The organism is Paenibacillus foliorum (assembly GCF_013141765.1).
GTDB classification, from domain to species: Bacteria; Bacillota; Bacilli; order Paenibacillales; family NBRC-103111; genus Paenibacillus_S; species Paenibacillus_S foliorum.
Window position 1 is genome coordinate 115343 of sequence record NZ_WHOD01000052.1, and the last position, 57671, is coordinate 173013.

52 protein-coding genes and 1 pseudogene (1 of these 53 cut by a window edge) are annotated in these 57671 nt (G+C 43.2%); 4 read left to right on the forward strand and 49 right to left on the reverse strand.

The window, feature by feature from the left end; all coding sequences use genetic code 11:
• The 30 genes and pseudogenes from GC093_RS12430 to GC093_RS12570 all read right to left on the reverse strand — a co-directional run.
• Positions 1–1115, reverse strand: partial view of a DUF3604 domain-containing protein gene (locus GC093_RS12430; RefSeq protein ID WP_171652193.1) — the 5' portion only. It extends 394 nt beyond the left edge of the window; only the first 1115 of its 1509 coding nucleotides appear in the window; its start codon is at positions 1113–1115; the stop codon falls past the left edge of the window.
• A gap of 13 nt (positions 1116–1128) precedes the next feature.
• Positions 1129–1377, reverse strand: a complete 249-nt coding sequence (locus GC093_RS12435; RefSeq protein WP_171652194.1) for a YuzB family protein — start codon at positions 1375–1377, stop codon at positions 1129–1131.
• A 21-nt stretch (positions 1378–1398) separates the two neighbouring features.
• Positions 1399–3015 (reverse strand): sulfatase, encoded by a 1617-nt coding sequence (locus tag GC093_RS12440; RefSeq protein ID WP_312886519.1) that lies wholly within the window; start codon positions 3013–3015, stop codon positions 1399–1401.
• A gap of 37 nt (positions 3016–3052) precedes the next feature.
• Entirely contained in the window at positions 3053–4093 is a 1041-nt protein-coding gene (locus GC093_RS12445; RefSeq protein WP_171652196.1) for an aldose 1-epimerase family protein, read from the reverse strand.
• 80 nt (positions 4094–4173) lie between these two features.
• Positions 4174–5502 carry an ABC transporter substrate-binding protein gene (locus GC093_RS12450; RefSeq protein ID WP_171652197.1) on the reverse strand — a complete coding sequence of 443 codons (1329 nt, stop codon included), beginning with the start codon at positions 5500–5502 and terminating at the stop codon, positions 4174–4176.
• Positions 5503–5537: 35 nt separating this feature from the next.
• Entirely contained in the window at positions 5538–6368 is an 831-nt protein-coding gene (locus tag GC093_RS12455) for a carbohydrate ABC transporter permease (protein ID WP_171652198.1), read from the reverse strand.
• 2 nt (positions 6369–6370) lie between these two features.
• The gene (locus tag GC093_RS12460; protein ID WP_171652199.1) at positions 6371–7492 is read right to left on the reverse strand and encodes a carbohydrate ABC transporter permease; all 1122 of its coding nucleotides are present in this window, start codon (positions 7490–7492) and stop codon (positions 6371–6373) included.
• A gap of 24 nt (positions 7493–7516) precedes the next feature.
• Positions 7517–8722 (reverse strand): ROK family transcriptional regulator, encoded by a 1206-nt coding sequence (locus tag GC093_RS12465; protein WP_171652200.1) that lies wholly within the window; start codon positions 8720–8722, stop codon positions 7517–7519.
• A gap of 333 nt (positions 8723–9055) precedes the next feature.
• Positions 9056–9205: a hypothetical protein gene (locus tag GC093_RS35485; RefSeq protein WP_216624608.1), complete on the reverse strand. Its 150-nt coding sequence runs from the start codon at positions 9203–9205 to the stop codon at positions 9056–9058.
• A 534-nt stretch (positions 9206–9739) separates the two neighbouring features.
• A pseudogene (locus GC093_RS37065) lies at positions 9740–10441 on the reverse strand (IS91 family transposase); the annotation flags it as partial.
• Positions 10442–10614: 173 nt separating this feature from the next.
• Positions 10615–11526 carry an N-acetylmuramic acid 6-phosphate etherase gene (murQ, locus tag GC093_RS12475; RefSeq protein ID WP_246314119.1) on the reverse strand — a complete coding sequence of 304 codons (912 nt, stop codon included), beginning with the start codon at positions 11524–11526 and terminating at the stop codon, positions 10615–10617.
• Positions 11527–11548: 22 nt separating this feature from the next.
• Positions 11549–12316, reverse strand: a complete 768-nt coding sequence (locus tag GC093_RS12480) for an HAD family hydrolase (RefSeq protein ID WP_171652201.1) — start codon at positions 12314–12316, stop codon at positions 11549–11551.
• The gene (locus GC093_RS12485; protein ID WP_171652202.1) at positions 12316–13137 is read right to left on the reverse strand and encodes a carbohydrate ABC transporter permease; all 822 of its coding nucleotides are present in this window, start codon (positions 13135–13137) and stop codon (positions 12316–12318) included. Before GC093_RS12485 ends, GC093_RS12480 begins: the two co-directional genes overlap by 1 nt.
• A 25-nt stretch (positions 13138–13162) precedes the next feature.
• Positions 13163–14131: a carbohydrate ABC transporter permease gene (locus GC093_RS12490; RefSeq protein ID WP_312886514.1), complete on the reverse strand. Its 969-nt coding sequence runs from the start codon at positions 14129–14131 to the stop codon at positions 13163–13165.
• 39 nt (positions 14132–14170) lie between these two features.
• On the reverse strand, positions 14171–15199 hold the full coding sequence (locus GC093_RS12495) for a serine hydrolase domain-containing protein (RefSeq protein WP_171652203.1): 1029 nt from the start codon (positions 15197–15199) through the stop codon (positions 14171–14173).
• 35 nt (positions 15200–15234) lie between these two features.
• Complete coding sequence (locus GC093_RS12500; RefSeq protein WP_246314125.1) at positions 15235–16164, reverse strand: C40 family peptidase; 930 nt, start codon at positions 16162–16164, stop codon at positions 15235–15237.
• Entirely contained in the window at positions 16161–17261 is a 1101-nt protein-coding gene (locus GC093_RS12505; protein ID WP_171652204.1) for a dipeptide epimerase, read from the reverse strand. Before GC093_RS12505 ends, GC093_RS12500 begins: the two co-directional genes overlap by 4 nt.
• 12 nt (positions 17262–17273) lie before the next feature.
• Positions 17274–18593: an ABC transporter substrate-binding protein gene (locus tag GC093_RS12510; protein WP_171652205.1), complete on the reverse strand. Its 1320-nt coding sequence runs from the start codon at positions 18591–18593 to the stop codon at positions 17274–17276.
• Positions 18594–18767: 174 nt separating this feature from the next.
• Positions 18768–19370, reverse strand: a complete 603-nt coding sequence (locus GC093_RS12515) for a L,D-transpeptidase family protein (protein ID WP_246314127.1) — start codon at positions 19368–19370, stop codon at positions 18768–18770.
• 96 nt (positions 19371–19466) lie between these two features.
• The gene (locus GC093_RS12520; RefSeq protein ID WP_171652206.1) at positions 19467–19610 is read right to left on the reverse strand and encodes a hypothetical protein; all 144 of its coding nucleotides are present in this window, start codon (positions 19608–19610) and stop codon (positions 19467–19469) included.
• Positions 19611–20395: 785 nt separating this feature from the next.
• On the reverse strand, positions 20396–22654 hold the full coding sequence (locus GC093_RS12525) for a glycosyl hydrolase family 95 catalytic domain-containing protein (RefSeq protein ID WP_171652207.1): 2259 nt from the start codon (positions 22652–22654) through the stop codon (positions 20396–20398).
• Between the two features lie 6 nt (positions 22655–22660).
• Entirely contained in the window at positions 22661–23530 is an 870-nt protein-coding gene (locus GC093_RS12530; protein WP_216624609.1) for a carbohydrate ABC transporter permease, read from the reverse strand.
• Positions 23531–23548: 18 nt separating this feature from the next.
• Positions 23549–24442, reverse strand: coding sequence for an ABC transporter permease (locus GC093_RS12535; protein ID WP_246314204.1), 894 nt, complete (start codon positions 24440–24442; stop codon positions 23549–23551).
• Between the two features lie 137 nt (positions 24443–24579).
• The gene (locus GC093_RS12540) at positions 24580–26136 is read right to left on the reverse strand and encodes an extracellular solute-binding protein (RefSeq protein WP_171652209.1); all 1557 of its coding nucleotides are present in this window, start codon (positions 26134–26136) and stop codon (positions 24580–24582) included.
• Between the two features lie 186 nt (positions 26137–26322).
• On the reverse strand, positions 26323–28575 hold the full coding sequence (locus GC093_RS12545; protein ID WP_171652210.1) for an AraC family transcriptional regulator: 2253 nt from the start codon (positions 28573–28575) through the stop codon (positions 26323–26325).
• A 239-nt stretch (positions 28576–28814) separates the two neighbouring features.
• Positions 28815–29594, reverse strand: coding sequence for a phytanoyl-CoA dioxygenase family protein (locus GC093_RS12550; RefSeq protein WP_171652211.1), 780 nt, complete (start codon positions 29592–29594; stop codon positions 28815–28817).
• A gap of 41 nt (positions 29595–29635) precedes the next feature.
• Positions 29636–30517, reverse strand: a complete 882-nt coding sequence (locus tag GC093_RS12555) for a carbohydrate ABC transporter permease (RefSeq protein WP_171652212.1) — start codon at positions 30515–30517, stop codon at positions 29636–29638.
• 12 nt (positions 30518–30529) lie between these two features.
• Complete coding sequence (locus tag GC093_RS12560; protein ID WP_171652213.1) at positions 30530–31501, reverse strand: ABC transporter permease; 972 nt, start codon at positions 31499–31501, stop codon at positions 30530–30532.
• A 110-nt stretch (positions 31502–31611) separates the two neighbouring features.
• Positions 31612–33291, reverse strand: a complete 1680-nt coding sequence (locus GC093_RS12565; protein WP_171652214.1) for a type 2 periplasmic-binding domain-containing protein — start codon at positions 33289–33291, stop codon at positions 31612–31614.
• A 40-nt stretch (positions 33292–33331) separates the two neighbouring features.
• Positions 33332–34510, reverse strand: a complete 1179-nt coding sequence (locus GC093_RS12570; RefSeq protein ID WP_171652215.1) for a Gfo/Idh/MocA family protein — start codon at positions 34508–34510, stop codon at positions 33332–33334.
• Positions 34511–34932: 422 nt separating this feature from the next.
• Between GC093_RS12570 and GC093_RS12575 the strand changes: the two genes are divergently transcribed.
• Both GC093_RS12575 and GC093_RS12580 read left to right on the forward strand, forming a co-directional pair.
• A complete protein-coding gene (locus GC093_RS12575; protein ID WP_171652216.1) occupies positions 34933–35772 on the forward strand; it encodes an AraC family transcriptional regulator in 840 nt (279 codons plus the stop codon).
• Between the two features lie 111 nt (positions 35773–35883).
• Positions 35884–36321 carry a DUF6376 family protein gene (locus tag GC093_RS12580; RefSeq protein ID WP_171652217.1) on the forward strand — a complete coding sequence of 146 codons (438 nt, stop codon included), beginning with the start codon at positions 35884–35886 and terminating at the stop codon, positions 36319–36321.
• 109 nt (positions 36322–36430) lie between these two features.
• Here GC093_RS12580 and GC093_RS12585 read toward each other — a convergent pair whose 3' ends face one another.
• The 13 genes from GC093_RS12585 to GC093_RS12645 form a co-directional block, all read right to left on the reverse strand.
• Positions 36431–37531: a response regulator gene (locus tag GC093_RS12585; protein WP_312886521.1), complete on the reverse strand. Its 1101-nt coding sequence runs from the start codon at positions 37529–37531 to the stop codon at positions 36431–36433.
• A 1-nt stretch (position 37532) separates the two neighbouring features.
• Positions 37533–40646 (reverse strand): hybrid sensor histidine kinase/response regulator, encoded by a 3114-nt coding sequence (locus tag GC093_RS12590; RefSeq protein ID WP_312886516.1) that lies wholly within the window; start codon positions 40644–40646, stop codon positions 37533–37535.
• Between the two features lie 295 nt (positions 40647–40941).
• Positions 40942–41412: a heme-degrading domain-containing protein gene (locus GC093_RS12595; protein ID WP_246314133.1), complete on the reverse strand. Its 471-nt coding sequence runs from the start codon at positions 41410–41412 to the stop codon at positions 40942–40944.
• A 56-nt stretch (positions 41413–41468) separates the two neighbouring features.
• Positions 41469–42668 (reverse strand): L-rhamnose isomerase, encoded by a 1200-nt coding sequence (rhaI, locus tag GC093_RS12600; RefSeq protein WP_171652221.1) that lies wholly within the window; start codon positions 42666–42668, stop codon positions 41469–41471.
• Between the two features lie 35 nt (positions 42669–42703).
• Positions 42704–43078 carry a sensory rhodopsin transducer gene (locus GC093_RS12605; protein ID WP_171652222.1) on the reverse strand — a complete coding sequence of 125 codons (375 nt, stop codon included), beginning with the start codon at positions 43076–43078 and terminating at the stop codon, positions 42704–42706.
• Positions 43079–43104: 26 nt separating this feature from the next.
• Positions 43105–43932, reverse strand: a complete 828-nt coding sequence (locus GC093_RS12610; protein WP_312886522.1) for an aldo/keto reductase — start codon at positions 43930–43932, stop codon at positions 43105–43107.
• Positions 43933–43965: 33 nt separating this feature from the next.
• Complete coding sequence (locus tag GC093_RS12615) at positions 43966–44793, reverse strand: aldo/keto reductase (protein WP_171652224.1); 828 nt, start codon at positions 44791–44793, stop codon at positions 43966–43968.
• A 46-nt stretch (positions 44794–44839) separates the two neighbouring features.
• A complete protein-coding gene (locus tag GC093_RS12620; protein WP_216624610.1) occupies positions 44840–45676 on the reverse strand; it encodes a carbohydrate ABC transporter permease in 837 nt (278 codons plus the stop codon).
• Positions 45677–45691: 15 nt separating this feature from the next.
• Entirely contained in the window at positions 45692–46588 is an 897-nt protein-coding gene (locus tag GC093_RS12625) for a carbohydrate ABC transporter permease (protein WP_171652226.1), read from the reverse strand.
• A gap of 76 nt (positions 46589–46664) precedes the next feature.
• Entirely contained in the window at positions 46665–47951 is a 1287-nt protein-coding gene (locus GC093_RS12630; RefSeq protein ID WP_171652227.1) for an ABC transporter substrate-binding protein, read from the reverse strand.
• 51 nt (positions 47952–48002) lie between these two features.
• Entirely contained in the window at positions 48003–48476 is a 474-nt protein-coding gene (locus tag GC093_RS12635; RefSeq protein WP_171652228.1) for an RpiB/LacA/LacB family sugar-phosphate isomerase, read from the reverse strand.
• A 127-nt stretch (positions 48477–48603) separates the two neighbouring features.
• Entirely contained in the window at positions 48604–49626 is a 1023-nt protein-coding gene (locus GC093_RS12640; protein ID WP_171652229.1) for a LacI family DNA-binding transcriptional regulator, read from the reverse strand.
• A 94-nt stretch (positions 49627–49720) separates the two neighbouring features.
• Positions 49721–50572, reverse strand: a complete 852-nt coding sequence (locus tag GC093_RS12645; protein ID WP_171652230.1) for an AraC family transcriptional regulator — start codon at positions 50570–50572, stop codon at positions 49721–49723.
• 244 nt (positions 50573–50816) lie between these two features.
• Between GC093_RS12645 and GC093_RS12650 the strand changes: the two genes are divergently transcribed.
• Positions 50817–51785 (forward strand): sugar phosphate isomerase/epimerase family protein, encoded by a 969-nt coding sequence (locus tag GC093_RS12650; protein ID WP_171652231.1) that lies wholly within the window; start codon positions 50817–50819, stop codon positions 51783–51785.
• A 248-nt stretch (positions 51786–52033) separates the two neighbouring features.
• On the opposite strand, the gene GC093_RS12655 is transcribed toward GC093_RS12650, so the two are convergent.
• The 5 genes from GC093_RS12655 to GC093_RS12675 form a co-directional block, all read right to left on the reverse strand.
• Entirely contained in the window at positions 52034–52192 is a 159-nt protein-coding gene (locus GC093_RS12655; RefSeq protein ID WP_171652232.1) for a hypothetical protein, read from the reverse strand.
• A 367-nt stretch (positions 52193–52559) separates the two neighbouring features.
• Positions 52560–53252: a response regulator transcription factor gene (locus GC093_RS12660; protein WP_171652233.1), complete on the reverse strand. Its 693-nt coding sequence runs from the start codon at positions 53250–53252 to the stop codon at positions 52560–52562.
• A gap of 16 nt (positions 53253–53268) precedes the next feature.
• Complete coding sequence (locus GC093_RS12665; RefSeq protein ID WP_171652234.1) at positions 53269–54702, reverse strand: sensor histidine kinase; 1434 nt, start codon at positions 54700–54702, stop codon at positions 53269–53271.
• 12 nt (positions 54703–54714) lie between these two features.
• The gene (locus GC093_RS12670; protein ID WP_171652235.1) at positions 54715–55467 is read right to left on the reverse strand and encodes a DUF2705 family protein; all 753 of its coding nucleotides are present in this window, start codon (positions 55465–55467) and stop codon (positions 54715–54717) included.
• The gene (locus GC093_RS12675) at positions 55454–56143 is read right to left on the reverse strand and encodes an ABC transporter ATP-binding protein (RefSeq protein ID WP_246314215.1); all 690 of its coding nucleotides are present in this window, start codon (positions 56141–56143) and stop codon (positions 55454–55456) included. Before GC093_RS12675 ends, GC093_RS12670 begins: the two co-directional genes overlap by 14 nt.
• A gap of 120 nt (positions 56144–56263) precedes the next feature.
• On the opposite strand from GC093_RS12675, the gene GC093_RS36375 reads away from it, so the two are divergent.
• Positions 56264–56398: a hypothetical protein gene (locus GC093_RS36375; RefSeq protein ID WP_281365231.1), complete on the forward strand. Its 135-nt coding sequence runs from the start codon at positions 56264–56266 to the stop codon at positions 56396–56398.
• Here the strand turns inward: GC093_RS36375 and GC093_RS12680 are convergent.
• Entirely contained in the window at positions 56379–57647 is a 1269-nt protein-coding gene (locus GC093_RS12680) for a hypothetical protein (RefSeq protein ID WP_171652237.1), read from the reverse strand. The genes GC093_RS36375 and GC093_RS12680 overlap by 20 nt on opposite strands.
• Between the last annotated feature and the right edge of the window lie 24 nt (positions 57648–57671).

The window sequence follows — 57671 nt, forward strand, 5'->3', positions numbered from 1 at the left end:
ATATTCGGGTTATCCCGCATTTCCGGTGTTGGCGCAAGAACACTTTGCCCACGGAAGCATGTTTCTACCGAGACGATTTGGCCTCCATCCAGCCTTGCACTGCCCTGCCATACAAATCCGTCCTTATTTTCACCCCAGCCCATCTCGACACGTACTTTATATCTACCCTGAGCACTGCTTGGCTGCTGCACTTGATCACCGCCGCTAACCCCATTCACAATGCTCCAAGCTTTGCCATTTTTATATACAGTCACTTTTTCAATCCCGTCACATGCCGTTACATCAAGCTTAAGCTGTCTGGATCCGCTGTCTTTCACCTCACTGCCGAAAACCGCCCCATTGACGGTAAATTGGCAGGCGATTTTATCGCCGGTTACCGCATAGGTACGTCGTGCCAATAGAGCTTCCCATATCGCTTCACGTGTTTTTTCAGATGCCATAACAGCAACTCTACCGTCTCCGTACGAACCCGGATATCCGGCATGATGATCGGTCGAGCCTGCAAAGCTGAATCTTTTTCCACGTTGAAGAGCGGACACAATCGTATTGCGAGAATCACGAGGACCCATTGTATGCAGATATGGATACGGGCTGGAATCCGACATGCTGCAGCCGTGCTTCGAAAAAACCTCTACTACCGGGCTTATTTCCTCCGAAAATGCATCCCAGTTCACTCCTCGGTAGCCAGGTGTGTATCCCACATGATGGGGAACAGCAATTACCGGCAGCGGAGCAAGACCTGCGACCAGCTCAGCCGGAGAATTCGCTTGAATCAACGGCAGCTCGTCAGAAGGCGACAGTACATGATGATCGCCAAATTCACTGGAATGAATTTCGTAGCCCTGAAACGTAACGAATTGATGAGGAACGTTCGATTCTCTAACTGTATTGCGTACATATTCCCAATTGTTCTGAAGCTTAGCAAAACCCTTCATGTGGAAATCCACCAAAAATTCCAGTTCCTCTGTCTTTTCTGGCATATCCGGCCACATCGCATGGCCAATAATGGCACAGAAATCAAGTTGTTCTCTTGCAGCCGCCAGTGCATTCTCCAAGCTTCCAAAGCCATAGGTAATGCCACAGTGATTGTGCAAATCACCCCAATATAAATTCATACGTCATCCACTCCTATTTATGATTCTTGTAGTCTCTAACCAACGTTCCGTCCACTAGCGCCATTAAGCTTTGCGGACACCAGTAGCAATATCCAAGACAATGGACCTCTTCGACATTTCCATTGATTGTTGCCTTATAATTTTTTTCATAATTGCCCATAACTTTACCACTGCATTTGCCGCCAAGAAGTCCCTCAGCGGCTTGCTCCACGCTCTCACCTGCGAATAAATCCAAATTACTAACACACATCTTGATATTCATTGCACGACCTCAATTAATGTGTCATTGTCTATCAGTCTCATCCAAACCAAGACGCTGAAGCTGCTCCTTTGGAGCGGCGATCTGAATGATCTTATTACGCATCCCCTGCTTCAGTCGCTCCAGAACGTCAGGCCGCTCGCTCGCAACATCATGCTGCTGCGCATGATCCCAAGCGATGCAATATAACTCATCGTGCGCGACTAGTGGCGACGACTCGCGATCACCTTCGTCGCGAATCAACCTGGGCGCAGCATGGCCGGGATGCGCGTTCTCATACTGCGTTGGAAAGCGTTCTCCGTCCCATTGTTTCAATCGTTCCTCACTGTCCGCGTACAAATTTTGTTGGCCAAAATCCCAATTGTTATAATGAGAGCGAGTATACCAATATAGAGGTGAATTGCCCGGGAGCGGTTTTTTTACCAGCAGCCATTCCCCGTCCGTACAATACACCGGACCGCCAAACACCCCGAAAATCAATTCCTGACGTGAGCGAATTCCACCGCTTGAGGGTAATCCAACTGTTGTCGATCCGATGTTTGCCTCTGTACCCTCCAGACCGGACATAGTTTCCTCTGTACCACAACCGCCATCATGTTCCCACAGTGGAACGAGGCTCTCACCTTGCATGTGACTCGGTACCTGAACGCCCATCGTCTGCATGATTGTTGGCGTTAGATCAGCCATCTGTACCAGTTCCTCATACACGACACCGGGTTTGATCCCCGGATGATGAATCAGCAGCGGTGTTCTGGCGATATCTTGATACAACAATCTGGCATGCTTCCCCAGCCAGTTATGCTCACCGAACAGAAAACCGTGGTCGCTGGTCACTATTACCATCGTGTTGTCCAGTAATTCCAGCTGTTCCAGCTTGTCGTAAAACTTTCCGAACCAATGGTCGACAAAGCTCACTTCACCGCAATACAACGCATGAACCTGCTGCAGTTCTTCTGGTGTCATCCGATCGGCATCCCCATATTTCGGCCAAATCACCGATTCCCCGGTATAGCCCGGGTTATACTTCTCAGCATATCCGGGAGGAGGATCGAACGGTTCGTGGGGATCAAAACAGTCAATCATTAGGAAGAAGTCCGACAAGCTTTTATTCTGTTCCACCCAATCAATTGATTTTTGGAATACTTGAGCCGCGAAATAATCCTCTTCCTTACGGAAATGTGCAGTATTTCTCACATACTTCGGCCAATTACGATTTAATTTATGCTCAGAGGCGGGATAAGTTATAGGAATATCCGGACTGGTGATCCAATTGTCCATCTCCTGCCCGCGAATTATTTCCATGCCGTTAAATGAAAAATGATAGTTTCCTGACCCGTACTGCCATAGGTGGTAATGATCTGTAATAAGCATAGTCGTCTTATCGTGATCAGACAGCAGCGTGACCATATCCGACTTGTCATGTTCCAGAGGTGACCAGCCTCGCCACAAAAAATTAAGCTGCCCTGTCCATAAGTCTTGGCGTGCAGGCATGCATGGGTATGATCCAATGTATGCATTGTTGAAAAGGGCACTGCCTTCAGCAAAACGATCCAAGTTCGGGGTTTCTATGGATGAATTCCCGTAACAGCCCAAATGATCCCGCCTTAAAGTATCAACCAAGATGCATATGACGTTAATGATATACCCCTCCTATAAACTTTCCCTTGGGAAAATGACTTCATAAGCATGAGTCAAGCTCGATCTCCATACAAAACGTATATGATTTTTGTTCCCCTGGAGCCAGCATCGGCAAAGTTCCCCGTTCGCGGTGAACAGCCCGCCCTTCCGTGGACGCATTGCCCGGTTCGATGCCTAGTACATACACCCCTTTGCCGGAATGCTTCCATTGCGTCAAGCAAGGACTTGCGGCTTTACTATAATCAAGCTTCAAGGTAAGCTTACATTCTTTCCCATTGTGTATAACTTTATTACTTATTTGAACTTGAACCTCGCCCTCATCAGCCTCTACGTCCTCATGCAGCATAACGGTAGGCTGACCGTTCTCTGTTGGTGCGGAGAAACTGCTCCAATTGTCCGTTGCTCCCTCCCCGTTGATCCATCTTTTCGGGCCGGGTGGTATATTAATCACACAGCTTTCACCAATCAGCGGAAATCCGAAATTAAAATGATGCATCATCAAATGCTCAACAGGCTGGAACGATTCGTTCGTTACCTTATCCGTAATGTAAATGCGGTTCTCCCCAAGCCGCGTAACGATAGTCCGTTCCATGACGAGGTTTTCCCCATTCACCGCACTTTCACGGACAAGTCCGCGAAAGATTAACTCATACTGTCCGCCGTTCCATCGTCCCTCAGCCTGCAGCAGCTCGGCTGCCGTTGAAGAAATACGCCCATGCGGACCGTAAGCTTTACCCTCGTCCGTGCTAGGTTTACCCATCGTGATTAACCCGCAAGTCGCCAGCAGGCCACCTTCAAAGCTTTGATTCCAATTGTCTCTTTCGTAGGAATAGGGGGATACCGGTCCGTTTTGTGACATCCAAGCAATTGGGATGCCATAAAGTTCACACATTCCGATGTCGAAAGCACGGCTAACTGAGATTTGAAACTGCAAGCCAGAACCATTGCGAACCTGAATCACCTCATTGCCCTTACCCTTGCCTTCAATCAGCTCCACACGCTGAAAGCCAGCTATTTGTCGAATATCCGAAACGTGCTCAAGAAGGCTCTGTTTACCGTTCTGACCATATACATCCAGCATCGCTTCACTCCTTGGTTACGTTCCTTCAGCAGATATGACAAGTCGTTATTACACCTGTCATATCCGTTGAATGGAATGGTTTATTTTTTACTGCTATCAATGATCGCTTGCAATTCCTTCTCTGCACCTTTCAAGGCTACATCCGGCTTGACCGTTCCGGTCATAATACCGGAAAGCGCCGTATTCATCAGATCATGCTGCTTCAAATAATAAGGAACAAGAGGTTCATCTCTGCCCACTTTGAGTGATTCCATAACGACATCATAAAATTCACGCGGTTGCAGGGAAGCATCATTCAAAACGGAGTAACGGATTGGCAACCCGCCCAGCTTCGCTTGGCGCATCGCTCCTTCTTTGCTGGTCATAAACTCAACGAATTTAGCAGAATCATCTTTGTTTTTAGCGTTTTTATTCATGATCAAAGACCAGGAATGGTATAACGGAGTCCGCAAAATTTTACCGTCAGCCTGCTTCACACCCGGAACTACGCCAATCTTAATTTTATCTTTGAATGGGCTGTCACTTTTCTTAATTTCTGTGTAAGCTGCGCTCCACATCGGCGCCGCCATGGCAATTGTACCCGTTTTCAATGCATCAAATACATTGGAATAACCCCAGTTCGGAGTGTCTTTAGGAACAAGACCATCTTTCATCATCGATTGCCAAATTTCCCCTGCCTTGATTGCTCCTTCCGATCCAATGCCGGTTTTACCGTCTTTGACAAGTTCTGCGCCGTATGACCACATCATGGAGTAGAATACTTTCGGTTGCTCAGATCCCGACAAAGCTGTCCAAGAAGCACCAAATTGGGTTGGAGAATTCGGATTTTTCGATTTCGTCCATTTTTTTGACTCTTCAACAAATTCATCCCAAGTTTGTGGAGGATTTGGAATAAGATCAGAGCGGTAATAAAACATATGAATACTAAGGTTATACGGCATAGCTATTGTTTTGTCCTTGTACTTGTACTGGAAAGCTACGTCCTTCCAATCGTAGTTCGGATCAAACTTTTTCATGTATTCATCGAACGGTTCAATCGCTCCGGCTTCTGCCAACGGGGCTACATAAGTGTTGTTGGTTGTTGCTAAATCGAACGTATCCGTTCCGCCGACCAATTGATTTGTAAGATTCGTAAAATAATTGCTTGCACCCTGCTCGGTGAAGTTCACTTTGACTCCGGTTAACTTCGTAAACTCCTTGGCTTGTTCCTTAACATAATCACTTGTATCCGGACCGGTACGTGTGAATATCGTAATTTCACGCGGTTTTTGTCCCTCTCCAGCTGCCTTGCCTCCGTCAGTATTTCCTTTGTCTGCAGGTTTGCCGGTTTCCGACGAACAAGCACTTAAAAATGCCAGCATAGTTACCAATAGCAAAGCCGTCGTTTTTTTGCCCATTACATTTTTCATCCCTTATACCCCTCCATGATTCGTTTTTGTTGAACCTATTTAACTGCACCCACGGTTAACCCTTGCACAATGTAACGCTGCAGGAACAAAACCATAATGAATGCAGGCAATAGAATTAAACTTCCGGAACCGAATACAGGCCCCCAATTGATCGAATACCCCGTAATAAAATCACCAGTAGCCACGGGCAGTGTTTTGCTTTTTTCGGAAAGCGCCAGTGTAAGACCGAATAAATATTCATTCCAGACAAATAAGAAACAGAAAATACTGGTCGTAATTAACCCCGAACGGGCAACAGGCAGCGATATACGCCAAAATGCTTCCAGTCTTGTGCACCCATCAATCAAGGCCGCTTCCTCCATTTCCTCCGGCAGTTCATCGAAGAAACCTCGCATCGTCCAGATGACAAATGGAATATTAAATGTAATATTGGCAATCACCAGAGCCCAAACCGTATTAATCAAACCGATGCTTTTGAACATCAGAAAAAAGGGGATGATTAAAATAGCCGGAGGTGCCATTTTGGTAAAAATAACCCAGTTGGCAAATGCCTTTCCTCCTGTTCTCCATCGAGCAATACTGTAAGCGGCAAGTGTGCCCGTAGTTACACAAATAAAGGTAGCCGTCAAAGCAACGACCAAGCTGTTGATCAAGTACTGGAAAAAATTTTGCGTATCAAAAATAAACTTATAATTATCCAAAGTCGGCTTGAACCATACTACAAGTTTGGGTTCGATAATCGCCTGAGTCGACTTGAAGCTGCTTAAAATCATCCACAGGATAGGCACGGCCCATACAGCTATGATGACTGCAATAACACATGCGATGGCAATTTTGGCAGCAACCATTTTAATAGATCGATCCACGTTTAAGCCCCCCTCTTGGAAATCCATTTGCCAATGCCGGAAAACACAAGGCTGACCATAATGATGAAAACTAGCACGATGATCGATAACGCCGCACCTCTACTGTAGTCCTGGCCCGTTAAACCAACGGAGAAGATATGAATGTTAAGAGTACGCATCGTTACTGAATCTCCGAACAACGCCCAAATCTGATCATATACTTTCATCAGGTCGATAATGCGGATCAGGAACACGACACCGATAACGGGTCGCAGCATCGGAAAGGTAATATGCCAGAATGTTTTCCAGCTATTGGCACCATCAACTTTGGCTGCTTCATAAGGCTCTCTCGGCAGAGCGCTTAGCCCGGCTAAGAACATCAAATAGACAAATGGCGTCCACTGCCAAATATTAACAATGATAGCGGATACAAAACCAATATTGGCGTTCAAATGAGTGACTAGGAAGTCCCCGAGAATCGGAATATCACTCACGTATGGAAGCGGTTGATTAGTTAACCAAGGCACCTCGGCAAATCCGAGGTCCTTCAATACCAGATTGATGAAGCCGTTATAGCTGCTATACATATATTTCCACAGCATGGCAATGACGATCGGACAAGTCATAACCGGGATAACCAGCACACTCGATACAAACGAACGGCCTCGAAATTCCCGCTGCAGCAGAAGCGCCAAGCACATCCCAATGACAATTTGCAGCCCAAGCACAATGACCATATATTCTACTGTGCGGATAATAGCTGCATAAAACAATTTGTCTTTAGTGAAGAAATATACATAGTTAGTTAAACCAACAAAAGACCAATCCCCTTTAAAATTCAGCAACGATACATCGAACACACTGAGATAGAGCAGGAACACGGCAGGAATCGATGTCACACAAAAGAGGATAATAAATCCCGGAATAATCAGTGTATAACGAATGTTTTTATCTCCGAAGAAAAACAATGACCACAAGAAGATCAACACAATCGTCACGCCAATAACACCAAATTTAGCTGCCGGGTCGGCACTGCTTTTCAACATGAACACATTTGTAACGATTCCTAACAGAGATAGCCACATAAACAAGTTAGCCGGTGTCCATCGCAGCAGGAACCTGTTTGTTTTAGTTTCTAATTGCATCAACCAATCCCTCCATGGTATGTATTATTTCCAAATGATGCGGTGGTACGTATCGGAGAAAAAATGCTTGCTAATTACAGCCGCAGCCCCTCTTACCTGAAGTTTTTCCGAGTCTTGAGAAAATCCGATTTTCACACCTTTAGAAACAGCAGATAGCGCTCTCTTCTGAACAATTTCAATGATTTTCCGTTCTAATCTCTGCCCGGCATTGGTGATATCGCCTTGTATGATCAGCTGCTCCGGATTAAAAATATTTAATATGTTAGCAATTCCCACCCCCAACCAATAGCCGGTGTGGTTAAGCAATACATCTGCAACAATAGGGTCACCGTCATGATACATTTTTAAGACGGTATCGAAATCAAGTGAAGCGTATTTATCGTCCCTTCGGGACAGCTCTTCACCGAAAGCAGTGATCGAGGCCAACGCATCCCAACAGCCGTGATTGCCACAGCGACAAAGCGGTCCGTCATGCGAAATAACCGTATGCGCGAAGTTCACTGCACCATCGAACGCACCTCGGTACACCTCATTGTGGATGACAACTCCCGTTCCGATACCAAGGCCAACGCTGACGCAAACGAGTGCATCTTTGTATTCTCCGTTGCTGTGAAGCAATTCTGCGTAAGTCCCGGCACGAGCATCGTTTTCAATAAAAATGGGAATGTCCAAGCATTCGCGCATATAATCACCGATCGGAGCATCCGTCCATGGTATGGACGCTGAATACCGCATAATCCCAAGTTTGGTGTCAACTAGTCCACGAACAGCCATACCGCAGGCGATAACAGGCTGCCCTATACCTTGCCCACTTGCCTCTTGAATTAACTGGCGAATATCTTGTACGATAAGGTCCAGCGTCTGACGATAATCATCGTATATTCTAATTTTCTTTTTCACATAAAACATCACTTTACCTACTAGATTGGTCAGAGCCACCTCATACCTATCATTGTTAAAGGAAACAGCTACTATCAGCGCAGCATCAGCTTGAAAATCCAGAAGGATTGGTCTTTTACCGCCAGCTTCAGTGGAATCTCCCCTTCCAGTCTCGTAAACCAAGCCCTCCTTGATCAGCTCATCCACGAGAGCAGACACGGCTGGTTTACTTAAACCAACAGCTGTAGAAATTTCAGCACGAGAACAAATCCCACTTCTAACCGTTTTCAAAATACTCATTCGATTGGATTCTTTCATATCATTTTTACTTATCATCTTTGTATTTTTCATTCAACACACCTTCTTGGTAAAGAAATATGGGTATTCGTCTATTAAGTTAGTTAATAAAACTAACTAACTCTATATTTTTATTTTAACTATCTCATACTAAATGTCAATACATTTTCACACTGCGCACCTTTTTTTATGCTTTCAAAAAATAAAGGGTAAGCTTCGCTTACCCCAAACCCAAAAACAGCGGTTCAGATAACCCCTAGGTCCTTCATTGTGGACATCCAAAAGTTACTGCATGAAGAGGGAATGGGTATGGATTGCGGCCGCTGTTGAAGTCGTGTTCCTTTGAATTTATGGCTTTCAGCGGTTGGAACACGAGCTTCAAAGGCGCTACCGCTCCTCCACCCACACCCATTCCCTCTTACTGTTCCACTGTACTGCCTCCTGCTTCTTCTTTCTTACTTCCCCCACCCCACTTGTTTTATCTTGGTAGCTGAACACGACGTATTTAAAATGAGACGAACTGCGTATCGAGCTCACCCAGTTGTTACTTAATCTCTTTGAACGGAACTGAAAGTTCCGTTATTCTCTCCACCACCTCCCATTCAGGGACTTAGCGGAAGTCGGACTTCCGTTAACAAGGCCAATAGGAGTCCTTTACACAAAAAACAGAGAAATAACGGAACAAGCCATTCCGTTATTTCTCTGTTTTTATGCTTTTTTAGGAGATAGCGGAAATTTTACTTCCGCTATCTGTTTCGCTCACATGGAAGCCAGGCTACGCATCGGACAATCGATGCTCATCGGGCACTACGATCGATACGTAGGTTACCGAATCTGAGCAATACCTCATTTTGCAGCTTCGAGGATATGGTTGGAGTTGATCTTCGTTTGCTCTGGGTTTACTCTGGGTTTGTTCAGGGTTTGCTCTGGATTAGCTCTGGGTTTGTTCTGGGTTTGTTCTGGGTTTGCTCCGGATTAGCTCTGGGTTTGTTCTGGGTTTGTTCTGGGTTTGCTCTGGATTAGCTCTGGGTTTGCTCTTGCTCTGGGTTTGCTCTTGCTCTGCTCTAGCCCTTGTTTCTTCACATCCCCTTTTTGTTTTGGGGCATGCACATAAAAGTCTACCCGTTGGTGGAGTAGGCTTGCTGTAATCTTTGCTGTACTTGTTTCTTCTCTTCTTCATTTAAACTTAGAATCAGCTTTTACACCATGATTTGAAATTGTTTTCTAAGCATCTCAAACGGCACGTAATCATACGTCTTTCATTCTCCGTTTGATTTCATCCCGCCCATCGTCACCAGCATATGGACATGCGGATTAAAGTTCAGACGTGAGCCAAATGTGTGTTGCTCCGCAATGATGCCAGGTGTCATCTTATGTTTCTTTTCAAAATGTTCATTAATGATTCAGACGGCCTCGTCTATAAATTCTTTCAACATTTTTCGATGCTGCAAAAAAACGTTCCACCGCCCTTCATCGATCGTAAATACCACATGTCGATGATTAATCTGGAACATGTCCTCCATCAATATTCGGCTCCATTCCTCCGTTTCCCCACAGGAACATACATGTTGTACAGAAGCGTCCTTTACAACGGTAGAGTACTCTGCGAATGTCATGACAACCTTCGCAAACAAGACTCTTAAACCCAATTCGTGGATCTCCGCAGCCACGAAATTTTTGTACCTCTTTCACTAAGTTAGGTCTAATATGTTCTTTGTGCTTTTCTTCAAAGGCATCCCAGTGCCGATGCACATCAAAAAATTTTTGTTTCAATTACGTTTGAGTCCAACCTCTCTTACCCAAAATTTAAAAAAGAGGTAAGCTTAGCTCACCCCAAAACATATAAATTCTGTTAAAAAATACAGCTGCAGGTCATAATACTCCCCCTGCAGCTGTATTAAAATTGAGCTAATGTCTTGCCATTCTTCGCATCGACAGCCGGTCCTTCACCTCTTCGCTAAACGGATAAACGCGTTGCCGAAATGGCCGTTCGCTTCTTGCAGCCCCCGAATAGCTTCCTCATAGCTGATCTGATATTTAAGCATCAGAATCGCGGCTCTTGCGTCACCCTTCGCATGATCGGACATGATGCCCGCAGTCTCCTCAGTCACCCCAGTAGCCTCCCTTACAATACGAACCACACGATCCTTCAGCTTCATATTCGTGGCCTGGACGTTGACCATCAGGTTTCCGTAAACCTTGCCAAGCTGGATCATAACAGCGGTTGTAATCATGTTAAGCACCATTTTAGTCGCGGTACCGGCTTTTAAGCGGGTAGAGCCGGTAACAATTTCCGGACCTACGGGAACTTCAATGGGATATTGGGCCACAGCGCTGATCGGCGTGTCACTGTTGCAGCTAAGGGCGACCGTTAGGGCACCTATCCGATTAGCCTCCCGCAGCGCGCCAATTACGTATTGGGTCGTACCGCTGGCCGCAATACCTACTACCGCATCGCTCGATGTTACTTTATCCGTCAGCTCGCGTCTTCCTGCCTCATAATCATCTTCAGCATTTTCGATGGATCTGGTTATAGCCCTTTCTCCCCCCGCGATCAAGCCGACGACAAGTCCGGGATCAACCCCGAAAGTAGGCGGACATTCGGAAGCATCCAGTACCCCCAGCCTGCCGCTTGATCCAGCGCCAATATAGAAGATTCTTCCCCCCTTCTTCATGACTTGAACAATGGCTTCAATCGCACTGGTGATTTGAGGCAGGGCGGCCTGTACGGAAACGGCAACCGTATGGTCCTCTTGATTCATTAACTCGACCGTTTCACGAACGGACAATTGATCCAGATGCACAGACTTCTCATTTCTCTGCTCTGTGGTTAATAGCTCAGCTTTCATATTCGCCATGAGAGGTCCTCCTTTCGGGTTGTCATAAACATTCCAGCAATTCTTCAATTTGATACAGAACATGCGTCGGAATATAGGCTGGAGGATAAGGTGTCGTACTAATGAGCGGATTTTCCACTTTCAGCTTTTCCTCGCAAATTTTTAGAAATCCCGCGCTTCCCGCACGCTTTTTCGGACTCAAAATCCGAAGCCACTCAGGCAGCTTACGATAGATTAACATAGACGGAACGCCCGTTTCGTTGGCTAAAAAAATATCATGATCGAGCCTGTCTCCCACATGAGCAACAATTGTCCCGCTTTCCTGAAGCCCGCGTAAAATATTGACATCCGGTTTGCCGCAGCCAACCTTCTCAGGCGTAATGATTTCATCAAACCATTCGCTTAAGCCAAGCTCTTTCATTACGGGATATTGATATTTATAAAATCCGTTGGTTACGGTAGCGAGCGAATAGCCTTGCTCCTTTAACCTTCTCAGTGTCGGGATTACAGTTTCTTCCAGCAGATAGATTTTAGGGTCTATTGAATGCTTCAGCACCAGCTGCTCCACATTGATTTCAAGATCGAGCTGTAGCTCTTTCAGCAGCAGCTGAACCATTTCATCCCAATCGTAAGCTTCCACGGTCCGGTTCTGATTCATACGCAGCTCATGCTCGCGCACCAGTGCTTCGGTCGATTTGAATTGCCGCTGCAATTGAGTCGAGATGAGTTCTTCTACTTCGGGAAAAACCCACTTCCCAAACGGATTTTGCATTAAAGTTCCATCCAGATCAAATGTAATCCATTTCTTCATTACTTAACCGCTCCTGTCGTCATGCCCTCAATAAATTGTTTGGAAGCAAATAGGAATGCCGTAATCATCGGGAGAGAGGACAGCGTCAGACCGCAGAACAACAGGTTCCAATCCGTGTCATATTCTCCGAACAACGTCAACATACCGAGAGGGATCGTGCCCAGCTCTGTGCTTTTTATAAAAATAAGCGGGTAAAAGAAATCATTCCAAATTCCAATCAAATCGACGATGCTGACCGTAGCCAATGCCGGCCTCATCAGGGGCAGCACGATTTTGTAATAAACCTGGAAATCGTTACAGCCATCTATCCGAGCGCTTTGATCCAAATCCTTGGGCAGCGTCCGAAAAAATCCGTAAAACACAAACACAGCAAATGAGATATGCCCGGCTACATACACAATAATAAGCGCACTGAGCGTATCCAGAAGATGAAGCTTCAGCATCATCATGTATAGCGGTGAAATAGCCAGCTTCATGGGAAGCATAAGACCTAACATGAAGAAAAACAAAACCATACCATTCCAACGAAATGTGTATCGGGAAATATAAAACGCCGCCAAAGACGAAACAAACAAAATCAGGAACACGGATACGGAGCTAATATATAAGCTGTTTAAAAAGTAATCCGCAAAGTGGACTTTTTTCCACACCGAGGTATAGTTTTCCAAGGAAAAGCTGCTTGGCAGGCCTAACGGATGCGTGGTAATTTCCTGCTTAGTTTTGAAAGAAGAGGTGATCATCAAAAAAATAGGATATATCGAAACAAACGTGAAAAGCGATAAAATAAGATATTTAACCGATTGTTGCAGCCGTAGCGCCATGGATGACCTCCGATGATTATTTTACTTAATGCTCGACTTCCTTGCGTTTAAAGAAAAACATCGAACCCGCAGTTGCTAAGGAAATCAACAGCAATAAGATAACCGCAAGCGCGGAGCCCAGACCGATAGACTCTCCTCCGCTGACGGAACCGAAAGCTAAGCGGTAAAAATAAAGACCCAGCACATCTGTTGAGAAATACGGTCCGCCTGACGAGCCCTGCATCGCAAAAATAAGCTCAAACGTTTCAAAGGCACCGATAAATGTTAATATCGACATAATCATAATGGATGGCATGGCTAAAGGGATCGTGATTTTGTAAATCATCTTCAAGCCCGATGCCCCATCGATTCTCGCTGCTTCATAAATTTCCTGGGAAATTGCCTGCAAGCCTACGAGAAATATAAGGACAGCGAAGCCGAAGCCGTACCAGCTGTTCACCAGAATGATCGTGTAAAGCGCCGTGTTCGGGTCCCCGAGCCATGGTTTGGCGAGCTCTTCGAGCCCGATGGCCGTAAGAAAGGTGTTTAACGCTCCGTAGGTCGGATTCAGAATTAAGCTGAACAAAAAGCCGACGACTATTACAGAGAGCAATTTAGGTACGAAAAATAATGTTTTGAAAAATTCTTTCCCTCGGATTTTACTGTTGATTATGAGTGCCAGCATAAAAGCAACGACGAGCTTAGACACCATGGTCCCTATAAAAAATATCACATTATGTCCGAGCGCCCGAGTAAACGTTTCTTTAAAGGGAGATTCGGTAAACAGGCGGATAAAATTGGTCAGACCGATAAATTCGCCCCGTGTAAGGCCTTTCCAAGAAAAAAGACTATTAATTAATGCCTGAAAAATGGGATAAATCATAAACCCCACATAAAAAATCAATGCCGGAAGCAAGAACAGATGGACCAAATGCTTCATGAACCTCCGGTTTTTCTTATGGGGCGGCTTAGATAAGTTGACATTCTTTGCGTGATCGATACCTGTACCTGTCATAGGCAGCTCCTTTATGAATAGGCTTATTCTACACCCGCACTATGAATGAAAAAGCGCAGCAAATATTTCATCATGCAGCTGGCGCCGTAAATGTCTGACGGGATTGTTTCTTCCTAAATGAACAGCGTTGGTTAAAAAAACGACTATAAGCTCGTGGGAAGGGTCTATCCATAAACTCGTACCGGTAAAACCTGTGTGCCCGAAGCTTCCCCTTGGCCATAATGTCCCGCAGCTGTATGGAGGCGATTGGAGATCGTCTAGTACCTCCCAGCCTAAGCCCCTGTTTTGCAACGGTTCGTTAAGTGCGGCCTGTATGAACGCCGACGGAATAATCCCATACTTATTCGGCTCCAGCCATAAATGCGCATATTTCACGAGATCATCCACCGAGCCGAACAATCCGGCGCTTCCAGAAACGCCCCCCAGATGATAGCATTTCTCGTCATGCACTTCCCCTATGATATAAGCTTCGTCCACGAACTCAGTGGCAGCAATTCGCATTCTTAATGATTCGTCCGGATTGAATCTCGCGTCCCTCATTCCAAGCGGTTCAAACACAGCTTGGCGCACATATTGATCCAGCGGCATGCCGGACACGCGCTCAATGAGCTCACCAAGCAATATCATGCCAAGATCGCTGTATAATACCTGCGCTCCAGGAGGAGTAAGCAGCTGTTGCTTTAATATATCGTCCATAACTCGGCGTCCATGTGCAGATCGCGGCTCCGTCGGCAGATCAGCAGGCAATCCTGAGCTATGCATCAACAAATGGCGAATCGTCACCTGCTCATGAGCAAATAGGGGGAGATACGATTTTACTTTATGTTCCAAGTTGATCTTGCCTTCACCTGCAAGCTTAAGAATCCCGGGCAATGTGGATACCACTTTGGTCAGCGAGGCAAAATCAAATAATGTGTCCAAACCAATTGTTCTCTGTACTTTACCGTCTGAATACGAGCCGTAGGCTTTATGGAATTGGAATTGATTTTTCACAATTACACTTACTACTCCACCGGGTATTTTCTGTTCCTGAACCCAGCCTTCCAGCAATATATCTACTTTATCCATGATCGCTCCCTACCGTTCCTAGCCGTCTTAACGATCTATTTCCAATATCTTTTGGACAGGAAATGCTCTTTCGCCAGCTTGTATTCGTCCAACCGTACCGTCTCCACAACACCATTGGAATCAGGTGAATGGATCATGCAATTGTCCCCAATGTAGATACCTACATGATGGATATGACCTTTTCCCTCATCTCTAGCAAAAAATAGCAGATCCCCAGGCTCCAATAGCTCACGGGGGATCTCTATACCATGACGCACTTGGTCGGAGACGTCCCGAGAAATGATTATGCCTTGTGACTGATGTAATTGGTAAGCAAATCCAGAACAGTCAAAACCAAAAGAAGACATTCCTCCCCATAAATAAGGCAGTCCAATAAATCTAATGGCTTGTTCTACTATACGATTTCCCATATTGGAAGGGGAAGATGGGGAACGGACGGTTCCATCGTTCGAGCGTGAAATTATCCGTACATCGTTCCGGTTAAGCAGCCCCTCACCAAGAGGGGTCTCTACCCGAATGATCTCGCCTTTCTCCTCCAACAAAGGTAGTCGAGTTAAGTAGCTCAGCTCCAGCTCTGAGGCCCCTAAGGAAAGCATCGCCCGAAATGAAGTCACCTCAGCCCATTGCAGCCCTGCGAGTCGATCCGGCAGTTCTGCCAGCTGACACTTCGGAACCCATCCAGGGTAGCCAAGTGGGCTACTCTGCTTGAATTGATCGGGAATGCAAATTTTCACCCAATCCCCGCTCTCCTCCATGACAATAACTTCTGTTCCCAAAAGCATTTGAGTTTGCACACGATTCGCATCGCAAAGATCCAGCTTATCGGGAATGGATAATCCGTCAACCCAGCCCTTAATATCCGCCGGGTTTCGCAGAGCCGGCTCGTCTATTCGCCTTGGGGATTCAGGTGAGGTCCAAACGGTTACTACCGAAGCTGCCGCTTGCATCCGGATCAACTCGCTCATTGCGCTACCTCCATTTGAAAGGGTTTAACTTCCCGAATGCCAAGCCCCGCTTCTTGTGGAAGCACCATAAACGGACCATCATATTTAACTCCACCTGTTACGGTGTCGTGAACTAACATGAGCGGTGCGTCTAGATCGACCCGGGTTATATTTTTTTTACTTGCAGCAAAATGGGCTGCCGCTGTAACGGCTACACGTGATTCAATCATGCTGCCGACCATACATTCGATACCGAATTCTTCCGCCATTTGATTGATGAGCTGAGCTTTGTAAATGCCTCCAGACTTCATTAGCTTAATATTTAACATATCCGCGGCACGGCGCCTAATGATTTCGAAGGCTTGAAGAGGTGAAAACACGCTCTCATCAGCCATAATCGGGGTTTCTACAGCATCGGTAATACTCTTCAATCCGTCGATATCATGGGCCTTTACCGGCTGTTCCACCAGCTCGATGTTAAGTCCCATATCCTCCATGCGACGGATCGAACGGATCGCTTCCTTCGCCTGCCAGCCTTGATTGGCGTCAACGCGAATTTTGATTTCATTACCTACTCGCAGGCGAACCTCTCGAATCCGCTCGATATCCTCATCGATCGAATCTTTGCCTACTTTGATTTTCAACACGCTAAATCCCGATTGCACGTAACGAACGGCATCCTCCCCCATTTCATGGGGTGAATTAACACTCACAGTGAAATCCGTCTCGAGTCGATCCCTGTAGCCTCCGAGAAACTTGTATAGCGGCAAGCCGCTGAACTGGCTCACCAAATCGTAGATAGCCATATCAACAGCCGCTTTGGCACTGCTGCAGCCAACCATGGAATGGTGGATAGATTGCATCAGCTGCTCATAAGCAAGTACGTTCTTGCCAATCAATAACGGAGTGAGCGTATTGGCAATGGCCGCTTCGATGCTTTCCAGGCTGTCCCCGGTTATGACAACGGTGGGGGGAGCTTCCCCCCACCCCACTTTCCCGTCTTTGGATGTGATTCGAACCAATACGGACTCCGCGTGGTAAACCGTTCGCAGCGCCGTTTTAAAAGGTTTAATCAGAGGAACGGATTGCCGTACCGTGTCGATTCTCCGAATTTCCATGCTGCCTCCTCCTTATTTCTGCGGTTTGAACCATTTGTCAGCAGAGGCTTGTGTATCCTCCGCCACTTTCTCAGGTGTCAGCTTGCCGATATACATCCCTTGCAGTGAATCCTCGAATGTTGTCTTTGTCGTAGGAGTGCCTTGGCTAAACCCAGTTAGCAGCAAGTAAGGAGTGCTGTTCTTCTCGTTAAGCGCCGCCATTTTTTTGAGCTGTGGATGCTTAGGCTCTACCCCTTTGATCGGGCTAACTCTTGTAAGCTCATCGCTGAACATTTGTCCGAACTTTTTGGACGCGAGGAATTCTATAAACTTGGTTGCCTGCTCTTGGTACTTCGAGCTTTTGGCAATACCGTAGGAGCCGTCTACCCAAGCAGCGATTTGAGCAGGCTCTCCTTTTTTGGCTGAAAAGCCCGGCATAAATTCGATAGGGAATGCTACTTTGTTGGCTTCGAACGTTTCCAGCCTTTGGCTTCCATTGATGTACATTGCTGCTTTGCTCGTATAGAACAAGCCTTGCGCATCTTTATCCTCAATAGCTATGAAATCTTTCGGGAAAAACGTCTCCAGCTGTTTCATGCGCTTAATGGACTCGACGAATTTAGCATCCTTGAAGTTGGTAGAGCCTTTAAGTAGAGACTGTAAATATTCATTTCCTCCGTATGCGCTTGGACCAATAACCGTATGAGTCGTAGAAAGCAAATACGCGGCTTTGCCGGATTGGGCGATTGGAATAATATTTTTGGCTTTCAGCGCTTCGCATGTTTTCACAAATTCTTCCCAAGTTTCCGGAACCTGCAGGCCATTGTCGTCAAAAATCTTCTTATTATAGAAAATAACCGCATTGTTCAACATTAATGGAATGCCGTATACTTTCTTGTCTGCACCTCTGGCCGCATCCAAATAGCTATCCGGGATATTCTCAATGCCTTTCACCTTGTCCACAGGAGTCAAATAATTCGCATCAGCAAGTGCTTTGGCCCCGTCATAAGGGCGAAGCTGCAAAATATCTACACCTGTACCCGATTGTAGAGAGTTCGCGAGAATGGTGTTGTACTCCGTCGCCTTGAAAGGCTTGAATTCCACTTTAATATCCGGATTGTCTTTTTCAAACTCGGCGATAAATTTAGCGTAGCCATCTTTATCTTCGGGTCTCCAGCTGTACATGACCAGCTTCACTGGATCGCCTTTTGGTTTGGCCACTTCGCCGCCAGCCGCGGGTTTGGGATCTGCTGGTTTGGCAGTTGTATTGGTAGCGCTTCCACCACTGCACGCACTAACTATTGAGCTCAATAAAACTAACATGGTACCGAAAAATAACTTATTCCTCTTCATGTTATCATGCTCCCTTTTTATGAGATTTACAATTTCTTAACAAAAGTATATAAAATTTTATTACTTGATGTAAAGGTTTTTTTGAAATTTTATTTCTTTCATTCCATCGATCCCACGATTCGCACAAATAAACCGGCTGCATAGCAACCGGCTAAGCCTTATTCATATTCTTATTCAGCCTATCCTAATTATAGGATTCTTTCGCGGATCGATTGCTATCATCAGACGAACCAAATTGTCATAGGACATCGCAACACAGCCTGAAGTAGGGCTGTTCTCACTATCCCATTGATGAATAAAAATGGCGCTCCCTTTTCCCTTAATAACAGGAGCCATATTATACTTGATAATGATGGCGTGCGTATACAAATGATGGTTCAATCTCTCGAAGGATTTCCAGTGGTCTGAAGGATTTCCTTCGTAATGCATCCATTGGTTGTAATCATCGGAATCCGGATCGTCAATCCAGTAGTCCTGCTTCGAAACTTGATGGTAGGGGATGGAAATGCCGGCAGGCGCTTGTTTGATCCCAAACGATTCGCCTAGCTTATGTATGCCCTTCGGCGATTTTCCGTCGCCTTCGGTTTTGTCATCGGTGATTCCGTTTCTCCCTATGACAGCAGGAAAGCTCTCCATCATTTGAAACCACTGGCCATTCATCTTTTCAAACACCTTTACTGTTGCGTGAAACGAACCGGGATTTTCCGTTTCCACAACAATGACTTGCTCGCTTCCCAGCGTTGGATCATACTTGGCCGGCCTTTGATTGTGAAACATAGCAGTCCTCCAAAAATGGTATACCTGTAATTTTCAACAAAACTGAATGATTTCCTGTTTATACGACGGCTTCTCTATAAATAAAAATACCCGTGCTTATTTCTTGGAAGATGGCTTCACATCAGGTGGAATCGGACAAACGTACAGCTCCTCCTCCAAATATTGATTCAGCTCAGCCTTAGCCGCTTCCAGCAGCTCGGGGTGAATCTGGCCATCCCCTTCAAATAATGGAGGTAACATCTCTATTTTTATGTATCTTAATATAGGATGAAGGAACCTATTGGAAAGAAACGGCCTATAACTATGCCCTTATCAATTAATGTCCGCCATGATTTCAAGAATAACCCGAGGCAAGGCCTCAGGTTATTGTCTAATCCCATATGTTTGTGCGTAGAAGGGAATCGAGTACGGGATTATGGCCGCTGATGAAGTCGCGTTCCTTTCATTGAGATGCCTACGGCGGTGGAACACATCTTGAAAGTAGGTTCTTTCGCTTACGGAACGTCATTCCGTTATTTGTTTGGCATCCATCGAATTCATGATTTCACGGAAATACGATAACTATTTCGTCTCTAGTCTGCAAATATGCTACATTTGGATGTAAATAAAGCATCGTACTTCCGTTCCAGCTGAATGATCACTTGTGCATGACAAAATAGCGTATCCACGTTCGCCCAGTGAAAATCGGGCTGGTGAATAAGAAATACTTTCACTTACCAAGACCCGATACATATAAATTATTCCCTCTAAAATCATCCGGAACACCGGATGGTCATAATACTTGCAAACCCATGCATCGTGCGTGAGGGAGAGCATCGGGTATAGAGGGCTCCATATGCCGTTGAACTGCTATCTAGATGGATCATAGTTGCAGGAAGGATGAGGTGATTAATCGCCAGGTCTGAGATCAACATGATTAATATCCAGCGCAAGAAGGACAGTCGAATAATTGCATTCGACTGTCCCAATAGAACAACTGGTAGGAGAAGTTGCTTCCGTATAAAGTGGCTTATCATCAACTCCCCTTATAGCTCCGGATTGCGCCCGTGATTTCTTTCAATTCTTGTTCTTGCATTTAAGCCGTAGCTATTTACTGCTTCCGCCGTAGGAGCACATGGATTAACTATCCATTCCGTCCCTTGCTCCAGAGCAAATACGATCTCCTCACCCTTAAGTAGCTGAAGGCGGATCATTCCGTCTCCGATAGACTCTACCGGCATCTTAGAACCGGTAACTACTTGATAAGGCTCTGGAATTCCTGTTCTCACTAAGCATGGCTCTCCAGCCAAGCTTTTAATCCGAACAAACTGGGTAACGCCTTCTTTTCTTACAGCGCTAACCAGGAACCCGCCTTCCGCGCGCATATCATGGATGGCCACATCCTTCCATGCATCAGGTACGGCAGGAAACACCCGAATCGTATTGCCCCAGCTCTGGAGCAGCATATCCTGGATCGACTGTGCTGCAGACAGCGGGGTTTCAATAACGGGCCCAAGCTCCCTGTACATCGTAGTTGGCGACAAAAAACCTTCCCAAAGTCGTTTCAAATACGCCAAAGCCCGATTTCCGTCGCCGAGCCCAGCCGATATGGAGGCGGAGCCTGTACATGAATAACCTTCCAAATATTCAGGCTTACTCTGCCAGTGACGAAGCGATTTCTCGATACGCTCTCTATTTCCCGGCTGTTCAGCGTGAATTAAATATAACGGATAGATCATGAGTAAATGAGAGTAATGTCGGTGGGATTTCTCGTAAGATTGGTCTCTGCCGATCAAGAAGCCCTCGTTCTGATCCTCGGGGTATTCAGTAAGCTTATCCAGCACCTCACGCCATCTTTCTAACAGCTCGTCTTTGATACCAAGTCGATTGCAGCTGTAAATAAGAGCATCACAGCCCCATCGCAACAAAGACAGATCATAATTGCAATCCTCCATTACTGCGCCGTATTCAGGTGATGATGTTGCCAATAAGTGCAGCTTATGCTCCTCATCCTCATATAAAAAGTGAAGATAATAGTTAATGGAGCGCCGCAATAACGGATATAGCACCTCTTCGAGATAGCTGTCATCCATGGTCATGCGGTAGTAGAGCCAGCAATCATGCAGAGCCCAGGTCAAGTTCCCTGCTTCCGCAAAGCCCGATTTTACCGTTCCAGGAACAGCTACAGGCGCCAACAGATCCAATGCGGTCGATGTAGGAATACCTGCCGAATCGTGACGATACGGTTCGGCCACGTTGCTTATTAAGCTGTTTAACCCATTATGCAAGGTTCTCCATAAGGATTGCGCCAATTGCACACGGTTGGAGGCGAAGAGCGGCCAATAGCTTAATTGTACATTCAAATTCCAAGTAGCATAAGGCCATGGAGTTTCATCCAGCCAAGGTCCTTGGTTATCGATAAGGGCACGGTCTGCCCGGGTTGCCGAAAATAATTTGTACATTTGAATCCAATAAAAGCTCTCCAGCAGCGTGTCTGAAAAGGAAACAAAGCTTAGCGGATAGTACTGATGCCATGAATGGCGGTGTGACTCCCAAAGTGCTTCCGGTGCAATGGCTGCAAGATGTCTCACCAAAGCCAACGCATCTTTATCAGCGCTTTCCTCCGGATAGCTGTGCGCCACAGTTACAATCAGCATTCTTCCGGCATTCGTCGGCTTCTCCATCCAGGCCGCTGCCGTTTGACCGCCTGCTAATAAGGACTGAACCGATAGGGATATTCCCTCCTCCTGTCGGAACAAGCTCACCGGATTAGGCAAATAGGAAGCCAACGTTCTCGCACTGTCTCCATGGCGCAGGCCATAGGACTGGCGCGGACTTACAGCTTCGGTGGCATACCATTGCCAGAAGCAGTCCTTTTCCCCTGAATCAGGCATGATTTCTACCAAAATAGCCAACTCTTCCGAATGAACGATTGCCTTAAAATCAACCTGGCCTTTATCTGTGAATATAGCTCCTTTAAGCTCAGCATTCCATAACTCAAGCCTCATCTGACAACCCGTAACATTTCCTTCGAAATGCAACAGAAAGTGTCCGATAGGAAGTCTCGCTCTGCTAAAGCCCGGAATTCCGTGTGAATCATCCCGGTGGTCCTGCACATCACTGCGATAAATCTCCAGATGCCAGGCAGCCTGCCCCGGCTCTTTGAACAGCATGGCCCCCATCAAACCGTTGCCCAAAAACGGACTGTCCTCCCACTTCTCAGGACAACGATCCCAAATCATATCATGCTGGGCAAGAAATTGCGGCCAATCCACATTTAGCTTCACATTCGAAGACTCCACCATATTCCCCTACTCCTTCACAGATCCCAAGGTTGCGCCTTGTATAAAGTATTTTTGCAAATAAGGATACAAGATCACGATAGGCAATGTTGAAAAAATAATAACTGCTGTCTGCAAGGTTTCGGGATTGTACGGCTGCATGACATTGCTTAAAGATCCCATGATCGTTTCTTGGTTGACGATATATTCCCTTACTTTTAGCTGGAGCGGATAAAGCTTCGTATTTCGAATGAACAATATGGCATGATAAAAAATATTCCAATACCCTACAGCATAAAATAACCCTACTGTCGCCATAACCGGTTTGGATAAAGGTAGAACAATACTGAACAACGTGCGGAAATCGCCACAGCCGTCCATCTTCGCAGCTTCTCCGATTTCTCCTGGTATTTGTTGAAAAAAGGTTCGCACAATAATCAGGTTAAATGCAGAGATACCGCTGGGAATAATCAGCGCCCATATGCTGTCAAGCATGCCAAGGCCTTTAATAGTCAAGAAGTACGGAATCATCGGGGGATGAAAAATCATCGTGAATACGACACCGATCATAATCGCCTTGCTCATTTTGAATTCCGATTTGGATATGGAATAAGCAAGCATTACCGTGATCAGCATACTAAACAAAGTGCCCACTACCGTTACAAAAAGGTTAACACCCAGCGCTGTCCACAAATCATTTTTGGCCAATATAAATTGATAGGACGCCAAGGTAAATTCAACAGGCCAGAAGGCAATATTCCTTCCTTCTACCTGAGTCGGGGAGCTGAGAGAAATAGCCGCCACATGAACCAACGGCAGGAACATCGTTAAAGAAATAGCTAACAGTACGAAATAATTGGAATAATGAAACACGTTTTCGCCAAACGATCTTCTTATCATATTGCTTCTTCTCCTTTCCTAGAAAAGACCTTGCCCTGTAGTTCTCTTGGATAATAGATTTGCGCCCCACAAGAGGATAAAACCAACCAATGATTTGAACAAACCGATCGCTGTGGTTACACTGTAGTTTCCTTCCTGAACGCCCGAACGGAAAACATAAGTATCTAATATATCGCCTACAGAAAAAGTCATCGGAGTCAATAAAACATAGGATTGCTCGAAGCCAAGCTCCATGAAATTACCGATTTTGATCAAAAACAAGATCATGATGGTAGGTGCCAAAGAAGGTAGAGTAATGGAGAACAGCTGCCTCCACTTGCCTGCTCCATCCACAGTTGCCGCTTCATATAGATTAGGATTAATACCTGTTAAGGCAGCCAAATATATGATAGCGTTCCAGCCCACTTCCTTCCATATCGAAGAAACGGTAACAATTGTACGGTAATACTGTTCCTTCTGCATAAACAAGATCGGATCGCCTCCGAATAACGTCACTAGCTTGTTCATCACTCCATGAGTAGATAACACTTCGAACATAATCCCGCCTATAATAACCCAGGAAAGAAAATGGGGAAGATAGAAGAAGGTCTGGACCGTACGTTTAAAAAACTTCTGCTTCGCTTCGTTAAGAAGAAGTGCCAGCACCAGTGGAGCCGGGAAGCCGAACACTAATTGGTATAAAGCTATAAGCAATGTATTGCGCAATATACTTAAGAACTCCGGGTAGCTGAAAATAAATTCAAAATGCTTAAATCCGACCCACGGGCTCTTCCAAAAGCCGTTAAATATTTGATAATCCTGGAACGCGATTAAGGAACCAAATACGGGCACATAACGAAAAACCAAAAACCATAAAACACCAGGCAAAGCCAATATATAAAGCGCCCAATGCTTTCTTACATTATCGAGCATCCGTTGATTCAAAGTCTCCTTCTTGTTTCCGGAACGGGCATTCTGAGGCTGTGTTACTGCAGTTTCCAAGGTCCGTCCTCCTATTCTGGGTAAGGTTAAGGCCATATCCGTATCGCTACGGGTATGACCTTGTCTGATTATTTTTTATTTACTTTCGAATACCATTCATTTGCCTTCTTGGTTACTTCATCACCGCCGGATTTTTTCCATTTTTCTACAAACTCATCGAATTTTTCGATTGGATAATCGCCCATGATGATCTTGATTGCGTATTCTTGGAAAATCTTATGGGTGCTAATATCTCCATAGCCCTCGAAAACACTGTTAGGCATACCGTCAGCTGGAAGCAACTTTTGCGCAGGTTGGGATACTTCCCACATAGCCGGAATTTTTTTGCCGTATTCGGATTGGTTTATAGCGACAATCTTTTTACGGAAATCCAAATCCCAATAAGATAAGCCGCTTAAAGCGAATTCTCTGGATTTAATTTGTGCCGGTGTGTCCTTCTCAGGCATGTATTTCACTTGTCCGTTTTCTTTGACCCATGTTTGATTCTCTCGGCCATATAATTGGAAGTTTTTACCTTCCTCTGTATACCACCAATCCAAATATTTCAACACGTTAGCCGCGTTCTTCTCTGCACTCTTAGGAATCATATAATCAACAAACCCCATTGCTTTCTGGGAAACAAAGCCTTCGTAGCCTTCAACCTTAGGAACAGGAATGACGATCACGTCAGCCTTCGGGTTTTTCTGCTTCATTGCATTAAAGTTAAGTGTTCCTTCGCTTGGAATATGGAACCACATTCCCACTTGGTCATTTTTGATCTTAGCCGACCATGTGTCGCTCTTATTCAAGAAGGTTTCGTTATCCAAAAGCTTCTCTTTATAAAGGGTCTTAATAAACTCCAGAGACGCTTTCATGTTAGGCGTAATACCTGCGTAAACGAGCTTCCCATCAACCAAGTTCCAATCCGGGAAGCCTTCATACATTCCAACTCCATACATGGAGAACAATTCATCCATCCATCGCGCACCTTCACGTCCGCTGGTTGGCAGTTCATCCTTTTGTCCGTTGCCGTTAGGATCCTTATCACGGAACGCCTTTAATACTTCCACAAGCTCGGCCTGCGTTGTCGGGGTTTTCATGCCAACCGCATCAAGCCAATCCTTACGCATCATAATGCCTAGTCTTGGAAAGAGGTCATACTTAGGAAGATAATATATTTTACCGTCCGGAGATGCTGCGCGTACTTTATCCCAAGCCTCTTTAGGCATTGTTTTCCATAAGCTAGGAGCATATTTAGGCAGCAGATCGTCAAGCGCCAGGGCCGCCCCTTGCTTAATCATAATTTGATCGATATTACCACCCTGCCCATTCGGTCTCAAGAGATCAGGCAGATCGCCAGATGCAATTAATGTCTGAACCTTTTGAGTGTAGTCATTCCATGGGAAGGTTTCGATTTTCAAATTAACTCCGATCTTATCGGATACATACTTGGTGTCAGCTTCTGATGGTGTAGAATCCGGATCAATCGGTCCTTTAATTATACGAATGGAATCCGTGCCTTTCGATTTGTCGGCGCCGCCGGCAGCTGAATTCGTCTCCGTCTTGCTGCATCCTGCAAGTGCTCCTGCTAGAACCAAGCAAGCAGCCATTAATAGAATGCCTTTTTGTTTTTGATTTTTTTTCATGATAAACCGCCCCTCGCAATCTAAAATAATTAATGTAAAGCCTTGACTCAAATCCTAATTGAATGAGGATAGACAGGCAACGGTTCATATTCCTAGCCATATGCAAATAGCAAAAAACCGGGGCTTTTTAATATAAGCATACCGGTTTATTTTAAGCATACTCCTTGATACGCCTGGGGTTGAAGGCTATTTGGCCTGTTCTTTCAGCCATTCCCTATACTTTCCAGGGGTCATGCCTTTCATATTTCGAAAGACCCGAATAAAGCTGTTTTCATTCTGATAACCAACCATCTCAGCGATTTCAAAAATTTTATAGTCCGTGTCCTTAAGCAGCATTTCCGAATGTTCGATTCTCAGCTTCGTGAAATAATCATAAACCGTTTGTCCGGTTTCCTGCTTAAACAATTGGTTAGCCTGATAAACACTTAATTGCGCCGAATCCGAAATATCCTTGACTCCCGTATTTTCACTCAGATGCTCCAGCATATAATCAATCATGCCTTGGATCGTCATATTCGTTTTGCTTACCTGTTTTTCGCGGAATTTGGATAAGATTTGACTAACGATGTCATTAAAATAGATTCTTAAATCATCGATGTCCATTGAGTTAATTTTGGGATAAAAATAAGGTTTCATTGCCGCCATAATGGGTCTGCCTAATCCTTCAGCTGTTTTCTCCAGGGAAATCTGAAGCTTCTCAAGGGCAGCCATCACTACCACCGGAGAGTAATCTTTTTCGTAGATAGCATTGAATAAACGGTCGACCCCATGCCACACCTGTGTGTCGCTTCCCGTTAGCAGAGGCTGACAGATCGCCTGAATAAGCGCCTCATCCACGTCTGCCGTTAATCTTTTCTCCTGTGTTAAAGAGCTATATACCTTGCCATAACCCTGATACAGCCTTTCAGCTAGAGCCCTATTGGATTGACGATAAGACTGCGATAAACGTAAAACATCTTGGGTAGCTTCGCTGAGACCAATTGATATCGACATATTCAAATATCTTTGCGCCTCATCAACCACCCTGCCGCATATGGACTCTATTTCGTTGGCATTCTCTTGTTTAGGCTGCAAAAGTAAGTAAAACCCTTCTTTCCCGTGCTGTACCATTAGGCTTCGATTGCTTTCATTAAAGCACTCCGCGGTGATATTCCCCAATGCATATAGCAATAATTCAGAATCACCCAGGCTATAAGGCTTGGACCATTCCATATAATGATCAATTGAAACGGTCGCCATATAAAGCGGTCCTTGCTGCCACTCTGCAAAATGATCCTTCCATTTCTGATACAGCTCCACAGAATCCGCCTGCTCGAAGCAGGCATCTTCAAGAAATCTCTTCCGTATTTCCGGCATACTGGTTTTGATCTGTTTGGACATGAAAGAATGATCATTCAGAATTTTCGTAGTTAAATTTTCCAAATCATGCAGATCGGGTTCATTATACGTCTTTTCTATCGGGATCAATAGCTTTCTCATCCGTCGGATAGGACGCAGCATTTGGTTATTCGTTATTACGATGAGAGCTACGCTCACGATAGCAAACAAAACTGAAACTAACAAAACAACGTTCCGAATCCAATACATGCCCTTAAACAATAAATCCTCAGGCAAAACCGACACAAAGCTCCAGCTCGTATAATCGGATTTCAAAACATACAGCAAATACTTTTGACCGTTACTATAAAATGAGGTATTATGTACAGCTTGTGCTGTTTTCACCACATCACCCAGTTGAGCGTCTTGAAGTCCGGCGGCATCCTTAACTAGAATAGGTTCGAAAGTAGCATCAAAAACAAAGTGGCTCCGTCCAAAATCATTTTCAACATAAATCTGACTGGAAAAAAACTTTTGAACCGGGATATTAATGACTAGAATGCCTTTTTTCTGTGCGTTCAGAATGATGGGCCTGAATAAAGAAATATACATCTCTTTTCGGCTTTTATTTAGCCGCTCTTTTACAACCATACCCGTTATCGAATCAATATCCTTAAGCCAGTCACGATCGGCCAAGAGATTCATGTTCGATATATAACCAACCGGATTACTCGCGGCAATTCTTTCTTTCTCGATATCATAGATATAAATGGATTCAATATTGTTGGAAATGCTGGCCGCATTAAGAAAATTGGTAATATTTGTTATTTTATCAAAATCATCTTGGCTGCTCTGGAGAAATTCAGTGGTTGCCGTATGGAGAATGACCTGTACAGCCGTCATGTCCACATTTTTTACAAACTGATCCGTTAAGTCTCGATCAATGGTTAATTTAGTCAATTCAGGAACAGCCATTTCCTTCTGCAGTATGCTCTTCGAAATTGCGTAGGATGCCAGACCGAGAGAGAGAATCAAAACAGAAATGACCAAGGTAAGGGTCATCAGCAATCGTGATTGGGAATTTTTCATCGTATATTTCAGCCAAAATAATAGACGTTTCATGCTGTTCTATCCACCTTATTGCTCAAGTCGTAGAAATAAACCTCTATGTGTTTCTGATAAGAGGTCCCACGCCTTATCTTATACTACTTCCCTTAATTTGAAAACAAACCCGTAGAAAATGTATTAGAAAAAGCTTTATGAAAAGTTTGGAAAACAAAAAAAATCCCACGATTCTAATCGTGGGTACATGTAAATCCATCTCCGGTAAAACCAGTTCACGTTTCTGACATCGGCGCCATTCAATCTTCAGTCAATTTACCCGTAAAGGTGTATTTTCTGAATAGTGGATTGATTCCGCTCAGCATGAGTCCCTGACCCCAGTTTACATGAGTATCTTTGGTCGGAGGATCTTCCGGGTCACGAACCTGGACAAGAATATTTCTTCGGGTCCGGTCACTTCGATTAATTGGAGATCCATGGATCGTCAAATAGTTAAAGAATAACACATCGCCTGCATCGGCCAAACAAGGAACCCCGCTCTCTATCGGATATTCCTTGTGATTTAAATAATAGCTGCCAACATGCGGAAGAGGACCTGATTTGTGGGAGCCAGGTATGACATGTACGCATCCGTTCTCCTCGTTCGTATGATCCAAGTGAATGCTTGCGAGCATCATCGTATGCTTCTCGTGAGGGAAATACGGATAATCCTGATGCATCGGGAAGGCAGCGCCTTTTTCCGGCGGTTTGACCATCATTTTGGTATGGTGGAGCTGCACGTTATCACCGATCAGCTTGGTAAATACATCCACGAGATTCGAGTGTGTTATCATCCGGGTAAATTGGGCGTCATGATAGTGCACATCGTGGAAGCCCTTAAGCACCAGCTTCTTCAATTCTTCCGGTGGTAAATAATCTCCTTGCCAGGCGTGGCTTCGATCATACTTGGAGGCAGCCGCCCGCTTCAGGAAGGTGTCCACCGAATTCCTAAACACTTCGATTTCCGCCGTGTTATAGACTCCTTTAACCAGCAGATAACCATTCTCATGATAAAATTCCACCTGTTCCGCAGTGATCATGTCGATACCTCTTTCCTTTTAACCTCTTTTGATTTATTGCGCTATCCTTTCACCGCTCCTATCATAACGCCTTTAGTAAAGTATTTCTGTAAGAACGGATAAACGGCAATGATCGGGCCCGTCGCTACAACAATTGTGCAATATTTAATAATTTCGCTGATAGCCTCTTTATCACTGCCGCCGGAACCTGTAATCATACTATCGGTGCTGCTGTTTACCAAAATCTCACGTAAAAATAATTGCAACGGGTACATATCTCTTTTCTGTAAGTAAATCATCGCGCTGAACCAGGAATTCCAATGAGCCACTGCATAGAACAAAACCATTACTGAAAATACGGCTTTTGAAAGCGGCAATACAATTTTAAACAAAATGGTAAAATCATTGGCACCGTCCATCCTTGCAGACTCCTCCAAACTAACCGGGATTGCCGCAAAAGATGTTCTCATGATAATCAAGTTATAAGTATTGATAGCCCCCGGTATTAAGAGCGCCCACATGGTGTTGAACATGCCGAGATTTTTCACCAATAAATAGTTAGGAATCAAGCCTCCGCTAAAAAACATAGTAAAAATGATGATCATCATCATCGGATCGCGCAGCATGACCCCTTTTCTGGACAATACATAGGCTCCAATGCAGGTCATGAAAAGATTGATGCTTGTTCCTACCACCACATAGAGAAGGGTATTCGTATAGCCGGTTACTATATTTGGGTTTTTAAATACACTGATGTAGCCGTCAAGATTAAATCCCAAAGGCGAAAGAAGCAAACCGGAATGGCTTGCTAATTGAGATGGATTACTTAAGGATGCAAAAATAACGTATAGAAACGGGTACAGCGTAATTAGTGTCAGAGATAACAAAAAGCATACATTCAATACACCAAAAATATTCTCAGCTATACTCTTTTTTTGATTCATTATTTTCACTCCTTACCAAAGGCTTGTCTCGTTAACCTTTTTACTGAATTGATTAGTAGCTACCAAGAGCAGAAAATTGATAATCGAGTTAAACAGCCCTACTGCAGCACTAAAGCTGTAATTTGCTTCAAGAATACCTTTTCTATAAACATAGGTAGAAATAACATCTGAGGTTTCATAGGTAATCGGATTGTACAAAAGGAATATCTTATCAAATCCGACGTTCATCATGCTTCCCATTTTCAAAATAAAGAGGATGATGATAGTTGGCATGATCCCCGGCAGCGTAACATGCAGCATTTGCTTAAATCGTCCAGCCCCGTCAATCGTTGCTGCCTCGTACAGATCCTGATCTATTCCAGCTAACGCAGCCAAATAGATAATAGATCCCCAGCCTAACTCCTGCCATATATTGGAGCCCACATAAATAGTTCTGAATAATTCAGGTTTCAGCAGCATGGTGATTCTTTCCATACCCATGAAAGCTAACAGATCATTAATAATGCCGTTTCTCGAAGTGAAATCTACAATTAAACCGCATAACACCATGACAGAGATAAAATGCGGCAGATAGGTTACCGATTGTACAAACCTTTTAAATATTTGTTTTCGCACCTCGTTTAATAAAAGAGCTAAAATGATAGGTGCTGGAAAGCCAAATATTATATTATATAAACTGATTAAAAGAGTATTACGGAATATTCTTCCGAAATATACATCCTTAAAAAAATCACTAAAATTTTGAAACCCTACCCATGGGCTTCCCGAAATTCCTTTAATAGCGGAAAAGTCTTTAAATGCAATCGATGCGCCATACATGGGCCCGTAATCGAAGATCAAGTAATAGGCAATCACCGGCAAGGCCATGAAATAAACGATTTTGTTTTTAGATAAATCCCGCAGCAGTCTGCTAATAAAGCTGGCTTTTCTTCTCACAGACACACTGCCGTAAAGTACCTGTTCACCGGTCTTTGCATTCCCCATCTGCATTCTCCTTTTAAGCAGGATAGTAAGCTTCATCTATTTCTACTAACAAGGACACCATACGGGAATGAGTGTTCACTCCCGTATGGTTCGGTCAAACGGAAATCATGTTATTTTCTAGCCATATATCTGTCATAAGCGGCCTGTTGAATTTTTATTGCATCTTCTATCCCCATACCCTTTAATGACTTCATGTAATTATCATACTCACTGATTGGCGTCTGTCCCATCACAAACTTAAGGAACTGTTCATCCCTATACGTATTAACGCTAGACAAGATGGATGCAATTTTGGTTGACTCCTCAACCGTTGGCGTTACTCCCGGAGGCATCGTTCTATCGTATGAGCCTGCTTTCCACAAGCCAATAACTTGCTGCTGCTCCGGCAATGCCATACGTTGGTGCCAAATCTCAGGTGTCATTACGAAGGCCAAGCCACCAGAGCCTCTGGAATATTTAGATAATGCCTCATCAATAGACAAGCCCTTGGGATTATTGGTAATCTCAGGAAGCAGCTGTGGAGAACCATTTACCATCTTGTAGCTCTCGCCTTCGATACCAAAGGTATTGAGCAGCGCTCCTTCAGGACTGTAGCCGTAGTCTAACCACATAGCAGCTTCCTTGGCATATTTGCTTTTGGCAGATATAGCTACACCGCCGCCACTGGCGATCTTGATTTCATCAATATTAAAATTATAGGATTTAGTTCCTTTAACATATGGCGGAACCGTTCCTAACAATTTTACAGTCGGATCCTTGGCCTTCATCAATTGAACAAATCTTCCAAATGTTCCTGATGTGGAACCTGTCCATGACCCCGCGCGGTTACCCACTACTTTGGCATCAAATTGCTTGGCATCGGTTAACGCAAAATCAGGATCAATCAAGCCTTCTTTGTACCATTTAGCTAATGTCGTGAGCGAGTCCTTATATTCAGGTGTGTAGGGTCCATACTTAACAGTATCTCCGTCCTTATAAAAACCATAGTTGATCCCCCACGCCCTTACCCAGTTTTGTAAGTCCCCTGCTCCTTTAGGGGCTAGAGGGATCTCGTCATTTTTCCCGCTGCCGCTAGGATTTTTTGTCTTAAAAGCTTTTAACACTTCATACCAGTCATCAATGGTTTCAGGTGACTTTAAATTCAGCTTCTCCAACCAATCCTGCCGAATCTGCCATCCGAAGGTCTGGAAAGCGGGATTAGGATTAGGATTTACCTTTGCGTACTGATCAGGTGCTTGTGCCTCTGGAAATACATAGATCGTGCCATCGTCTGTACGCATTTGTTTATTCGCTCTTGGGTCGGAATTCATAAATTTCTTAAGATTAGGTGAATACTTATCTACCAAATCATTGAGCGGCAAGATTACGCCATCCTTGATAGCCTTATTGGGTCCGCCGTTAAAATCGTTTATCCAGTTATAATAGATAAGATCGGGTATGTCGCCTGATGCAATCATTAGGTTGAATTGTTCTTTGATGGCAGCCCCATCCATAGATGCAGGATGAATGAAATCAATATGTATGCCCGTTCTTTTTTCCAATTCTTTAAAAACTGCTATTTCATTATAATTTTTCATAGTTGCCGCTACTTTGGCATCCATCGCGACAAACATCCTTAAAGTAATAGGCTTGCTTACTATCGGTAATGGAATTGTGCTTATACTCGCTTCTTCACTTTTCTGTGTGGAACCTGCCGGTTGTGTAGCATTAGAGCTGCAGCTCGAAAATACACTTGCGAGCAATGCAAAGGAAAGAGTAAAAGCTGAGGCCTTACCGAGTTTACCTTTCATTGATAGTTCCCCCTATACATTTTATTAGTTACTAAGACTATCACTGGGAATAGCTGATATCCATGACTCCATCCTTAGTAGCCTTCTTTTCGTATCTGGAGCAACGGATAAGCTCATCAAGCTTTCTTTCATATTCGTCTGCATCCATAGGGAGCTTGATGGTTTGATCGTTAAATGAAGATAGCATAATTGCGTTTGCAATGGTTAGCCCGTTGATACCCTCAGGTCCATGCGCGATAAGTTCCCCTCCGCCATTCTGGATTGCTGCAATAAACTTCTCGGTAACTACTCTGTGCCCGCTAGGAACGTTTACATTTACAGGGATTTCGGTATACCAATTTTCAACATTTCCCATCCTGCTTTGAGATTCTTTAATAAAACGAAGCATGGACTCTCGGGTTCTATAAAAAACAATTTTATTATCTTCATAGATCAGCTTTCCATACTCTCCTACGATCTCCATACGGTTGGATCCAGGAGTTTCAGCGGTGGTTACTATAAAATGTCCAACCATTCCATTGTCATGCTCGAAGTAAGCCGTCACTTCGTCTTCGACTTCGATATCATGGTATTTTCCAATATGGGCAAATCCATTGATGCGTGCCGGAACACCAAATAACCACTGGTAAAGATCAAGATTATGTGGACATTGGTTGGTCAAAATCCCTCCACCTTCCCCAGCCCAAGTAGCACGCCAATCGCCACTATCGAAGTAAAGCTGAGATCTGAACCATTTGGTATTAATCCAGGTAGCTCTTATTAATTTCCCCAGCTCACCGCCATCAAGGATATCTTTGATCTTTTTATGAAAAGGCAATGTCCTTTCTTGAAACATAATGCCAAAAATAATAGTTGGATCTTCTTCCCTTGCTCTCTCATAGGCGTCGATCGTCTTTTTGGCATCATTTACATGCACAGCAATAGGTTTTTCGCAAAGAACGTGGATTCCCTTATTGAAGGCATCAATGGATATAGGCGTATGATCGTAATGCGGCACTGCTATTAGCACAGCCTCTATGCCTGATTTCTTAAAAAGCTCCGTATGGCTGTAGTAGGCTATCGTGTTATATAACGCTGCTGTTTTATCGGCATTTTCTTTGACAACATCACATACGCCTACAAGCTCTACGTTATCCATTTGAGTCAGATACCTTAGATGGCTGTTTCCCATTCCGCCTAATCCGACTACTCCTAGCTTCACTTTACCTAATGTACTCATTCAATAGCCCTCCATTTGGTTTGAACTGAATGTACAAAACGAACAAAACGAAAGCGCATACAAAAACAAAATAGGGAGATAAAGGATAATACTATTACTCTGCTATTCTAAAATAGAATTAAAGATATATCATAGCTTTTTGTGATTAAAATATTGTTTTTTGTGCAGTTTTAGCAAGATGAAACTTTCAAAAACAGCTACAGTTAACCTAAAGATAAAATTCCTTCCATATCAAAAAAGGCATCCATCTCCTTACGAGATAGATGCAGATCAAGCGTTTTAGTATAGTCCACAACGAAATCATCAATTTAGTCCATATTATCATCAAAAAATACAAGGAAATAGTAAATCCCATATAATAATCTATTGTTATATAGAATGTAATTTGAAACATTATTTTATTTTAAAGTGAGGTAATGTTGATGAACCTAGCTTATGAAAGTATAGACGAATGCATTCTCTATGAACATAAACTGTATAATCCTAACCTAAATAACGTCAACTTTCATTTGCATGAAGAATTTGAAATTTATTTTTTAATATCAGGTGATGTGAACTACTTTGTTGAAAAAAGCATGTATCCATTGAAGTATGGAGATTTAATGATTACAAATAATCAAGAAATCCATAAACCCTCGTTTAAAAATGATAGGTTATATGAAAGAATAACGTTACAGTTTGCACCTCATATCGTCCGCACTTATAATTCCCCACGGCTCGACCTTCTCAGCTGCTTTCTTAATAAACCAAAAGGCCAGCAAAACAAGATTTCTCTTAAGCCCACCCAGATAAAAGAAATACTCCGTCTCTTCAATCAAATGGAACAGCTTAAGAACAATGCCGGCTATGAAATTCTAAAGCTGAACTATCTCATCGAAGTGCTAGTCTTGATAAATATTGTATTTATGGACGATAACCTCTCAGAAAACCTTTCTACGATGCCAGAATTGCTAATTTCATTATTGGATTATATTGACATGAATTTGGAAAATGACCTTACTCTTGAATCTCTCTCCAAAAAGTTCTATGTGGACCGATTTTATATGGGCCGAGTTTTCAAGAAATATATCGGCAGTAACATCCATGAATATATCCTTTACAAACGAATCTCCAGGGCAAAAGAAATTCTTGCTGAAGGCTACAGCGTCACAGATACCTGTGGAAAATGCGGATTTAATGATTATTCCAATTTTTTGAGAATGTTCAAACGAACCGTGGGGATCTCACCCGGAAAATACAAGGGCAATCTGGGAAACAGTTAGTGAATGGAACGAACGGGAGATACAGTTGAAACCCTTCTTTCTGGAAATACGTAATAAAAAGTATCAACATTTTTTTCTGTTGGAAAAAACGGAGAAGGAAGTGATACATAGATGAGGAAATTGACGCTGCTATTTTTAATCCTTTCATCCCTGATATTGAGTGCGTGTTCTTTAATCGAAAAGGCAACTAACTCATTAGAATACGTAAATCAATCCACAGAGCATATTAATAAATTGAGTAGCTTTGCAGAAAAAGCACCGCAGATGATTAAGGATGCCGCTTCGAATCCGGAAGCAAAGCAGGAACTTGAAAATCTAATAAAAGGATTAAAAAAGGACATCGAACAATTTAATCTGATAAATGCTCCTTCGATTGCCAAGGATATTCATCAACAATTGATTGACAAAAATAAAGTATTGTTGCAAGAGATAAATAAAGTGGTGGATAACGGTCATCTGGCACTTGATAAACTTCAAAATTCGCAAATACTCACTACGATTAATGACATAACAAGCCTAATCGATCGAATTAAAAATTTAGGATTGTAACTGCTTCACCACCCATAAAAATAGAACATCCCGTCCCACTAAATTTCGTGGTTCGGGATGTTTTCAGTTTCGAGTCCATATTATTTTATAGAAATCCATCTTACTTCCTTCAGAAATATGCTGCCATTCTGCTTTTCATTTCTATTGGCGGTTCCATCCCAAGTTCCTTCCGGTATCGTGACTCGAAGCTTTCATAATGCTTAATAATTTGTTTGCTATTCCCGCTCATGGCATAAATGTCCATTAATAATTGATGCATCTCTTCATCCAAAGCGTATATGGACAAATACGCCTCCAGCTTTCGTTCAGCCTTGCTCCATTGTTGCTGAGCCATATAGGCTTGGACCAAATTACGTACAAGCGATGTAAACTTCTTACCGTATCCAACCTCAAGCTGAACCTTCCATAGATAATCCTTACGTTCCAAGAGATGACCGCGGTACAAAGCACACAAGCGTTCTGCTAGTTCCTCATCCTGCAAGCTTCCCGGTATCGTTAAATCACTTTCATGAAATTCCAGTAAATCGTAAGTGGTGTTCATTGTTTCCAGTAGGTAGCCCTCATTGGTTTTGAGAATATCAAAGCCAATCTCATGCTCTTTCAAAACCTTTTTCAAACGATATATGGTGTTGTGCAAATTATGAGAAGCCCTATCTTCATCCATATCGGGCCATAACCAATCCGCTAACTGCCATTTGTTGATATCCTGATTCGGGTAACAAAGAAAAAAAGCGAATAGCTCCTCCGTCTTTCGTGTTCGCCAGCGGACAAGCGTACCTTGTGGATTCCGAACCTCAAATCCTCCAAAGCAACGTATGGAAGCAAATCTCTTCTGCTGCTCTACAGGGGCTGAATGGCTGTCCAGCTTCAATAAACGAGTCGTTATCCGTCCAATGGCATCTGGTGTAACCGGTTTAAGAATATAATCGAAAGCATATACCTTGAACGCTTCAAGGGCATATTCCCTATAAGCCGTCGTAAAAATAATCCGTGTATGGTCTGAAATATCATTCATTCTTTGCGCCAATTCAAGACCATTTAGCTTGGGCATCTCCACATCAAGGAAAGCAATATCCGGCTGCAGCTCAGCAAAGCTTGCGAGCGCCTCTAGCGGATTGCTAAAAGTGCCGATAATTAAAAAATGCGGATTCCTCCCGATAATGACTTTCATCAATTCAAGCACCGGCTTTTCGTCTTCCACAATAATCACCTTAAACAACTTCTTTTCTCCTCTCCTCTATATCGAGATCATTACTGCTGTTCATAGGCAAGTACATGGTAACCTTCGTTCCACGCCCCAACTCTGAGCCAACGATCATTGTAGCGCCAGGAATCGAATCCAGACGACTTCTTATATTCGAGATGCCTATGCCGCCGCTAGAACTTTCACCACTGGCTATCCGGTAAAGGGTATCATCTGGAATCCCTACCCCATCGTCAGACACAGTAATTTGTAAATACCGATCCCCCTCTTGAATCGTCAACGTCACCATGCCATGCCCATCTTTTTCGAACAGTCCATGTCGAATTGCATTTTCCACAAACGGTTGAATACATAGAGAGGGAATTGCAAGGTGCTTGAGACTCTCGTCAACATAACACTCAAATTCAAATCGCTCCCCGAATCGAGCTTTCTCGATCTCAACATAAGCTTCAATCAATTCCAGCTCTTGGTTAAGAGTAACGAATAACTTTTGACGATCCATGTCTAGAATATAACGTAAATATTGACTCAGCTTCGATAATAAATAAGCCGCCTTCTCTCCATCCGTATAACAAAATGAGATGACACTGCTCAGCGCATTATAAAGGAAATGGGGTTTGATCTGCGCTTGATGAAATGCAAGCTTATTATGAATAGCCTCTTGTATAGACGTTTTCATCGTAATCAGCGTTTGAATTCTGGCAATTAGCGTCTCTGCTTCAAAGGGCTTGGTCAAATAATCATTTGCACCGACGCTAAAGCCAAGCGCGATATCCTGTGAAGTATCCTTGGCTGTGGCGAACAAAATGGGCAAATCCAGAATCGAATAGTTCGCTCTTAGCAAGCGGCAAAGCTCGATCCCCGAGGTACCTGGCATCATTACGTCCAAAATAACGAGGTCAATCTGAAGATGCTCCTTCATTTTCACCAATGCTTCTTTAGCTGAAAAAGCCGTGATCACATTATACCGATGTCTTTTCAAAATGTTCAGCAAGGTATGAATATTGGAAGCTTCATCATCGACAATAAGGATGGTATAAGCATGTTGTTCCAAGCTATCCATAGGTTCAAGCTCTTCAGCTGCTCTTTCGGAATACAAGTCGACAGAATAAGGATCATATTGAACGGGCAAACGTTCTGCTACGTTTAGTATGGTGAACGTCATGCGTGTCCCCTGTCCAACCTCCGTCCATTCGATCCCAATCTCTCCTCCCATACGTTCAACAAGCTTGCGGCTAATATACAGGCCGACCCCCATTCCCGTATAGCCGTCTTCTGGCAGAGCCTCATCCAGCTGTTCGAAATAGTGGAATACCCTGGAATACTTCCCTTCAGGAATTCCCGTTCCCGTATCCGTCACTGAAATATGCGCCATTCCATTAGAAACTTTTAAAGCAACCGTGATTTTTCCATTTTCCGTATGTTTAATAGCATTGTGCACCAAATTGTATAAGATTTGGCGCAATCGGCTTTCATCCGCTTGTACCCATATATTCCCGGCAACCTGATTATCCAACTGTACTGTCTTACCTGCAAGTTCAAATTGCAGGACATCAAATACAATCTGCGTTACCGCCCTTACTTCAACGATAGTCATTTGAAGCCGCAGCTCGCCGTGTTTCAAACGAGTGACATCGATCAAATCCTGCATAAGCATAGACAGCTTCACCGATGTATCCTTAATCAGCCATAGATTTTGCTTCTGTTTCGAGGAAAGATTATGCTCATCATCATCCAGTAAATAAGAGGTTATGTTCATAATGCCATGCAATGGGGTTTTAATCTCATGGGATGTATACATTAAAAACTGATCCTTGAGTTGATTAGAAACGGTCAGTTGATGCGTTAATGTTTCAGTTTTCTCATATGCATTACTAAACCGAGAAGCAAGCAGAACGTTCAAGAACGTAATAAAACAGATAACAGCAACTTTGCCTCTTATATTGGTTTGAACCACGTTCTCTGAATACAGCGATCCATCCACCAAATAGATGATCAATGCTATAATGGCAACAATGAACAGTAAAAGTTCTTTACGTTCGGACGTCCCCCTCCCGCTAATGCAGCACAAGTAGATCATTCTGCCCAAAATATACAAGGGAACAACGGCCATATATAAAAAGAACAAATACCTGACTTCATTGTAAAGCGGATACGGCAAGACCATGATTACAGCTACATAACCAATAATAGGGGATATTAACCATATCCTCTGTTTATACGATATAAGACGGCTGTCAATGGAGCAGAAAAACAAGATAATGAAAAATGAACTAAGAAACTGACTCACATCCAGTGCCTTGTAGACTATCTCAAAAGGAAAGTCCGGCAGCAGTCTCTGAAAGATCTTCTCTCCAAACAATAAATGAATGATAGATAAAGATATCAGATACAGACCGCTAAACAAATAGGTTTTTTCCCTTCTTCGCAGAAAGTAGAGATTAAGATGATAGGCGCTAAACATGGCAAGAATCAAAATGATAGCCAGATCACTGCCGATCAACAAACCGTTCAGTATTGTGATATCCCCATTCCTTCCAAACTGGATTGAGTTCACAATACCACCGGTAGAATACATATAATTGGACACTTGTATGATGATTTCAATTTCTTTGGCATTGGAATGAAAAAAAACACTGTACGGGGTATTGCCCGGTATATGCTCTTCCTTCGCTGCCGCTGGGAATCCGCTGCTCCCCTCCAGCTTTCCATCGATATACATCTGATGGGACATACGGATACTGCTCATTTTCACTCCATAGATGTCATCAGCATCATTCACCAGAACCTTGAGTCGATAAGTCCCGGAGCCTTTCCTGCTCATACCGCCGTTCTTATCTTTTCCTCTCCAAGTACCGGGTACAGAGAGGTAAGAAACCTCGCTTCGCAAGCCTACACGAAAATCTTCTGGCTTCAACAGTTCTCCTTCGTAAAATTCCCATTGACCATCCAGAGTTACAAGCCCTTGATTACCAAAATCCCAACCCGTTAAATCCAGCACTCCTCGCTCCGCGGGTGGAATGTTCCGATTCGGAATTGTAAGCGAATAAATATTTGCAAATAATAGTGTAACTAGAGAAAAAATCAGAACAATACCTATGAGTTTGCCAAGATTTTTCACCTGGACCCCCCTTCCTACAAAATCCAACAAAAAGCTGTATGATTATACTATCATTTCATACTCACAAGATACTCACAAGACCCCATTTTTTTTGTATACATTAAAAATTAAAAAAACTTCCTATATGATGAATATCATTCAATTATTCCAATTCACTTCTGCAGTTAGTTGTTTTTTTAGAGCATAACTCAAACAGCCTGCCGGAATGGGCAGGCTGTAACCAATTATTCTAATGCGCGATTGCTTAAATTTATTTTCAGACGCATACCTACATATCCATTGTCAATTGGCTAGCTCAAACTAAAAATAGTTTTAGCACGTCCACTACAAATTTATGATCTTCTTTTTGCGGAAGACCGGATACTGTTATAGTTCCTATAACCCCAACGTTTTGAACATGAATAGGGAAAGCCCCCCCATAAGCTGCGTATTCGGACGGGTCCAAATAGGATTTTTCTTGAATGGTTGTATTTAATAATTTGTAGTAAATTCTCATGTAATAAGAGCTGTGGTAAAAGCGATTTACAATTCGATTCTTTCTTTTGATCCATTCATCATTGTCCTTGGTTGTGCCAGGTAAAGCATAATGAAAAAGCTGCTGCTCACCTCTACATATATCAATTGTAACAGACAATTTCTTCTCAATTGCAGCTTCTACTAATTTTATCCCCAGTTCGTAAGCAGTCAAATTGGTAAATTGCTTGAACTGCAACGTTTTCTCCTCATTGTCAATCTCCTTCAGTAATTCAGCAAGATCTTCTTCCATAGCTTTCATCTTTCTCCTATCCACAAAATGCGAGTATATATTACGTCATCGAATCTTTATCCACGGGATAGGATACTTATCCCATAACCGCTTTGTAGATAGGCGCTCATCGGATCGCAGGGCACACCCATTTCTTCGCGAACGGCTCGAAGCAGCGGTGTTACATCCATTTCGAACGCTTCACGCACCGCCTGTTCCGCCCCAAGCACATCCTGCTTTTCTTGCGCAGCCCTTACCTCCGCCAAATTAACGAGGAGCGCCTTAGCATATTGGGTCTGTACATTCAGGACCGAACGAATCATCGCAGGAATTTTATCCTCGATATTATGGCTTTGATCAATCATATACGCGATGTTATTAGCAGTTGTCTGAATCGCTGGGTCCTGATCGGCTGCTGCATCCAAGATCTGATAGAAAATCAAGAAAAGCTCATATGGATTTACAGATCCTACTATCAGGTCATCATCGCCGTATTTACGGCTATTGAAGTGGAAGCCTCCAAGCTTCTTCTCACCGATCAAATAAGCAACGATATGTTCAATGTTTGTGCCCTGTGCATGATGGCCGGTATCTACAAGTACCTCCGCTTGTTTACCAAGCTTATTAGCCATGTTGAAAGCCATTCCCCAATCCGCCAGATCCGTATGGTAGAAAGCTGGCTCATAAAATTTATATTCAATTAGCATTCTCATATTAGGTGTCAAGGCATCATACGTTTCCTTCAAGCATTCGTACATCCACTGCACCCGTTGACGGATAGGACCCTGCCCTGGGTAGTTGGTTCCATCTGCGAACCAGAGGCTGAGGACATCCGAGCCAACTGTCTTCGCGATATCTACGCATTCTAGCAAATGTTCAGTCGCTTTACGCCGAATCTTGGAATCTATGTTGCATACACTGCCAAGCATATATTCATTCTCCTGAAACAGGTTTGGGTTTATTGCACCCATTGAAATACCTAGGCTTCCTGCGTGCTCCTTCAAATTCGTATAATCCTCAACTTTATCCCATGGAATATGCAAAGCAACCGCAGGACAAATACCTGTAAACTTGTGAACTTGAGCCGCGTCCTCCATTTTTTCATAGGTATTTCTCGGCATTCCCATTTTTTCAAAGGTTTTGAATCGCGTACCCTGGTTCACATATCCCCAAGAAGGTGTTTCTATTCGGATCGACTTTAATTTCTCATGCACCTGTTTAAGATCAATTCCTCTTGCCAATTGCTGCTCTTCAAAAAGCTTATATGCTCGATCCATCTTTTTTTCACCCTTCTAATGTTAGTTTAGTTTAATTACGATAGCGGAAAACCAATGACCGACATCAGTGCGTTAGCTGGCTGCGTCGAATCCACACGGGTATATTGCAAAATAACAGGAACACTGCTTACTACTTCTATGGCATATGGCACTCCTTTTGGGATTCGTTCGCCATCCTTTTGAAGTTCAGAAGTACGGATGTGCTTAGTGCGGCGCCCCTCCAACCGTGCTTCTATCTGCTCAAGAGGTTCCCTGTCTTCAAAATAAACAGTTATTACAATAGATGCTTCCTCTTCATAGCAGTTAAGTAAACAAATCGCTTCATGGCTTTCGACTTTTCCTAAACTTTCCCGGGGGATGTAGCCGTCAGGGATATACCAAAAACGATGCCCTTTTTGAATAGAACTCATGCTTCTTAGGCTCCTTTCTTACCTGTCTAAAATTCAAAATTATCGGGATTCTGGCCGGTCCTTTCATTCCGATTCATAGCGTCTAATTGAGCAATGTCCTCGGTAGACAAATCAAAATCAAAAATATCCGCGTTGGATTGGATCCTTTCTTCGTTAACGGATTTTGGAATGGTTACAACTCCCTTTTGTATATCCCAACGCAATATTATCTGAACTGAAGATTTACCATGCTTCCTGCCAAGCTCAACCAATGTCGGATGATCCAGCGACTTCCCTTGCATAAGGGGGCTCCATGCTTCCAGTTGAATATGATGTTGTTTGCAAAAATGCTGCAGGTTAACCTGAGTCAATCTCGGATGGTACTCAACTTGGTTGACGGCAGGAATCACTGCGCAGTCTGCCATCAAATCGGTCAAATGGTGGATATGAAAATTGCTTACCCCGATGGCTCGAACCCATCCTTCCTTATATAGTTTTTCCAAAGCGCGCCACGTTTCCTTATACTTATCTTTTACAGGCCAATGGATCAAATAAAGATCGATAATTTCTAGTCCCATTTTTTTACGGCTGCTCTCGAATGAGGCCAATGTTGATTCGTAGCCTTGTTCGGTGTTCCATACTTTGGTTGTAACAAACGTTTGTTCGCGGGGGATACTGCTCTTTTGAATAGCCTTGCCCACACCTTGTTCATTACCATATAACGATGCAGTATCGATACTGCGGTAACCCGTTCGGAGAGCTGTAGTTACTACCCTCTCCACCTCTTCGCCTTCAGCTGCTTGATACACGCCGAGCCCCAGCCATGGCATCTTTACTCCATTATTAAGAATCGTACAATCCGAAATATGTTTGATCATTTTCCACTCCATCCCCTGCCCCTTTTCTTATCATTCAAACGTATCAGGATTTCTGCCTGTTCTTTCATCCAGATTCAATGCGTTCAATTGAGCCATGTCCTCTTGTGTTAATTCAAAATCAAAAATATCCGCATTGGATTGGATACGCTCTTCATTAACGGATTTAGGAATGGTTACAACTCCCTTTTGTATATCCCAACGTAAAATAATTTGAGCTGAGGATTTACCATGCTTGCTGCCAAGCTCGACCAATGTCGGGTGATCAAGCAATCTTCCTTTCATGAGCGGACTCCAAGCCTCCAATTGAATATGATGCTGTTTACAGAAATTATGGAGGTCAACTTGAGTCAACCGTGGGTGGTATTCAACTTGGTTTACGGCAGGTATAACTTCGCAGTCTGCCATCAGCTCTTTCAGATGATGGATATGAAAATTACTTACACCAATTGCGCGAACACTACCTTCTTTGTACAGCTTTTCTAGAGCTCGCCATGTGTCTTTATATTGATCCTTCACCGGCCAGTGGACCATATAAAGATCGATAGTCTCCAAGCCCAGCTTTTTACGGCTCGTTTCGAACGCAGCCAGTGTTGACTCATAGCCTTGTTCGGTATTCCATACTTTTGTTGTAACAAACAAATGTTCACGGAGAACACCGCTCTTTTTTATAGCATTACCTACACCCTCTTCATTACCGTATAGGGACGCTGTATCAATACTGCGATACCCTGCTTGAATAGCTGTAGCAACAACCCTTTCAATTTCCTCACCTTCGGCAGTTTCAAATACGCCCAGTCCCAGCCAAGGCATCTTGACCCCATTATTTAGAACGGTACATTCTGATATATGTTTAACCATGTTAACTCCCTCGCCTCCTACAGATTTCCTTACTTTCTAAGTAGAATTACTTAATTCCGGATGTAGCGATCCCCTCAACGATATATCGTTGGAAAAATAAGAATATTAAAAATACCGGAATAATGGATAGCACAGACATTGCAAAAAGCGATCCCAGCGCCGCCTCTCCTCCCGCATCCGTAAACATACGAAGCGCGAGTGTTACGGTATATTTTTTTATGCTGCTGAGATAAAGCAATTGGCTAAAAAAATCGTTCCATGTCCAAATAAATGTGAATATGGTTGTTGTAACGATGGCAGGAATGGTAAGCGGCAAAATAATGTGAGTATAGAGGCGAATTGGACCGCATCCGTCTACGGTAGCCGCTTTATCAAGCTCGCGAGGCAGCGAACGGATAAATTGAACAGACAGATATATAAAGAACCCTTCCACTGCAAAAAACTTCGGCACTACAATTGGAAGAATCGTGTTGATCCATTCTAATTTATTGAAAATGATATATTGAGGAACTACAAGTACATGCATCGGAATCATCATAGTCATCAGCATCAAGGCAAACATCATTTTTTTCCCTTTAAACTCCAGCCTGGCGAAGGCATAAGCGGTTAGCGAAGAAGATAGAATATTGCCAATTACCGCTAAACCAACCATGATCAGCGAGTTTAAGTAAAAGGTATTGAAAGTTGTACCTGAAGTGCCCTTCCATCCCTTAACATAGTTAGTAAAAGTAAATTCTCGCAGCCAAAGGCTATGATCAGTCAAAATGGTGTTGGTAGGCTTAAACGAACTAATAATCATCCAGAGTACCGGATAGAGCATAATAAACATTCCCGTAATTACACAGGCGTGAAGCAACAGCTTTTTTATATCTATCGTTGTCATCCTCATCCGTCCCCCCTAGTCACCATAATGAACCCATTTTTTTGAACCTAAAAAGATCAGCCCTGTCAAGCAAGCTATAATAATCAGCAGCACCCATGCCATTGCGGAAGCATAACCCATCTGAAAGTTACCGAAGCCGTTCTGGTATAAGTAAAGTGTATAGAAAAGCGTAGAATTGACCGGTCCTCCCGTCCCATTACTTATTACATAAGCTGGTGTGAAGGCCTGAAACGAGCTGATGATCTGCATGATTCCGTTAAACAATATAATAGGGGATAAAACCGGCAAGGTTACGTGAAGAAATTGCTTCCATCTCCCCGCTCCATCTAAAGCCGAAGCCTCATAAAAGTCTTGAGGAATTTGTTTGAGTCCAGCCAAGAAAATGACCATAGGTGATCCGAACTGCCAAACTTTCAAAAAAATGATCGACCATATGGCATAATCGGGGGTTCCTACCCAGCTCGGCATTAAAATACCAACATAGCCCAGCAACTGATTAACAATACCGCTTTCTCCGAACACCTGCCGCCATAAAATGGCAATAGCTACACTTCCCCCAATTAAGGATGGAACATAATACACGGAACGGTAAATACCTAAGCCGCGTATTCCCTTATTTAAGAGCAATGACAGTAATAGAGCAAAGGCCAATTCCAAAGGTACGGCAACCCAAACATACATGAAGGTTACTTTCAATGCCTGAAAATAATGTGGATCATGATTGAACATCGTTGCATAGTTTTTAAACCCAATCCATTTGGGTGAAGACACAAAATTGTAATCCGTAAATGAAAGATAGAGTGAGCTTAAAATCGGAATGGTACTAAATACCAGAATACCGATCAACCAGGGTGTCAGAAAAAGGTAGGGAATGATCCACAACCATTGTTTACGGTTATTAAAAGTCGTCACGGCATTATATCTCCCCTGCTAAGGATGAAACAAGAGCTCAAGTACTGGCTCTTTGAGCCCTTGCCTAATAAATGAACTACCGATTTAATATTTGATTCGCCTGAGCAAAAAAGTCGTCAACAGCCTGCTCTATTGTCTTTTTACCGAACGCGACCGCTTCATTACTGGAGAGCAGAAGCTTTTGAATGGAAGTGCTGCCTGCTGGCATGGTAGGATACGGCCTCGTTGTTGGCAGCATAGTATTTACAAATGCATATTCCTTTTCTTCCGGTAGGCCCAGAGACGATTTGATCACTTCTTGCATTTTCTTTGAGGCTTGAGGGCCATGCTCGCCTTTAAAAATTTGGGCTGCATCAGGGTCATTAGTGAAAAAATTGATCAACATTGCCGCTTCCTTTGGATGCTTGGAATCTTTTGAAATCCCAAGCGAGGCTACAATTAATGGAATCTTCTTATCGCCCTTCGGATCCATTGGATAACTAACGATATTCAACTCTTCTTTGGAGCTGCCTTGATAAATTTTTAGCTGATTGGAGCTCTTGCTGATCATAGCCACCTTACCGCGTGCAAGCATCGATTCCTCCTGTGTTTTATCTCCTTGCTCGGATTGAATCGACGCAGGCGGGGTCAATCCGTCTTTACGCATTTTATCCCAGAATGCGAACCAGTCTGCCAAATCCTGTTTACTCATAGCAAGCTCTTTTTCTTTATAGACTGACTTTCCTCTTTGAAGAACAAAAAGCTCCAGTCCCCTATACACACCACCCTCGTCCTCGGTAGCCCATGCATCTTTTCCTAACGTTTTTTGCAAAGCTTTAGATGCTGTAACATAGTCATCCCAAGACCAATTGTTTTTTGGCAGCTCTACACCTGCTTTTTTGAACAAGGCCGTATTGTATAGAACCCCTGTAATATTATGGCCGAGGGTAATGGTATACAGCTTGTCATTGACTTTGCCACCCTCTGTGTCCATCTGGTCAAAATCCTTTACATTCAACTCTCCCGATGTGACAAGCGGATCCAATTCAAGCAGCATTTTGCGCGTCACAAAATCGAATTGAAAAAAGCTGCTTGTTTGCATGACATCAGGTGCATTGCCCCCTGCTGCTTGTGTAGTAAACTTCTCAGCATATTGATTCTCTGTCGTGAATTCTCTTAGAACCTTGATATTGGGATTTTTTTGTTCAAAAAGGTCCACGATTTTATTCATTTTGTCATGTCGAGCTTGACCGCCCCACCAGGCAATACGCAGCTCCACTTTCTTTTCACTCTTATTCACTGCACTCTCTGTACTAGAGCAGGCGGTTAATCCCAAGGCTAATGAGGCCGAAATCATTAGAATTGCAGCTTTCCTTAATCTCATAAGCTTTTCCTCCTAATATTCGTTTTCCAAACAATCAAATGCCAATTAAGACTAATTCTTCGAGGAATGGTTCGGTACGGTGAATTCGCGCTCCATCTCATGCAGTTTTTCGACGCGGCGGCGGAACTCCTCTTTGGTACTGAATTCAGCTTTCAAAAAGCTTTCCAGAAGTTCAACCACGATAACAGGACCGATGATCTGTCCTCCTACACACATCACGTTCACATCGTCGTGCTCCACACACTGATGGGCCGAGTGGATATCATGACAGACAGATGCCCGGATACCTGGAATTTTATTGGCTGCTATGGAAGCTCCTACGCCTGTTCCACACACCATAATTGCGCGCTCCGCCCTGCCTTCTAGAATTTCAGAACAAACAGTCCTCGTAATATCTGGAAAATCTACAGGATTGTCGTCGTAGCACCCAAAATCAGTTACCTCGTGACCCATACTATTTAATGCGCTTACAACAGTTCCTTTCAGCTGAAACCCACAATGATCTCCACCTACTGCAATTCTCATACTCCATCCTCCTATTGATATATTCATTTAATCGATTAAATGATAAGTGAAAAATAAAGAGAGAATTATCAAACCCCTCCATTAAAACGCTTACAAGTCATGCCTGCTATTCTCCTGTATCATACTTTTAATGCGGCTCTTTGATAAGGTTACAGCCGCATGAACGACGGATGATTAACGATGTATCCATATACATAATTTCTCGTTTTACATCTTTTTCTTTAATTCTCATCATCATTAAGTCTGCTGCATTTACACCTAGTCGATAAGAAGGCGGTCTAATCGTTGTAACTGGAGGTTCAACGATCTCAACCCAATCCGGGTCATCAAAACCAAGAACAGCAACCTGATTAGGAATTTGAATATTCGATTGCTTTAAATATTTGTATGCCCCCAATGTCATCGAGTTGTTAGAAATAAACACCGCATCAGGCTTCAAATCCTGTTCCATCAGCTCTTTCATCCTGGAGTATCCGCTCTCTACTGTGAATTGTCCTTCTTTTATTATAGAAGCCAATTCTATGATGCCGTTTTCTTTAAGCGCTTTCTTGTAACCCGTTAACCTGTCTTTTCCTGTACTAATGGAAGAAGGACCTGCAATAATTCCAATTTTGCTATACCCATGCTGAATCAAATGTTCTGTAGCGTTATATGCCCCTTGGATATTATTAGCCATTATTACATCGGAATTCATAAATTCCGGGCACCGGTTTAAGAAAACAATCGGCACACCCGTTTTTTCCAGTGAGCGGAAATAGTCACCCGAATTACCGGCTGACGATACGATCAATCCATCTACTCTTTTGCCGATTAGAACATTAAGATACTTGCGTTCTTTCTCCACAGAAGAATCCGTGTTGCATAACAAAACACTGTAGTTACTTTTTGCGAGCTCTTCCTCAATTCCCCGTACAATATTGGAGAAGACTGGATTGGCTATATCAGAAATCAGTACCCCAATAATTCTTGATTCCTGAATGCGCAAGCTCTTAGCTACAATATTTGGCTGATAATTCAGCTCTTGTATCGCGGAATAAACCTTCAGCTTAACTTCTTCTCGAACGAATCTTGTTCCGTTTAATGTGTTTGAAACAGTAGCAGTAGATACCCCAGCTTTGTCCGCTACTTCCTTAAGTGTTGCCCTCTTCATTAGTAGTATCACCTCCCCATTTAATCGATTAAATGAATTATAGTATTAATTTCCCAATGAAGTCAACAAGCAATATTACGAAATGGTCAAAATCTTATTTACTCTTTTTACGAAACTGATTTGGAGATGCTCCTGTAACCTTTTTAAATAAAACGGAAAAATAATTCGAATTATCATAGCCCATGCGATGTGAAATTTCCTGTATCGTTAAATTACTGGTGAGAAGCAACTTCTTAGCTTCCCCAATTCGCAACTGAATAACGTAATTGATAGGTGAATATCCCGTTTTCTCTTTAAATATACGTGAGAGATAGTATGGGCTTATGTACAGGCTATTCGCAATTTCATTAAGAGAAATGTCCTGCATAAAATGATTATCCAGAAACTCTTGGATCTGATAACCTACAGAATGCTGCTCCGATGAGACAATCAATGATTCATGAGCACTGACAATTCGATGAATAAAAACAAGTAAGGAGCTTAAATAGTTTTGACAAATAATTTGGCATCCCATTGTTTGTGAATTTACTTCTTCGAAAATTTGAGAAAAAAGACCTTCAATTTTTGATCCTAACGCATTTGTCCGAATAACAGGAGATTGATGTCTAGGTAAGATGCATCCCTCATCAATTCCTTCTATTGCTAAATTACTCACACCACAATAATAGGTTTTTAACGGATTTTCAGCCTTAGAACGTTCTTCATGGCTAACCCCTTGATTATATATTATCAAATCGCCTCTCCCTGCAACGTATTCTTTATCCCCAATAATAAAGCTTCCCTCACCATCAACGATATATACGATTTCACTCAAATCATCGTGTTTATGGCGTTCGAAGGACCATCTCGGCTCATTACATATTTGGCCAGCGTATTTGAGAATGGGCTGAATATCCTTTTTAAAAAAGGATACGCTTGGGAAATTCGTTGAAATTTGAACAGTCATCAATGACCTCCTCTATAAAAAACGAATATGAGCTTAGTTGCTTACCCCTCCGAAAAAAGCAAGATACAACAGAAATACTGCAAATATAGGGATAGTTTTAACTATGCAATACATTTATCCTAAATGATATCGATTCATTTAATCGATTAAATTGATAATACAAAAAATCGATACTCATTTCAACCAAGCTTTGAATTATTGGTAGCTGCAACTAAAATTAGCTTAACTAGGGAGATGCTTCTTAATGAGCCTACAAAATTATCAGATCAAAAATGAACGGATTCACTCTGCATTTTTCGAATTAAAGAAAAATCATCCTGAGAAGCTTAACCAACGACTTAATTTATCTTGGAGCAACTGGGGTTTTGGAATCGAATCGTTAGAAGACACCGCTAGACGGTTGAACAAAGCAGGGATCTCCTTCATTGAACTTCACGGTAACCATTACGGGGCCGACCTCGGTTATAAAGTAAAAGATACCCTGGACATTCTTGGAGCTTACAATATTCGTGTCGGAGGAATATGCGGCATGTTCTCTGAGGATAACGATTTATCAAGCAATCGTTCTATTCATCGTCAAGCCGCTGTAGATTACTTGAAACGCGAAATAGAATTTACTGCTGCCGTTGGCGGATCCTACATTCTTGTAGTACCCGGTGCAGTTGGTAGAGCAAAAAAATACGACGAAATGGAGTTTGACCGCAGTGTTGAAACGTTAAGCCTTGTTGCGGATCATTTTGTAAAACACAACGTGCAAGCTGCCATTGAACCGATCCGATCCGCTGAAGTCAGCTTTGTTCATACAATCGATGATGCACAAAATTATATTCGCGCGGTGAATCATAAAGCAGTCGGACATATTAACGCTGATGTCTATCATATGCAAGCCGAGGAAGCCCATATCGGTGAGTCTCTACTTTCTGCCGGGGATCAGCTCTTAAACCTTCACATGGCCGACAGTAACCGCGGTGCATTGGGAGATGGATTCCTTGATTTAGACACGATCATTATGGCTCTATATTTAATCGGGTTTAACCGGCAGGGTCGGTATGTAACGCCTGAACCGTTAGGTCCTGGCGGAGATCCGTATCCTTCAATGTACGGTAAGCCATCAAAAGAGCTACTTGATCAACTGGTGAATCAAACAGCTGCCTATTTCCGTGAGAGGGAAGAATTCCTATTGAATTCTTGGCACGGAGGAAGCCATAGTTGAAATAGAGTCTATTAAATAGATACTTATTATGAGGTTGATCAGTCAACTCTGCTTAGCCTCTTTTTTAAAGCCTTTAACTCAAAAAAAAGACTGATCCCAAAGCTACTTCGCGATCTAATACTTCTTGCGCTCGCTCATCCATTAGCTTTGCTTTATACAATGCACAACCATATAAATAAGCTGGCTTCTCCCCCTTACAGGTTCGAAACCAGCTCTATAACAAGCTCAACAAGTTTGTTCAGTTTTCTTTATCTCACAACTCCCCCGGCAACCGGAGGCACCTCGCCTAGCGCCCAGCTAATCATAAAATAAACAAAGGGTAAGAAAATAACCAAACCCGCTATAATAGTAACAAGGCCAAGCCCATTAAACCGCTGTTCTGATTTGGTATTTTTTATTATTTCCATATATCATACCCCACTTCAGTATATTTTACTTCAGGACCTTATAGAAGTGATTATAGGTCGTTTATTGAAGTAGGTATATGATATAAATCACAGCTAGTCATATTAAAACATCAGTTCAACACGATGGAGACTTGACGGTTTGCTTATCTTGCTTATTTTACTTCAATCTCAATTTCAGTCTTCAAGAATTTATTTACTTGAGGGTCTAAGTATCACCTTTATTAAACCCCATTTTTTTGCAATGGCTATGCGCTTCCGAAATTCAGGAGATACTCAACTCAACAAAGGCTGCCCGATTCAATCTGCCGGCAGCATAATTATAATATCTTATTGAGCTATTTAGCTCGATTCGGTTCTCTACTTGCTGTCAAACCATAAACCTGTACCCTGATCCCCAAACGGTACCTATATACTGAGGCTTGGACGGATTTTCCTCGATTTTCTCCCTGATTCTGGCAATATGTACAGTTACTGTGGAAGCGTCGCTCAGCGCATCCATTCCCCAGATCCGCTCAAAAAGCTCCTCCTTGCCGATTACCCGATTAGCGTGCTGCAAAAGAAAGACAAGCAGGTCGAATTCTTTTTGCGCCAGCATAACTTCATTGCCGTTCACAAAAGCTCTTCTCGAATCCTTATGGATCTCCAAGCCCCTGACCTGAATCTTGCTTCCCTCTCCTTTTCCAAACCGCTCTTTCATTCTCTCGAATTTTTTCAAATGCGCATTAACACGGGCCACCAGCTCCCCAGAGCTAAATGGCTTTGTGATATAATCATCCGCACCGAGTCCCAGACCGTTAATTTTATAAATTTCCTCTGCCCTAGCGGATACCAAAAGAACAGGGATGTCGTCCTTCACGCGGATCACTTTCAGTACTTCAAATCCGTCCATATCCGGCAGCATGATATCTAAGATAACAAGCCCAATCTCTTCCTGCTCAAGAGCTTTCAAGCCCTCTGCTCCGTTATTCACAATTTTAACCGAATAGTTGCTCAGCTCAAGGTAATCCTTTTGCAGATTTGCAATACTTTGGTCGTCCTCAACAATAAGTATCCGTTTCATCCTAACCTCCAAAATGCTAATACTTTTTCAGAGATATCATTATCCGGGTCCCTTCCCCTACTACGCTTCTAGCCCATATTTTCCCTTCATGCCCTTCCACAATTTGCTTGGCAATAGCGAGCCCAAGTCCGCTGCCGTCTGCATTTTTTCTTGAAGGGTCCACCCGATAGAAACGTTCAAAAATATAGGGGAGGTTCGCCTCGGGTATTCCTTTTCCATTATCTTTGATTTCTATTATGGCAGATGTCCGGGTCTCTCTGAGTATAATAGCAACCCTTCCATCAGGCTTGTCTATGTACATAACAGCATTGTCCAGGATGTTTTGAATGACTCTCCGTAACCTTTCGCGATCAATTAACACAAGGACAGGCTCATTTAATTCATTTATAAATTCTAAGGAAAGCTTAGCCTTTTCATATTCATATTTATGATCCCCAACACAGTCCTGTAAATAATTGACCAGATCGCTTTTCTCAAAGTGATAGGGGAGCTGATTCAAATCCAGCTTGGAATATAAAAGAAGATCATCAATCATCGCATTCACCAGAACGCCCTTAGAGCGGGCTGTTTCCAGGTACTCTTCCATTTTCTCCGGCGTCTTGGCGACCCCATCTATGATACCTTCAATATAACCGATAATGGAAGTCACAGGGGTCTTTAAATCATGCGAAATGCTGGATACCAAAAATTTCCTGTTTTCATCATATTTTTGCTGCAAATATATTGATTCCTTCAGCTTAATCCTCATGAGCTCCAGTGTTCTGCCCAGCTCCCGGACCTCACCTTCGCCCTCCTCAGCAATTTCGCAGCTTAAATCGCCCTCACTGATTTTAACAGCCGCGTCTTTTAACCTGGAAACCGGGGAAATGATACCCTTTGAGAAGGTGTAAGAAACCCAAAAGTTCATCAGTAAAAAGAACAGGATAAATACACTGAGCGTAAAAATGCCAAGCAGCGTATAAAAGCCCGTTTTCAGCTTTAGTGGCGCAAGCAGCAGCAAAATCCCAAGATCGCCGGATGGAAGCTTGTAGTCAACACGGGCAAAGAAATAAGTTTTTCCATCAAGCTCCAGCGTATCCTGATTAGGCATATCGCCGGATAGCACCAGACTTTTTTCTATATCTATTTGATTAAACTTTCTAGTAGAGAATAAAACCTCTCTATTGATCAGAAGGACGGCATTCGCACCCAAAGCCTTAACGCGATCGGACAGCTCTTGCTGAGCTTTTTTATCCAAAAGCTGCTCGAATTCCAAGGTATGTGCATTCCTCTTGATCTCACTGATCCCCGTCCTAAGCTCGAAGACACTTTTCAATTCGTTGATATCCGCTTTATGACCAAAAATTTTCGTATAAGCGGCAACAAAAATAATGACAGCCAAGACCGTCAAACCAATGGAAAACAGCACAGCCAGTGCATTCATCGTGAAAAAGCGTTTGGTTAAATGCATGTTGGTTCCTTTCTAAATATCCTTACTGTCAAACAGGTAGTAACCAGCGGTAAATAACATTATACCACAGCCCGACATGATTAAGACCTGACGGAATATTTTAAACACATTAATCGATTCCGAGATCCAGAGCGTATACCAGTCAAACATCGACGTAATAAAAAAGCTGGAATAAGAAGAAAACACAATGCCTAAAAAGTTAAAACTGATAAATACAATGATCGAGAGGAAAAATACCGCCAGTCCTCCCTGAAATATATTGGACAGCAGCACAACTAGAAGGGCAAACACAAAAACAGGAAAAAACGTGGAGGTATAGGACAAAAACACCCTGACTATCCCCATCCAGCTAGCGGAAGCAGGATTGAACAGGAACCCGGCCAGCAAAGAAAGAACCATGACGAACATCAGGTTTGCGAAGATAAACAAAGCTATGTTTAATACCTTAGCGCTAAAAACACCAAATCTGGATACGGGCCTTAGGAGCGTAATTTTCATGGTATTCGATGAAAATTCACCGTTAAACATATCGATGGCTACAAAGGTAGCAAACAACGGTAAAATCGTATAAGTAAAAATAGAGAGAACCACTATTGGAAACTCGGTGCTGCCTACCACTCTTAATCCGAGGCCATGTTTAATCGCTGTAACAGCAATTTGTCCAATCAATACAGCAAGAATGGACAAGATAGCGGCCACAATGATTTTTTTCTTTTTCAACAGCTTTACGGCTTCATTTATAAACGCAGCATTAAACCCTGCCATTCCTGTCCACCTCACTAACAAAATAATTTTCAAGCGAAGAATAGTTGGAAAGAATGCTTTGCGTATAGTCTACATTGACAAGCTTTCCTCCGTAAACAACACCGATTCTGGTGCAGGTAAGCTCCACATCATGAATCAGATGGCTGGAAATCAAAAAGGTCGTGCCTTCTTCCTCGGCAAGCTGTTTAATCAGCTTTCGCATATCCAGCATTCCTTCAACATCCAGCCCGTTCAAAGGCTCGTCCAAAATCAAAACCTTGGGATTGGATAGGATCGCAGCTGCTACACCCAGCCTTTGCTTCATCCCGAGCGAAAACTTTTTGGATTTTTCATTTTTATATTTTAGCATACCGGTTATTTCAAGACATTCGTCGATTCTTTGCTGGTCAACCTGCGGATAAAATCGGGCAAACAGCTTCAGATTTTCGTTGGCTGTTAAATAAGGATACGACTCCGCTGTCTCGATAATACAGCCGACATGCTTCATCGCATCGACATAGTTGTCTAAAATGCTGGCGCCGAAAATCTTCACATCGCCTCGGTCCGGTTTCATGAGTCCCGCCATCATTTTCATGGCTGTCGTCTTACCTGCTCCATTTGGCCCTAAAAGGCCGAATATATCGCCTTGATCAACCTCTAAATTCAAATCGCTGATTCCCCGGCCGTTTTTATACATCTTGGTTAAGCCACTTATTTCAATTGCTTTATTCGTCAATGACAACATCTCCCTAAAATAACCCCACTGAGTGGGGCCGAAACTTCGAAGCGGATTCAGGACTTTGCGGAGACCCTGAACATGATAAGAAAAGCTTCTATTCGAAGCCCTCTCGATGAAGATACATTCGTGTCTAAGCGGTGGCTTTTCTTGCAATATCAGGAAGCCGCACTAGCGGCTTCCTTGAACCTGTTTACTACTCAAATATGCGGTTAAACTCTCCATCGTAATAAGGTCTGTTATTTCTGCTGTAAGTATCTTTGTCTCTGATCTCTATTTCAAGGTCAAGATAAATTTTGGCTAAGCCGTTCGGATTAATCCGCCCGTTTTTCTGCTCTCCTTTTGCATTCACATAAGTGAAGGTTGAAATGGATTTTCCATCATTAGGATTGTATTCGAAATTAAAGTTGTACTTGTCAGGATAATCAGCCTCGAAACCAGCATTAACAGTTTCATTATACTTGCCTGTTACTTTATCGTTTTCCACACTTGTAATTTCTAAGATTCTTTCACCGATTCTCACAAATTTTCCGTTTTTCTCGATGATAATGTTACTTCTATATTTCCCGGCATATTTGCTGCTTAAGCCACCGGACTGATTGACCTTTTCAACGTTTGCACCAGTCAGGTCAGGGATGATAATTTTCGTAGTTCCGATGTCAGAAAGCTTGAACACTGCATTCAGCGTCAAATCGTGTTGAACTCCGTTTTTGTCCTTCCCGGACAAAGTCACATCACCCGTGACATTTTCCACAATGCCAGCTTTGTTTTCGACTGCCGTACCCAAAACCTTTTTAACGAAAATATCGCTCTCGATTTCCGGCAGCTTCGAATCCTTTTCCATGCGGCCATGATCGCTAATCATCCGCTTAAAGCCGAAGGAAGATACGGCATTAACTACGGCAGGCACCTGTGCCTCGGATAAGCTTCCGGAGTATACTTTTGCTCCATCCGCTCTCTCCTCCACCTGCACATAATCCTTCAGGTTTCCGACGAGCGCATCAAATAGCTTTTCAATCTCTGGCGCTCCCTTGTCATTAAACGGACTTGTGAATCGGTTTCGCGCTGCCCTATTCACATCATTGGAAAATTCAGTTACATAATATTTATTATCCGTTCCATTCTTCCAAACCGAAAGCTTTTTGTCCGTATACGAGTAGTTGGATGTCGTTTTTCCATCTGGACCCTGATCCACCGTCGAATTTTCAGATGCCTGCTTTTCCATATCGATTTTGTTGACGGTAGTAGCTTGAAGCACGGTTTGATTGTTATCCTTCATCGTAAACAACGCTTCGATCGTATAGTTGTTCAAGCCCTTCTCCATCTGAGCCGCGGTATTTTTCGCAGAGCCTTTAAGTCGGTCGTAGCCTGAGCCAAGCAGTGTATCGGCAAAAGCGGTGGATACAAACAAACATGCTCCAATCGTGAATGAGAGTACGGTTATTGATTTTTTGGTAAGTTTCATTTCCAATCTCCTTTAATTCTTTTT

Excerpts from the sequence above, each read along its gene's own strand:
- GC093_RS12435 (WP_171652194.1), bottom strand. The coding sequence starts at position 1,377 with ATGAATATCAAGATGTGTGTTAGTAATTTGGATTTATTCGCAGGTGAG.
- GC093_RS12445 (WP_171652196.1), bottom strand. The coding sequence starts at position 4,093 with ATGCTGGATGTATATGGTCAGAACGGTAAACAGAGCCTTCTTGAGCAC.
- GC093_RS12450 (WP_171652197.1), bottom strand. The coding sequence starts at position 5,502 with ATGAAAAATGTAATGGGCAAAAAAACGACGGCTTTGCTATTGGTAACT.
- GC093_RS12460 (WP_171652199.1), bottom strand. The coding sequence starts at position 7,492 with ATGCAATTAGAAACTAAAACAAACAGGTTCCTGCTGCGATGGACACCG.
- GC093_RS12465 (WP_171652200.1), bottom strand. The coding sequence starts at position 8,722 with ATGAAAAATACAAAGATGATAAGTAAAAATGATATGAAAGAATCCAAT.
- murQ (WP_246314119.1), bottom strand. The coding sequence starts at position 11,526 with ATGGCGAATATGAAAGCTGAGCTATTAACCACAGAGCAGAGAAATGAG.
- GC093_RS12480 (WP_171652201.1), bottom strand. The coding sequence starts at position 12,316 with ATGAAGAAATGGATTACATTTGATCTGGATGGAACTTTAATGCAAAAT.
- GC093_RS12485 (WP_171652202.1), bottom strand. The coding sequence starts at position 13,137 with ATGGCGCTACGGCTGCAACAATCGGTTAAATATCTTATTTTATCGCTT.
- GC093_RS12490 (WP_312886514.1), bottom strand. The coding sequence starts at position 14,131 with ATGACAGGTACAGGTATCGATCACGCAAAGAATGTCAACTTATCTAAG.
- GC093_RS12495 (WP_171652203.1), bottom strand. The coding sequence starts at position 15,199 with ATGGATAAAGTAGATATATTGCTGGAAGGCTGGGTTCAGGAACAGAAA.
- GC093_RS12500 (WP_246314125.1), bottom strand. The coding sequence starts at position 16,164 with ATGAGCGAGTTGATCCGGATGCAAGCGGCAGCTTCGGTAGTAACCGTT.
- GC093_RS12505 (WP_171652204.1), bottom strand. The coding sequence starts at position 17,261 with ATGGAAATTCGGAGAATCGACACGGTACGGCAATCCGTTCCTCTGATT.
- GC093_RS12510 (WP_171652205.1), bottom strand. The coding sequence starts at position 18,593 with ATGAAGAGGAATAAGTTATTTTTCGGTACCATGTTAGTTTTATTGAGC.
- GC093_RS12515 (WP_246314127.1), bottom strand. The coding sequence starts at position 19,370 with ATGTTTCACAATCAAAGGCCGGCCAAGTATGATCCAACGCTGGGAAGC.
- GC093_RS12520 (WP_171652206.1), bottom strand. The coding sequence starts at position 19,610 with ATGTTACCTCCATTATTTGAAGGGGATGGCCAGATTCACCCCGAGCTG.
- GC093_RS12525 (WP_171652207.1), bottom strand. The coding sequence starts at position 22,654 with ATGGTGGAGTCTTCGAATGTGAAGCTAAATGTGGATTGGCCGCAATTT.
- GC093_RS12530 (WP_216624609.1), bottom strand. The coding sequence starts at position 23,530 with ATGATAAGAAGATCGTTTGGCGAAAACGTGTTTCATTATTCCAATTAT.
- GC093_RS12535 (WP_246314204.1), bottom strand. The coding sequence starts at position 24,442 with ATGCTCGATAATGTAAGAAAGCATTGGGCGCTTTATATATTGGCTTTG.
- GC093_RS12540 (WP_171652209.1), bottom strand. The coding sequence starts at position 26,136 with ATGAAAAAAAATCAAAAACAAAAAGGCATTCTATTAATGGCTGCTTGC.
- GC093_RS12545 (WP_171652210.1), bottom strand. The coding sequence starts at position 28,575 with ATGAAACGTCTATTATTTTGGCTGAAATATACGATGAAAAATTCCCAA.
- GC093_RS12550 (WP_171652211.1), bottom strand. The coding sequence starts at position 29,594 with ATGATCACTGCGGAACAGGTGGAATTTTATCATGAGAATGGTTATCTG.
- GC093_RS12555 (WP_171652212.1), bottom strand. The coding sequence starts at position 30,517 with ATGAATCAAAAAAAGAGTATAGCTGAGAATATTTTTGGTGTATTGAAT.
- GC093_RS12560 (WP_171652213.1), bottom strand. The coding sequence starts at position 31,501 with ATGGGGAATGCAAAGACCGGTGAACAGGTACTTTACGGCAGTGTGTCT.
- GC093_RS12565 (WP_171652214.1), bottom strand. The coding sequence starts at position 33,291 with ATGAAAGGTAAACTCGGTAAGGCCTCAGCTTTTACTCTTTCCTTTGCA.
- GC093_RS12570 (WP_171652215.1), bottom strand. The coding sequence starts at position 34,510 with ATGAGTACATTAGGTAAAGTGAAGCTAGGAGTAGTCGGATTAGGCGGA.
- GC093_RS12575 (WP_171652216.1), top strand. The coding sequence starts at position 34,933 with ATGAACCTAGCTTATGAAAGTATAGACGAATGCATTCTCTATGAACAT.
- GC093_RS12580 (WP_171652217.1), top strand. The coding sequence starts at position 35,884 with ATGAGGAAATTGACGCTGCTATTTTTAATCCTTTCATCCCTGATATTG.
- GC093_RS12595 (WP_246314133.1), bottom strand. The coding sequence starts at position 41,412 with ATGGAAGAAGATCTTGCTGAATTACTGAAGGAGATTGACAATGAGGAG.
- rhaI (WP_171652221.1), bottom strand. The coding sequence starts at position 42,668 with ATGGATCGAGCATATAAGCTTTTTGAAGAGCAGCAATTGGCAAGAGGA.
- GC093_RS12605 (WP_171652222.1), bottom strand. The coding sequence starts at position 43,078 with ATGAGTTCTATTCAAAAAGGGCATCGTTTTTGGTATATCCCTGACGGC.
- GC093_RS12615 (WP_171652224.1), bottom strand. The coding sequence starts at position 44,793 with ATGGTTAAACATATATCAGAATGTACCGTTCTAAATAATGGGGTCAAG.
- GC093_RS12620 (WP_216624610.1), bottom strand. The coding sequence starts at position 45,676 with ATGACAACGATAGATATAAAAAAGCTGTTGCTTCACGCCTGTGTAATT.
- GC093_RS12630 (WP_171652227.1), bottom strand. The coding sequence starts at position 47,951 with ATGAGATTAAGGAAAGCTGCAATTCTAATGATTTCGGCCTCATTAGCC.
- GC093_RS12635 (WP_171652228.1), bottom strand. The coding sequence starts at position 48,476 with ATGAGAATTGCAGTAGGTGGAGATCATTGTGGGTTTCAGCTGAAAGGA.
- GC093_RS12640 (WP_171652229.1), bottom strand. The coding sequence starts at position 49,626 with ATGAAGAGGGCAACACTTAAGGAAGTAGCGGACAAAGCTGGGGTATCT.
- GC093_RS12645 (WP_171652230.1), bottom strand. The coding sequence starts at position 50,572 with ATGACTGTTCAAATTTCAACGAATTTCCCAAGCGTATCCTTTTTTAAA.
- GC093_RS12650 (WP_171652231.1), top strand. The coding sequence starts at position 50,817 with ATGAGCCTACAAAATTATCAGATCAAAAATGAACGGATTCACTCTGCA.
- GC093_RS12655 (WP_171652232.1), bottom strand. The coding sequence starts at position 52,192 with ATGGAAATAATAAAAAATACCAAATCAGAACAGCGGTTTAATGGGCTT.
- GC093_RS12660 (WP_171652233.1), bottom strand. The coding sequence starts at position 53,252 with ATGAAACGGATACTTATTGTTGAGGACGACCAAAGTATTGCAAATCTG.
- GC093_RS12665 (WP_171652234.1), bottom strand. The coding sequence starts at position 54,702 with ATGCATTTAACCAAACGCTTTTTCACGATGAATGCACTGGCTGTGCTG.
- GC093_RS12670 (WP_171652235.1), bottom strand. The coding sequence starts at position 55,467 with ATGGCAGGGTTTAATGCTGCGTTTATAAATGAAGCCGTAAAGCTGTTG.
- GC093_RS12675 (WP_246314215.1), bottom strand. The coding sequence starts at position 56,143 with ATGTATAAAAACGGCCGGGGAATCAGCGATTTGAATTTAGAGGTTGAT.
- GC093_RS36375 (WP_281365231.1), top strand. The coding sequence starts at position 56,264 with ATGATAAGAAAAGCTTCTATTCGAAGCCCTCTCGATGAAGATACATTC.
- GC093_RS12680 (WP_171652237.1), bottom strand. The coding sequence starts at position 57,647 with ATGAAACTTACCAAAAAATCAATAACCGTACTCTCATTCACGATTGGA.